The following is a 43,934-nucleotide window of genomic DNA, read 5'->3' on the forward strand; positions in this document are numbered from 1 at the left end:
GGTCAGACCCGTGGATGTCCGCGACGCCAGACCCGCAGACGGCGGCACCGTCGAACCCGCCGAGGCGGACGGCGGCGGTGTCGCGATCGGACCGTTCGACGGCCGGGCGGCAGGCGCGGCGAGCCCACCGGACAGCGCCGTCGGCCAGGTCGCGCCCGGCGACGACGACCACGCACCAGCCGACGTGCCGTCGCCAGGCGTGTCCGGGACCGTCCACACCGGTCCGTCGTCCGTGGTCGCGGAGGCGACCAGCACACCGTCGTCCGCGCCGGCCGGCAGCGCGCGTCCGGCCGGACTCTCGACCTCGGCCTGCGCGCGCCCGGGCAGTGCCAGCGCACCGGTCCCGGCCTCGATCAAGGCGCTCGGCAGCAGCGCCACCGCCGTCACGCCGCCGTAGGGCGAGGGCCGGAGCTGAACGCGTACCCCGTGGCGAGCTCCGAGCTGAGCCACCACGAACAGCCCCAGCCGCGCGGAGTTGGCCGGGTCGAACTCCGGCGGCTCGGTGAGCCGCTGGTTGGCCTCGGCCAGGGCGTCGGAGTCCATGCCGAGCCCGCGGTCCTCGATCTCGACCGCGTACCCGTTGGGCACTGTCTGTCCCGACACCCGCACCTTGGTGTGCGGCGGCGAGAACGACGTCGCGTTCTCGATCAGCTCGGCCAGCAGGTGGATGACGTCGGCGACGGCCCGCCCGGCGACGGCCGCCGGCTCGATCGCCATGATGTTGACCCGCGGGTAGTCCTCGACCTCGGAGACCGCGCCCCGGATCACGTCGATCATCGGGACCGGCACCCGCCAGCCGCGACCCGGCGCGGCGCCGGCCAGCACGACCAGGTCCTCCGCGTGGCGGCGCATGCGGGTCGCCAGGTGGTCGACCCGGAACAGGTCGCCCAGCTCGTCCGGGTCGGTGGTGCGCCGTTCCATCTTGTCGAGCAGCGCGAGCTGGCGGTGCAGCAGCGTCTGGCTGCGCCGGGCGATGTTGAGGAAGACCTCGCTCAGCCCGCGGCGCAGCACCGCCTCGTCGACCGCGGACGTGACCGCGGTGCGCTGGACCGCCGCGAACGCGTGGCCCACCTGCCCGATCTCGTCGGAGCCGAACTCGAGCTGCGGCGACTCGGCGGCGACGTCGACCTCCTGGCCGCGGCGCAGCCGGCCGATCAGCGTGGGCAGCCGCTCGTCGGCCAGCTCCAGCGCGGCGGCGCGCAGGCCGACCAGCCGCCGGATCAGCTCCCGGCCGACCCGCACCGAGATGAACAGCGCGATCGTGACCGCGACCAGGCCGAGGAAGCCGGCCAGGCCGAGCCGGATCAGGATGCCGGTCGCGACGGGGATCGTGCGGTCCGCGAGCCGGTCGGACGCCGCCAGCTCGAAGTCGCGCAGGTCGTGCTGCACATGGTCGTACGCGGACTGCCAGGCGGTCGCGGTCACCGGCGGCGCCGCGTTGTTGCGACCCTTGGTGACCAGCGTGTCGAGCATGTCGTCGAGCTGGGTGAACGCGGAGGTCTCGGTGAGCTGGGTGTACTTGCTGCGGTCGTCGTCGGGCAGGTCGGCCAGCGCGGTCTCGTAGAGGTAGCGCTCGGTGCCGATGATCTGCACGAGCTGGACGTGCTCGTCGGCGCCGAACTTGCCGCCGGCGTGCACGCCGGCCAGCAGCGCGTCGGCGCGCGCCAGCACCTCCCGGGCCCGCCCGAGCGAGGTGATCGCCCGCGCCTCCCGGCCGAGCTCCTCGTCTGGGAGCGCGACCAGCACCGAGAACGCCCGGAACGCCGCGTCGATCACGCCGTTGTAGAGCCCGAGCGCGCCGGCCTTGTCCATGTCGCGCCGGTCGATGAAGTCACGCCCGGACGGCAGCACCGCGAACGCCTGGTCGAGCTGGGTCAGCCGGCCCGCGAGCAGGTCGTTGGTGTCCGCGTTGGCCGACCGGCGGCGGAACTCGGCGATCGCGTCGTCGGTCTCCGTGCGTTGCGCGGCCAGTCGTTCCTGGCTGGTCTTGCCGGCCAGGTAGACAAGGGACAGTCGGCGTTCCTGCTGCAGCGCGGCGACGACGTTCTCACCGGGTCGCCCGATGTCGTCGAGCAGGCCCTGCGCGGAAAGCAGGCTGAGCGCCGGGCCCAGCGTCAACGTGGTCGCGAAGATCCACAATGCCGTGAGCGCGGCGATCGGCACGGCGACCAAAGAAATGATCTTCGAACGGATCGACCAGCTGCGCGAATTCATCAGTCCTCGCCCGAGGGTTGGCAGGATCGACGACACGTGTCCTGTCGACTCCCGCCAGAAAGCCGACACCGCCGGTGACGCGTGCGCCTTGGGCAGGATACGCAAATGCCGGCTATGGCACTACCGCCGCATGTCGATGTCTCGGCGGCTGGTCGTGCACGGCGAAAAGTTCTCACCGAAACCTGGGTTCGAGACCGTTGCCATCTGGGAAATAACGGCGACGAAGGAGGAACCCATGTCGCCCACCCAGATCGTCGTTCTCGTCATCGTCATCGTGGTGCTCGTCGCGGTCGGGATCTTCGCGTGGTCGGCGATGCGTCGCCGGGCCCTGCGCGACAGGTTCGGTCCGGAGTACGACCGGGCCGTCGAAAGCCAGGAGAGCCGGGCGGCCGCCGAGCGTGAGCTTCGCGACCGCGAGCGCCGCCACGCCGAGCTCGCCCTCACGCCCCTGACCCCCGAGTCGCGGGAGCGCTACTCGAGCGCCTGGGAAGAGCTGCAGGTCATGTTCGTCGACGACCCGGCCCGCGCGGTCGGCGCCGCCGACGAGCTGGTCACCCAATTGGTCGCGGAGCGCGGCTACCCGACGGAGGACTACGACGACCAGCTCGCGCACCTGTCCGTCGAGCATGCGCGCACGCTCGGCAACTACCGCGACGCACATGACATCCATCTCGCCAACGAGCGTGGCGAGGCCAGCACCGAGCAGCTGCGCCAGGCGGTGGTGCACTACCGCGCCCTGGTCGCGGACCTGCTCGGCGACGAGCCCGTGCACGCTCCGCAGACCGAAGGCCCGGTCACCGACGCCCGCTAACTTCGAGGAGAACCCCCCAATGACCTACCAGGACCAGCGCAGCGACGAATACCCCGAGGCCGTGCGGTCGGAGCCCGTGCCCGTCCAGCGCACCTCGCCGGACGACGAGATCGTCGAGACCGACCCCGAGCGGGGTTACCACGAGAACGACGAGGGCTACCACGACAACGTACGGGAGCAGGGCTTCCACGAGAACGCCGACGAACCGACCGGCACGCTGGACGCCGACCGCGACGGCATCGACGACCGGGCCGAGGACGAGACCCGCGCCGAGGACGAGACCCGCGTCGAGGACGAGACCCGCGTCGAGGACGAGGCCGAGGCTGAGGAAGAGGCCCATGCGGAGGAGGAGGCCCGCGCCGACGACGAGGCCCGCGCCGACGACGAGGCCCGCGCCGAGGACGACGACGTGGCGGACGACGACGTGGTGGTGCAGGACGACGTGGTGGACGACGAGGTCCGGGCCGAGGACGACACCGAGGTCCGTGACGAGACCGACGTCTACCGGGAGGCCGAGGAGGACCGCACCGGGTACGACGACCCGGTGGTCGCCTCGCCCGTCGACACCGACGCCGAGCGCTTCGGGGTCGACAGCACCGAGCTGGAGCGGGAGCGCGCCGAGGACGAGCACCCGGACGGCGGCCCCACGTTCCCGGACTCGGCCCTGGCACCGGCCGCCTTCGGCGCGGCCACCGTGGGCGGTGCGGCCGCCGCGGCGGCGATGACCGCCAACCGCACCGACACCCGCACCGACGCCGAAGCGATCGACGACCGCGCCGAAGCCGAAGCAGAAGCAGAATTGGACGCGGACCGCGTGGACGAGCCCGGCGAGAAGACCGAGCTCATGCCCGGCGAGGTCGCCGCGGACCCGGTGACCGCGTTGGTCACGGCCGAGGCCGCGGAGGGCTTCCGGAACCGCTGGCGCGAGGTCCAGCTCCGCTTCGTCGACGACCCGCGCGGCGCGGCGGCCGAGGCGCAGGGCCTGGCCGAGGAAGCGGCCGACGCGCTGGTCGAGGCGCTCGCGGAGATGCGCACGGACCTCGGCGGCTGGCAGTCCAGCGAGGGCACCGACACCGAGCACCTGCGTGTCGTGTTCCGCCGCTACCGCGACTTCCTGGACCGCATGCTGCAGAGCTGACCGCACCCGACCACGAGGGCCCTTGCCGGGAGGCGGGGGCCCTCAGCCCTGTGGGACGGGCACGATCGTCTCGCCGTTGACGACGACCGAGCCGTTGGTCAGGTCGAGCGGCGGGGCCGGTTGCGGGACGCCGTCGACCTGCAGGATGCCGACCTGTCGTCCGTCGACCACGATCCAGCCGCCGCGGACCTGCGCGTTGCGCACCTGCGCCGTCGCCCGGTAGAGCCCGGACGGCTTGCGCACGGCGCCGATGTCGAACCGATAGGTGGTGCCGCCGGCGGTCACCGTGCCGTTGGCCCGCTGCTTGTCGAACACCCCGGTGAGCCGGCCGTCCGCGCCGGAGAGCGCGAGCCGCTCGTCGACCGCGGTGCCTTGGTACCACGCCTCGACCCGGTTGCCGTCGCAGACGTAAGCGACGGCGACGCCCTCCTTGACCGCGATCGCGATGCTGGCCGCGCCACCGCGGGTGGAACCGGCCCAGGTCACGGTGACCTTCTCCGGTGCCTGCACCTTGGCCGGCGGCGGCGTGACCGCCCGGTCGGCGGCCGGCGCGGTGGCGGTCGGAGGTGCGGCGGTGGTCGGCGCGGGCGCCGCGACCTCGGCAGCCGTCGGCTCCACGACGGTCAGCGCGTTGTTGGCGGCGAACAGCCCGGCGCCGGCGGCGAGGCCGACGACCAGCGTCACGGCGGTGCCCAAGCGCTTCATCATCACTCCCCGTCGGCGGCGTTCCCTATAGAGAACAGCCTCCCGTGACCGGCGTCTGTGGACAACAACGCACAGCTGAAAAATGACAGTTCGCGATGTTCTTCCCGCGTATGGTGTGGCCCGTGGTCGAGGGGTCGGCCCGCGCCTATCTGCCGCCGGCGGTGCAACCGGTGCGCGCGGCCGTGTGGGCGCTGCACCTGGCGCTGCCGCTGGCCGGCTTGTGGCTGCTGCTCGCCCAGCCAACGGTCGACCTGCACTGGCAGCACCCGGCGAGCCACTTCTGGCTGGTCCTGGTCGTCGCCGGGGTCAACATCGCGATCGGCGTGCGGATGGCCGCCGTCTCCGCCGGCCGCGCCGACGCCCGCCTGTTCCTGGTCGCGCTCGCGTTCCTGACCAGCGCCGGATTCTTCCTCCTGCACGCCCTGGCGACTCCCGGCGTGCTGGTCGACCACCCCAACGTCGGCTTCGAGCTGGCCCAGCCCGTCGGCCTGACCGTCGCCGCGGTGTTCGCCGCGGCCAGCGCGCTCGACGTCGACGGCGCCTTCGGCACGGCCGTCCTGCGCCACCGCCACGTCCTCCAGGCCCTGCTCACGGTGCTGATCGCCGGCTGGGGCGTGGTCTCGGTCGCCGACCTGCCGCCGCTGAAAGCCGCACCCGGCGAGACCGAGGACCCACTGGCCTACGTCGCCGCGGTCACGATCGGGTTGTACGCGTTCGCCGCGCTCGCCTACTACCGCCGGCACCGGCGCCGACCGGCGGCCGTCCTGCTCAGCGTCATCACCGCGTTCGCGCTGCTCGCCGAGGCGACGCTGGCGGTCGTGCTGGCCCGCCGGTGGCAGCTCTCCTGGTGGGAGTGGCACCTGCTGCTCGCGCTGGCGTTCGGCTTCGTCGCCTACAGCGCCTACGTGCAGTACCGGCGCGAGGGCAGCAGCGCCGGCCTCTTCGACGCGATCTCGTCGGGCGAGACCAACCGTCGGATCCGGGCCGAGTACACGGCCGCGTTGGAGGACCTGGTGACCGCGCTGCGGGACGGCGGGAGCCAAGAGCCCGCGGCCCGGCTCGGCGACCGGTTCGGCCTGACCGAGGGTCAGGTGGCCGTGCTCGACCAGGCCGGCGCCGCGCTGGCGGCCGAGCGTGACCTGACCGAGCGGCTCGGCGCGCTGGTCGCGGTGGGCGAGCAGGCGCGGGTGGGCCTCGACGACGCGCGGCTGCTCCGGCAGGCCCTCGACGTGATCCGGCCGGCCTACGGTGACGTGCGGATCGGGCTGTTCTCCGGCGGTGCGCTGACGATCGACGGGCGGCGGTACACCACCGCGACCCCCATGGATCATCCGACCGAGGTGGACGGTCGTCGCGCGTACCCCCTGACGGTCAAAGGGCGATTGGCGGGCGTGCTGGTGGTGCCGGCGGTGCCGGCCCACGACGCGCGCCGCGCGCTGCTCGACACCCTGGCCAGCCAGCTGTCGATCGCGCTGGAGAACGCCCGCCTCTACCGGGAGCTGGGCACGCTGTTCCGGCAGTATCTCTCGCCCGACGTCGCGGCGGCGCTGCTGGCCGATCCCGACCAGGCGGCGCTCGGCGGCGACCTGGTCGAGGTCACCGCGCTCTTCGCCGACCTGCGCGGCTTCACCACGTTCTCCGAGGGTGTCGAGCCGGCGGAGATCGTGCGGATGCTCAACCGCTACCACGCGGTGACCGTGCCGGCGATCCTCGACAACGGCGGCACGGTCGTGCAGTTCGTCGGCGACGCGCTGCTCGCGCTCTTCAACGCGCCGGCCCGCCAGCCCGACCACGCCCTGCGCGCGGTCCGCGCCGGGCTCGCGCTGCAGACGGCGGTCGACGAGATCGCCACCGGCCATCCGGAGTGGCCGAGGTTCCGGGTCGGCGCGAACACCGGCCCGGCGCTGGTCGGCAACATCGGCAGCGAGACGCTGCGCGGCTTCAACGCGATGGGCGACGCGGTCAACGTCGCGGCCCGCCTCCAGACGCTGGCCGAGCCGGGCCAGGTGGTGATCGGCGAGACCACGCTCAAGGCCGCCGGCGCGTCGGTGCGCGCGGTCCCGCTGGGCGACCTCGACGTCAAAGGCCGGATCCAGACCGTCCGCGCGTACGTGGTGACGGGCGCATGACCGATTTTTGGGCGATGTTGACGGAGACGGAGCGGGCGGACTTCGTGAAGCGCGGCCGGCGCCGCCGCTGGAAGCGCGGCGAGGTGCTGATCCGCCAGGCGGACACCTCCGACTGGGTGCTGCTGCTCGAGTCGGGCCGGGTCAAGGCGGCCAGCCACACCGCGGGCGGCGCGGAGGTGGTGCTCGCGGTCCGCGGCCCCGGCGCGTTGCTCGGCGAGCTGTCCGCGGTCAGCCGCGAGCCCCGCTCGGCCAGCGTGCTGGCCCTGGAGCCGGTGACCGGCCTGGTGGTGCCGCTGTCCGAGTTCGAGGTCTACCTCAAGGAACACGGCCGGGTCGCCCTGGTGCTGATGCGCCTGCTCGCCGAACGCCTCCGCGACGCGGACCGCAAGCGCATCGAGTTCGGCGCACAGGACACCACGGGCCGGGTGGCCGCCCGCCTGGTCGAACTGGCGGACCGCTTCGGCGTCCAGGAGCCCGGCGGCGGGGTCCGCATCGCGCTGCCACTCTCCCAGGACGAGCTGGCGAGCTGGATCGGCGCGAGCCGCGAGGCGGTCAGCAAGTCTCTGGGCGTGCTCCGCACCGCGGGCCTGGTCCGCACGAGCCGCCTACGCGTGGTCGTCCTCGACCCCACCGCCCTCCGCTCCCGCGCCGAAACCGAGTAGCGCGCTACCAGGACGGGTGACGCGTACGGCGGGTCGCCTTTGTGGTCTTGACGACCATTACGCTCCGTGGCATCGTCTGCGATCGTGCCTGTGGGGTTCTCCCCGTCCGGAACCGATGAGAAGGAGCCTCACAATGGACACCTCGGTAGCGTCCGGAGGTCCATCGTCCACAATGGATGCTTGGCGCCGGTCCAGCCGTTGTGAGTCTGGCCATTGCCTCGAGGCCATGCGAGAGCCGTCGGGGCGCGTGTTGGTGCGGGACAGCAAGTCGCCGACCGCGGTCCTTGATCTTGATGCCGCCGCTTGGCGGGCGTTCACGGACGACGTGCGTGCGGGACGCTTCGACCGCGACTGAGCGTTACCACGCACGCGCCCGCTACGACCCCCGCCATGAACCACCGGTGGGCGGGTGATCGCCGGTCGTTCTCGGCGATCGGTGTGGCGGCGGGCGTGATAACCCGTTCGGCGGACGATGCCGCCAAGGCCCGGTCGACTATCTTGACGAACTCGCGCTGCCCGCGGTTGGAGGCGCTGGCCTCGAACTGCCGCCGAGCCTTCCGCCAAACCTGGCCGATCTCGTAGATGCGGAACTGCTCCGCCAGCTCGATCTCGAGGCTTTCCCGCGAGCTGTAGCCGATCTCATATGTCAGTTCCAGATACTTGAACATGAGGTTGGAGTAGATGGCACGGTTGCGTGCATCTGGATCCAGGCCCGGGTAGTTCGGGGAACTCGGCCGCAGGCTCGGGTCGTCGATCACCATGCGCATCAACTCGATCTGCATCTTGCGGATCTCGATCGCTTGGCCGGTCTTGTACTGGCGGATCTGGAACACGAGCGCGGCCGTCACGCCGATCATGGCGATCCCGGCGAGCAGCGCCGACGGCCCGCCGTATGCCTCGCCCACGTTTGCCATCCGGGCGAGCTCATCCTCGGGGACCCAGGAGTTGAGCCGCGACAGCGCATAGGGCAATGCGGCGAAGAGAGCCGCGCCGACCGCGGCCGCCACGGCACCGACGATTGCCACCCTCTGTGCATTTCGCATGGCGCCTCCACCGCCGCTCCTTACTTGAAGGTATCGATCGAATGCAAAGAGTAACCAGGGGCTGTTGTTCCTGCTGTGGCCGTGGCTCTCCCCGGCCGAGGCGCCGAACCCTGATGAATCTTCTGCGGTGAGTGTCGAAAATAGGGAGGGTGGCGCGTCGGTCCGGTGAAGGAGGAAGCCATGAAATACATGCTCATGCTCTTCGAACCTGAGACCGACTGGGAATCACGTCCCGAGGAGTTGCAGGCGAGTCTGGCCGAGCACGACACGTTCTCGGCCTGGCTCAAGGAACGCGGCATCGCCGAGGTGGGCGGTGAGGCGCTGCGCGGGCCCAGCATGGCCACCACGCTGCGCAAGGTCGGTGACGAGATGGTGGTCACCGACGGGCCGTACGCCGAGCTGAAGGAGAGCCTCGGCGGCTACTACATCATCGACGCCAAGGATCTCGACGAGGCGATCGAAGCGGCGAAGCGCTGCCCGACCGGCACCGCGACGGAGATCCGGCCGATCTGGGACATCTCCGATTTCACCTGAGGTCGACCGCGCGTTGGCGACGGCGTACCGCCGTGAGTGGGCCCAGGTGCTCGCCACGGTGGTGCGCCTGACCCGCGACCTCGACGCCGCGCAGGACGCGGTGCAGGAGGCCTTCGCCGCGGCCGTGCCGGCGTGGCGGTCCCGCGGCGTGCCCGACAACCCGGGTGCCTGGCTGACCGCGACCGCCCGGCGGAAGGCTGTCTCGGCCCAGCGGCACGCGGACGCGATCGAGCGCCGCCTGCCGCTGCTCGTGGTCGACGAGCCGGGAGCCACGGGGGTGTTCCCGGACGACCGCCTGCGGCTGCTGTTCACCTGCTGCCACCCGGCGCTCGAACTGCCCGCCCGGGTGGCGCTCACGCTGAACGTCGTGTGTCGACTCTCGACGGCCGACATCGGGCGGATCTTCCTCGTCCCGGAGAAGACGATGGCGGCCCGAGTGACCCGGGCCAAGCGGAAGATCCAGGCGGCCGGCATCCCGTACCGGGTGCCCGGCCCGGCCGACCTGGGCGAGCGGCTGCCGGCCGTGCTCGCGACGATCTACCTGTTCTTCGTGCAGGGACACACGCCGCCGCGCGGCACGGAGCTGACGGCCGCCGACGTCACCGGCCGGGCGATCGACCTGGCCCGGCTGCTCGCGGAGCTGCTGCCCGGCGAGCCGGAGGCGGTCGCGCTGCTGGCCCTGCTGCTGTTGACCGAGGCGCGGCAGCCGGCCCGCGTGGACGCCGCCGGGACGCCGGTGCTGCTCGCCGACCAGGACCGGTCGCGCTGGGACCGAGAGCTGATCGCGGAGGGCCTGGCGCTGGTGCGCCCGGAGCCGCGCGGCCCGTACGCCATCCAGGCCGCGATCGCCGCGGTGCACGCGCTGGCGCCGCGGGCCGCCGACACCGACTGGGCGGCGATCGTCCGTCTCTACGACGACCTGCTGGCCGTGCATCCGTCACCGGTCGCGGCGCTGGCGCGGACGATGGCGTACGCCGAGGTGGCCGGACCGTCGGCCGGGCTGGCGGAAGTGGACCTGCTGGCCGCGGACTCGCGGCTGGCCGGTTACCACGTGCTGCCCGCCGCCCGGGCCGACCTCCTGCGCCGGCTGGGCCGGACCGACGAGGCGGCCGACGAGTACGAACGCGCGGCCGCCCTGGCCGGCAACGCGGCAGAACGCACCTACCTCCGCACCCGAGCCGCCGACCTGCGATAAACGTGGAAACGGGTCCCCGCCCCGGCTGCCGTGGCCGGAACGGGGACCCGTCGTCTAGGGGGTCAGGAGAGCGGGGGGTAGGCGTTCGCCATGAGCTGGCGGAACTGCGCCGAGAACCACGCGCCGGAGATCGGTGCGTCGGGCAGGGCGCCGGTCAGGTTGTTGCCGTTGAGCCCGTTGCCGGTGTAGGTCGGGTCGCACATCCGGTCGAAGCCCTTGCCGTCGTTGTTCGGGATCTCGCGGCTCGAGCCGTCCGACTCACCCGGCGGCTTGACCCACACGTACGCGTCGATGCCGGTCGCCGGCGCCGCGGTCGGGCGCTCGCCCATGCCCGCACCACTCTGGTTGCACCAGTTGCCGGCGTGGATCCGGCGGTCGATGCGGGACTGGTCGACGAACGTGTTGAGGTCGGTCGACGTGCTCGGTGCCGCGGGTCGCGCCGATCCGCCCCAGCCGTTGCGGGACGTGTCGATCAGCATGCCGATGTTGGAGTTGAAGCCCTGCGCGACCAACTCCGTGCGGAACGCCTGCGCGAAGGTCAGTTCGTCGACGTACTGGTTCCAGTCGACCCACCGGGACTGCCGGATCTGCTGGCCGTTGACCGTCGTGTTGATGTTGAAGTGCTGCTCGCGCAGCGCCGAGTAGTTGGCCGTGTTGACGATGAAGCCGTGCACGTCGTTGACGGTCGCGCCGGACGCGCCGGCGGCCTGCCGGAGCTTCTGGGCGGTCGGGCGGAAGTTGCTGTCCCAGCCGATCCAGCCGTGGTGCGCGGCGTCGATGTAGTTGTAGACGTTGGGGATCGCGCCGAGCTTGTCGAGCGCGTACCCGACGCCGTTGACGTACCCGCCGTTGGAGTTCATCGTCGCGCACTTGGCGATGTTGAGGTTCGTGACCAGGTTCGGCAGCGAGTCGATCTCGATGATCGCGATGATCCGCAGGCTGCGGTACTTGGTGTCGCCCATGATCGCCGCGATCGGGTCGATGTACTCGCTCTGGTAGCGCGGCAGCTCGTCGACGCCGAGCTCACCGTTGGAGGCGAGGGCGGCGCAGTCGCGGCCGGGCAGGTTGTAGATGACGAACTGGGCGTACCCGGCGCCCTGGGCGAGCGCGGCGTCGAGATGTGCCCGCAGCCCCATCGGGCCGTTGGACTGGCTGTCCGGAGTGCCGTTGATGGCCGCGATCCGGTCGAGCCAGACGGCGGTGGGCGTGTTCGAGACCCGGGACCCGCCCGGCTCGGCGGCCGCCTTGGCCGACCACTCCGGGTTGACGTAGCCACGGGCACCGGCGTACGGGTTGTCGACCCGCGAGCCGCCACTGGGCACGTCGTTGTCGGACTCGGTGGCGGTGACGCTCACGTTGCCGGCCGAGCTGGTCGCGGCGATCGTCGCGGTGCCGTTCGTCGTGTCGGTGTCCTCCGCCGCGCTGACGGTGACCGCGACGCCGGTGCTCCAGTTGGCGCTGGTCAGCGTGAAGCTGGTCGGGGAGATCGTGATGTCGGCGTCACCGGTCTTGGCCAGCGACACGGCGACCGAGCTGGTCGGCGCGGCGCTCAGCCGGTAGGTGACCGTGGCGGTGCCACCCTCGGGCACGGTGACCGCGCCGATGCTGGCCTGCAGGGTCGGGGTCGTCGAGCCGCCGCCCACCGTGAACGGCACGGCCGGGGTGGTGGTGGACAGGCCCCCGCCGTCGAACGCCCGGGCGGCCGCGGTGTGGCTGCCGGAGGCGACCGAGGTCGCGCTGAACGAGTAGGGCGCGGTGGTGTCGCTGTTGACCACCGTGCCGTCGATCAGGAACTCGACGCGGCTGATCGGGCCCTCGACGTCGCTCGCCGTCGCGGCCAGCGGGATCGCCGCACCGGCGGCGAACGTGGCACCGCTGGTCGGGCTGGTCAGGGTCACGGTCGGCGGCGTGTTGGTCGGTGTGGTGCCGCCGCAGGTCGTGCCGTTGACCGTGAAGGAGGTCGGCTTGGGGTTGCTGCCGCTCCAGGAGCCGTTGAAGCCGATCGAGGTCGAGGCGCCCGTGGCGAGGGTGCCGTTGTAGTCCATATTGCGCGCCGTGACGTTCTGGCCGCTCTGGGTCCAGGTCGCCGACCAGCCCTGCGTGACCCGCTGGCTGGCGTTGGGGAAGGTGAAACCGAGCGTCCAGCTGGTCAGCGCGTCACCGGTGTTGCGCAGGGTGATGTTGGCGGTGAAACCGCCCGGCCAGTCGTTGGTGGTGTACGTGACGTCGCAGGCGACTGCCGCCTGGGCCGCAGACGTGGGGGCGACGATGCCCGCGGCGGCGAGCAGGCCGGCCCCGGCGACGGCGAGCAGCCGCCGTCTTGTCGACAAAGTCATTGCCGTGTCTTCTCCTTGGCCAGACCGGGAAGGTCCCGGGGGTGGGGGGATGGTCTTGCTTGGCCCGGCCCGGTCAGGCGCCAGCGCGCGGCGTCGCCCTCACGCCGTCCAGGTTGGAACGAAACCCGGTGCCCTCGGCGTCTGCGAGCGACCCGCGTAGAAGCGGCTCATCGGCATTCTTCCATGGGAGCGCTTCCATGACAAGCGCACCCCGGCGGTCGAGCTCAGGAGACGATGACGACCTCGAGGCGACGAGGGCCGTGTACGCCCTCCACGCGGTTGAGCTCGATGTCGCTGGTGGCCGACGGGCCCGAGATCATCGTCAGTGGACGCGTCGGGTCCGCGAGCCGGCGCAGCGCGGCCGGCAGGCGTTCGACGATCTGGTCGACCCGGACCACGCAGACGTGGTGGTCCGGCACCAGGGTCAGCAGGCGGCGGCCCTGGTCCGGGCCCGCGTCGAGGATCAGCGTCCCGGTCTGCGCGATCGCCACCGCGCAGCCGGTCAACACCGCCACCCCGGGCGCGTCGAGGTCGGCGACCGTCAGGGCCCCGCTGTCGCGGGCCACCGGCCCTTCGAAAGAAGAAAGCCACGTTTCGGGTACGCCGGCGGGCGCGACCAGCGACTCCGCACCGGCCAGGTACTCGCCCACCACGGCCGGCAGAGCATCGGCTGTGCAGCGCCGGACAGCGGCCTTGTAGTCCTCCAGCCGGTCGACCAGCAGATCCACCAGCTCGACCCCGGCGGGTCCGTCGTCAGCCGCGTAGTCGCGAGGGACGCGCACGGGCGCGGTCGGCTGCGCGGCGCGGACGCGGCGCAGCACCTCGGCGCGGGCGTCAGGACGAGTGCTCACGGGCCCACCATTCGCGGAAGGTCTGCTTGGGCGGCAAGGGCGCGTCGCGCACCGAGGTCCACGCCGACAGCGGCCAGGGCAGCCGGCGCAGCGCGCCACGACGGCCGGCCACCATCCGCAGCGGCGCGGCACCCCGCCGGGCGGCCCGCAGCGCGGCGGCGTAGCGGCGGCGGTCGCGCATCACATAGGACATGGTGCGCATGGCGGTGCGTTCCGCCGACGGCCGCCCGCGGGCCGCGTCCACGCCCGACTGTCGCAGGTGGACCAGCACCTGCGGGATGTCGATCCGGACCGGGCAGGCGTCGAAGCAGGCCCCACACAGCGTCGACGCGTACGGCAGCGTGCGGTTGGCACCCTCGCCGCTCATCTGCGGCGACAGGATCGCCCCGATCGGCCCCGGATAGACCGACCCGTACGCGTGCCCGCCCACCCGCTCGTACACCGGGCACACGTTGAGGCACGCCGAGCACCGGATGCACCGCAGCGCCTGGCGCCCGACCGGGTCGGCCAGCGTGTCCGTGCGGCCGTTGTCCACCAGCACGATGTGCACCGTCTGCGGTCCGTCGCCCGGCGTCACGCCCGTCCACAGTGACGTGTAGGGGTTCATCCGCTCGCCGGTCGACGACCGGGGCAGGAGCTGGAGGAACACCTCGAGGTCCGCGAACGTGGGCAGCAGCTTCTCGATGCCGACCACGGAGATCAGCGTTTCCGGCAGCGTCAGGCACATCCGGCCGTTGCCCTCGGACTCGACCACGGCGAGCGTCCCGGTCGACGCGATCGCGAAGTTGGCGCCGGAGATGCCGACCTTGGTGGACAGGAACCGGGACCGCAGGTGCCGGCGGGCGGCCTCGGCCAGCGCGGGCGGGTCGTCGGTCAGCGTGGTCGCGTCGACGTCGGCCATCTTGCTCGCGAAGATGTCGCGGATCTGGGTGCGGTTGTAGTGGATCGCCGGCACCAGGATGTGCGACGGGGTGTCCTCGGCGAGCTGCACGATCAGCTCGGCCAGGTCGGTCTCCACCGCGTGGATGCCGACGGCCTCGAGCGCCTCGTTGAGGCCGATCTCCTGGGTGGCCATCGACTTGACCTTGACCACCTCCGCCGTGCCGGTGGCCTGCACGAGCGCGGCGACCACCGCACACGCCTCCTCGGCGTCGCGGGCCCAGTGCACGGTGGCGCCGGCAGCGGTCGCCGCGGCCTCGAACTGCTCCAGCAGGTCGGGCAGCCGCGCCAGCACGTCGTCCTTGATCGCGGCGCCCGCCACGCGCAGTGGCTCCCAGTCGGGCACCTCGCCGACCACCCGCAGCCGCTTGTCGCGGATCGTGTGGGTCGCCTTGCGCAGGTTCCGCCGCAGCTGCTCGTCACCCAACTCCCGCCGAGCCGCGACCGGGAAGGGCAGTCGGGTGACGACGTTCCCGCTCATCGCGACGCCAGGATCTGCGCGTAGTGGATCGGCTTCACGGGCGACGACCCCCGGGACAGCCCGCCGCCGATGTGGGTCAGGCACGAGTTGTCGGCCGCGGCCAGGTATTCGGCGGAGGTGGCGACCACCGCCGCGCACTTGTCGGCCAGCATCGCGCCGGACACCCCGGGGTTCTTCAGCGCGAACGTGCCCCCGAACCCGCAACACTCCTCGGCACCCGACAGCGGCGTGAGCGAAAGGCCCTCGACCGCCTCCAGCAGCCGCCGCGGCCGGTCGCCCAGCCGCAGCATGCGCAGGCCGTGACAGGTCGGGTGGTAGGTCACCCGGTGCGGGAAGCGCGCGCCCACGTCGGTCACCCCCAGTTCGTCGACGAGAAACTCGGACAGCTCGTAGGTGCGCTCGGCCACCGCGGACACTGACGGCGACGGCGCCAGCCGGGGATAGCTCTCCCGGACCATCGCCACACAGGAGGCGGACGGGGCCACGATCGCGTCGTACGCGGAGAAGGTCTTGACGAAGTTGGCCACGAGGGGCAGCGCCTCTTCGCGGTAACCGCTGTTGGCGTGCATCTGCCCACAGCACGACTGCGCGAGCGGGAACTCGACCTGATGCCCGAGCCGCTCGAGCACGGTCACCACCGCCTTCCCGGTGTCCGGGAACATCAGGTCGTTGACGCAGGTGACGAACAGGGCGATCCGCATTTGCTACCGGCTCTCGAAGAAGGGCAGATGGCGGTCGCGGGCCGCCGTGAGGTGGTCGCGCATCGCGGCGGCGGCCGCGTCGGGGTCGCCGGACGTGACCGCGTCGACGATCCGGTGGTGCTCGCGGGCGCTGACGCCGTAGTGGGCGGCCGGGAAGTGCAGCCGGAACAGGTGCAGGTGGGCCCGGAGCCGGACCACGGCGTCGTGCAGCATCCGGTTGCCGGACAGACCCGCGAGGGTGTGGTGGAAGCGGGCGTCCTGCGCGGTGAAAGCGGCGATCGCGTCGGCGCCCTCCGGCCCGGGCAGGTCGGCGTCGGCACGCAGCCCGGCCAACTCCCCGGCGTCCAGGCCGGCACCGGCGGCCTTGGCCGCCGCGGTCGGCTCCAGGATGAGCCGCATCTCGACCAGTTCCTCGAACTGCGCCCGGGTCAGCAGCGGCGTCGCCGTGTAGCCGACCAGCGGTGTCTTGCTGACCAGGCCGTCGGACTCGAGCCGGGCCAGCGCCTCGCGGACCGGGGTCGGCGACACGGCCAGGCGGCGGGCCAGCGCGTCGATGTTGATGCGGGCGCCGGGCTGCACCTCGTGATCCATGATCAGCGCCTGCACTGCGGCGTACACGTCGTCGGTGAGGGTGATCCGTCGGGCCGGCTGCACGATCAAAGATCCTATAGGATTTGCCACCGCCCCGCAGCAATCCGCCCGCGGTGATTGGATCAACCCGTGACCGACGAGATCGTCTACCTCGGCTGCTATACGAAGGAATCCGGCGGTACGGGGGAGGGGATCGTCGCCGCCGTCCGCGACCCGCGTTCGGGCAAGCTGACCCCGGGCGCCGTGGTCGCGCGTACCCCGTCGCCGTCCTTCCTCGTCTGGCACCCGACGCTGCCGGTGCTCTATGCCGCCAACGAGCTCGCCGAAGGCGAGGTGAGCGGCTGGGCGGTGGACGGACCGGGCCCGCTGCGACCCTGCGGGCGGGCCGCCACCGGCGGCACCGAGCCGTGCCACGTCGCGGTCACCGCGGACGGCCGGCACCTGCTCGCCGCCAACTACGCGAGCGGGTCGATCTCCGTGCACCCGCTCGACCCGGAGACCGGCGCGGTGGGCGAGCGCACCGACCTGATCGCGCACGACGGGCACGGCCCGGACCGGGACCGGCAGGCGGGGCCGCACCTGCACATGATCTCGATCGATCCGGCGGGCGGTCCGCTGATCGCGATCGACCTCGGCACCGACGGCCTCTATCCCTATCGGATGGACGGCGACCGGCTCGTGCCGGCGGGCGACCCGCTGCGGTTGGCGCCGGGCACCGGGCCGCGGCACGTCGCGCGCCACCCGGACGGCCGGCGCGCCTATCTGGTCGGCGAGCTCGACGCGATGCTGACGAGCTTCGAGATCGACGGTACGGGCTGGCGTGAGCGGCACAAGCTGGAGGCGAGCACCCGGCCGGGCGAGAAGTTCCCGTCGGAGGTCGCCTGCCGCGCCGACGGCCGTTATCTCTACCTCGCGACCCGCGGCGTCGACACGGTCTCGGTGTTCGCGTTGGACGGTGCCGCGCCGCGGCTGGTCAGCGAGGTCGACTGTGGCGGTCGCTGGCCGCGGCACCTGGCGCTGGCCGGCGACCACCTCTACGTCGCGAACCAGACGGGCGACTCGGTGGCGGTGTTCGCGGTGGACGGGCGCACCGGCGTGCCGACGATGGTCGGCGATCCGGTCCCGGTAGGCAGTCCGACTTGTGTGCTAGCGCCCCGCACGACCGTCATTTCGGGATCCGCGGAAAAGGTTGCCAGCTAAGGGATTTCGTGGACTCGTCGGAGTAGGCCGGTCACAGGATGTGCTGAAAACCGATCGGTTCGTCTCTCCTCCGTAACTTTAGGCCGAACGTACCTGGCGAGACGACGTTCGGCTACGCAAGATGGTCGGGTGTCTGGCCGGCATCGCATGCGAATGAAGCTCCGCGGGGCTGGCGTCATCGCCGCCGCGATGGCGCTCGTCCTCGTTTCCACTGGCGTCTACTTCGGTTACCGGCAGGTATCCCGACCGGGATGCGCCGGGGAAGCGAAGCTGACCGTCGCCGCGGCGGCGGAGATCGCGCCCGCCATCGAGGAGGCCGCCAAGTCGTGGGTCGACGGTGGCGCGCAGGCTGACGGCGTGTGCGTCAAGGTCGAGGTGGCCGCGCAGGAGTCGGTCGACGTGGCCGCGGTCGTCGCGGGCAAGCACGGCGTCGCCATCGCCGGCGTCGGCCTCGCCAACGGCACCGCCACGATGCCCGACGTCTGGGTGCCGGACTCGTCGACCTGGCTGCTGCGACTGCAGGGCAAGGCCTCGGGCTTCGCGCCGTCCAACGGCAAGTCGATCGCCCGGAGTCCCGTGGTGATCGCCATGCCCGAGCCCGTCGCGCAGCAGATCGGCTGGCCGCAGAAGAAGCTCGGCTGGCAGGACCTGCTCGGTCAGCTCACCACCGGCACAGCGATCCGCCCGGGCATCGTCGAGCCGACCCGCGACGCCGCGGGCCTCTCGGGTCTGCTGGCACTCGGCGCACAGGCCGGCACGCTGGGCGCGCAGGCCCAGGCGGCGCAGACCGCCGTGCTGCGCGCGCTCGCCGCGGGCAAGTCGGCGCTGCGCCAGGACCTGCTCGCCCGCTTCCCGAGGTCGAACGACCCGGCCAGCATCGCGCAGGCGCTCTCCGCCGCACCGATGTCCGAGGAAGACGTGGTGCAGTACAACTCGGACAAGCCGCCGATCCCGCTCGCCGCGCTCTACCTCGAGCCGGCACCGATCTCGCTGGACTACCCGTACGCCGTGATGCCCGGGACCGACCCGATCAAGGCGAAGGCGGCCGAGGGCCTCTTCCGGGTCCTGACCACCGCCGACTTCAAGAACCAACTCGGCGCACAGCACCTGCGCGGCGCCGACGGCACCTGGGGCGACGGGTTCGAGGCACCGGCCGGCGCGCCGAGCCCGGCCGGCACGCCACAGGTGACCGCGTCCGGCGACACCGGAGGCAGCGCCGCCGGCGGCTTCGACCCCGCGGTCGTCGAGGCCACGCTCAACACCTGGACGGCGGTCACGCTGCCTGCCCGGATGCTCGCGGTGATCGACATCTCCGGCACCATGGGCGGCAAGGTCAACGGCGGCCCGACCCGGATGCAGCTGACCCAGCAGGCGGCGACCCGCGGCCTCGGCCTGTTCAGCGACGACTGGGCGGTCGGGCTCTGGGTCTTCTCCAGCAACCTCGGCGGCGGCAAGGACTACAAGGAACTGGTCCCGATCCAGCCCGTCTCCAGTGGCCGCTCCAAGCTGGTGACCCAGCTCGGGGCGATCCAGCCGAAGAAGGGCGGCGACACCGGTCTCTACGACACGATTCTCGCCGCCTACAAGAACGTGCAGTCGGGCTGGCAGAGCGGTCGGGTCAACTCGATCGTCATGCTCACCGACGGCATCGGCAACGACGACCCGGACGGCGGCATCGACCACCCCGGCCTGCTCAACGAGCTGAAGAAGATCAAGGACGAGAAGAAGCCGGTCCAACTGATCATCATCGGTCTCGGCGACGAGGTGAATCGCGGCCCGCTCGACCAGATCACGAAGATCACCGGCGGTGGTGTCTTCGTCGCGAAGGACCCGGCGAAGATCGGCGACATCTTCCTGCAGGCGATCTCGCTGCGGCCGACGACACCGCGCTGATCGTTTGCCTAGCTAACGGGTTGCCGTCAAGCAAGTGACGGTTTTCCGTCCCAGCTCTATCGGGGGACGGGTGATCGGCGAAGATGTCCAAGCACCGCTCCGGTGCGTCGACACCCACGAGCTGGGGAGGGCTTGGTGACGTCGGCGACGCTGGTAGACCCTGCTTCCGCACGTCCGGAAGCAGCCACACGTGGCGCCGTGACAGCGGCGCTGGTGAAGTCCCGCCAACGCACATATGTGCGCGCCGTTTTCCTGATCGACGCCGCGATGATCACAATCGCCGTCCTCGGGGGATACGCCGTGCGCTTCGGCGGCTTGTCCGAACAGTTCGGCGGCGGCGCGCCGCGCGACTCGCGCCCGTACGCCGTCATCATGGTCGGCCTCGGCGTGGTCTGGCTCGTCTCGCTGAAGCTCATGCGCAGCTACGACGCCCGGCTGCTCGGCTACGGCGTCGACGAGTTCCGCCGCGTGGCCGCCGCGACGATCCGGCTCGCCGGCGCGATCGCGATCGTCGGCTACGTCATCGACCTCGGCGTGGCCCGCTGGTTCCTGCTGTTCAGCTTCATCCTCGGCCTGGTCGGCCTGGTGATCGGGCGGTACGCGGCCCGCAAGTGGCTGCACCGCGCGCGCAAGCGGGACGGCGCCTGGTCGCGTCAGGTGCTCGTGGTCGGCGACGCGTCGCACGTCAACGAGCTGGTCGCCACGCTGCGCCGCGAGCCGTACGCCGGCTACCACGTGGTCGGCGCCTGCATCCCGGACGCCCTGATCGCGCCCGTGCCGCAGCGGCTCGGCGACGTGCCGGTGGTCGGCTCGTTCCGCACGGTGCTCCAGGCGGTCGAGGCCACCGGCGTCGACACGGTCGCGGTCACCACCTCGGGTGAGCTGACCGCCATCCGCCTGCGCCGGCTGGGCTGGCAGCTCGAGGGCACCGGCGTCGACATGGTGCTGGCGCCCGCGCTGACCGACGTCGCCGGCCCGCGCATCCACACCCGGCCGGTCGCCGGGCTGCCGCTGATCCACGTCGAGGCGCCCGAGTTCCGCGGCGGCCGCAAGCTGGTCAAGGGCTTCTTCGACCGGGCCGCCGCGCTGGTCGCGCTCACCCTGGCGCTGCCGCTGCTGCTGGTCATCGCGATCGCGATCAAGCTCGACGGCCGCGGCCCGGTGTTCTTCCGGCAGACCCGGGTGGGCATGTCCGGCAAGGAGTTCGGCGTCTTCAAGTTCCGCACCATGGTGGTCAACGCCGAAGAGGTGCTGGCACAGCTCAAGGCGCGCAACGAGACCGACGGGCTGATGTTCAAGATGCGCGACGACCCGCGGGTCACCCGGGTCGGCCGGTTCCTGCGGCGCTTCTCGCTCGACGAGCTGCCGCAGTTGGTCAACGTGCTGCTCGGCCAGATGAGCCTGGTCGGTCCGCGCCCGCCGCTGCCGCGCGAGGTGGCCCGCTACGACGGCGACGTGGCACGGCGGCTGCTGGTCAAGCCGGGCATCACCGGGCTCTGGCAGGTCAGCGGGCGCTCCGACCTGAGCTGGGAGGACGGCATCCGGCTTGACCTCTACTACGTCGAGAACTGGAGCCTGACGGCCGACGTGGCGATCCTGTGGAAGACGGTCGGCGCAGTGATCGCGAGCCGCGGGGCCTACTGACTCTCGACCTTGGGCCCCGTCCAGTCGAGACAGACCACGACCGCGTCGTCGGCCAGGTCGGACGCGACGTGCGCGCGCAGCTCGCCGAGCAGCGCGCGCACCGCGTCCAGCGGTGCCTGCCGGCCGCTGCGCCTGATGAACCTGGTCAGCGCCGTCTCGCCGTACAGGCCGCCGGCCTCGTTGGCGGCCTCGTAGACGCCGTCGCTGACCACGAACAGCCGGTCGCCGACCTCGAGCTCGAACGTCTGCGGCCGGTAGATGGTGCCGTCGAACATGCCCAGCGGCAGCTGCGCCTCCAGCTCGACGTCGCTGACCTCGTCGCCGCGCAGCAACAGCAGCTGCGGCGACCCCGCGTCCACCGCGGTCACGATGCCGGTGGCCAGGTCGACGTCCAGCAGCAGCGCGGCCAGCGACTGGTCGCCCCGGTAGTGCGCGTAGATCGCCTGGTCCGCGAGCGCCGCCTGGTCGGCCAGCGGCAACCCGCCGCGCCGCGCGTTGCGCAGTGCGAACGTGGCCATGCTGGTCAGCGTCGCGGCGGCGATGCCCTCGCCGGAACCGTTCACGGCCGACATCCAGAGCCGGTGCCCGTCGTCGGCCCAGTCGAAGCTGTCACCCCGCACCGCGTACGCCGGTTCGAGCTGCCCCGCGAGGGCGAACGACGGCCGGTGCCGGCTGCGGCCGGGCAGCAGCTCCCACTGCATTTCGGCGGCCAGCGTCAACCGGCGGGTCCGCGCCGCCATCACGTAGCGGTCGGTGCTGTAGCGGACCGCCTCCACCTCATGGGCCAGATAGGTCGCCAGGTCGGCCAGCTCGCCGCGAGCCTCGTCGTCATCGTCGGGGACCGGTGCCAGCCGCAACACCCCGAGCCGGTTGCCGCGCATGGTAACCGGGAGGAACAGGACGTCGTCCACCATGGCTTCCGATTGGTGGTCGAAGCTGCGCCAGGCCGGGTGCCCGGGCTTGGTCACCTGGTCGCCGCCGGACAGCGGGAGGAGCGCGGCCAGCCGGTAGTCGACCAGGAAAAGCTCGACCTCGGTGATGCCGTAATGCTGGGAAAGCTCGTCCGCGAGGCGTTCTACCAGCGCGTCGGCCTCCGCCCGTGACAGGGCGCGTTTGGCATCCACTAACCGTTGGCTCATCCCTGGTCCCCTCGGCGAGGTGGCGACCTCTGCCGCCGGGGTACTGTTTTCCCACCATGGCCGATCACCATGCCTCCACCGACGCAGCCGCACAGGCCGCAGCTGTAGACAGCGCGGCCGAAGCGTTACTGTCCGTGTGGGATGCGGCCCGCGAAGGCGCGGCCGACCGCGTCTCGGGGTCACAGTTGCGCGCGATGCTGGTGGTCGAGGAGTTCGACGGGATCAACCTGCGTGGTCTCGCCGGCAGCCTGGGCATGATCCTCTCGTCGGCCAGCCGGCTCTGCGACCGCCTTGTCGCGGCCGGCATGCTCGAGCGCTTCCCCGGCCGCACCGACCGCCGCGAGATCTCCCTGCACCTCACGGGCACCGGTCGCCGGTTGCTGGACGAGCTGCGCGCCGAGCGCCGCCGCCGGCTGCGCGAGGTGCTCCTGCGGATGACCCCGGCGGCCCGACAGGCCCTGCTGCGCGGCCTCGCCGAGTTCAGCGAGGCGATGACCAAGCCGGAGTCGGAGATCCTCACCGCCTAGCGGAGGACCCACTCAGCCGGTTCGGCGAGGATGTCGCGGACCACTGCGCCGGCGGCGCCGACCGCGGCCGCGGCTGGGCCCAGCGCCGAGGCTCGCACCGTCATCGGGGCCCAGGCGGCGGTGAGCACCCGCCGGGCCAGCTCCGCCTCGACCGCCGGCGCCAGCCAGGGCGTGAGCGGCCCGAAGATGCCGCCGAGCACCACGGTGCCGACGTCGAGCATGTTGACCACCCCGGCCAGAGCCACGCCGAGCGAGCGGCCCGCGGCCGGCAGCCGACCCTCGGCCAGCGCGGCGTCGTCGCGCAGCCGGGCCAGGCCCGCCTCGCCGGGCGGCAGGTCCCGCAGCAGCGCCTCCTGGCCGGCGTACTGCTCCAGGCAGCCGAGCGCGCCACAGCGGCACAGCGGCCCGTCGGGCCGGACGCAGACGTGGCCCAGCTCGCCGCTCCAGCCGCGGGCACCCCTGAACAGGTCGCGGTGCAGCACGATGCCGGCGCCGATGCCGATCTCGCCCGAGACGTAGACGAAGCTGTCCGGGCCGCCGGCGTGCAGCTCCGCCAGCGCGGCCAGGTTGGCCTCGTTGTCGATGGTCAGCGGCAGGTCGCCGAGGGGTCCTGTGGCCAGCACGCCGGCCGCGTCGACCTCGTGCCAGGCGAGGTTCGGTGCGCGGTGCACCAGGCCGGTGCCGGAGACCAGCCCGGGCACGGCCAGCGCGGCGCCGGCCACCGTGCGCCCGGCCGCCCTGGCCTCCGCCCGCAGCCGGGCACCGAGGTCGGCCACGGCCGCCAGCACGGCGTCGGGTGCCAGCGGGCGCTGGTCGCCGTGCAGCACCGCGCGGTGCCGGACCGTCCCGGTGAGGTCGACGACGCAGCCGGCGAGGTAGTCGACGTTGATCTCCAGGCCGAGCCCGGCCGGGCCGTACCCGTGCAGGACCAGGCCCGTCGCCGGTCGCCCGGCGCCCGACCGCGGCGCGGGACCCACCTCGGCGAGCAGGCCACCGCCGACCAGGTCGTCGACCAGCGCGGAGACGGTGGCCCGGGTCAGGCCGGTGCTGGCGGCCACGTCGGCCCGGGACGGCGGGCGGTCGGCGGCCGCCACCTGGCGCAGCACCAGGGCCAGGTTGTGCGCGCGCACGCTGGCCTGCCGCACCGGGGATCCGCCGTTCACGCCCTTGACACTGCCACGGCTGGGTCAAATAATTCAACCGCTAAACAAATTAACGCGTTAGAAACGAACACTCCTGGAGGAGGCCCAGATGGCAGCCGATCCCACCCGCGCCGATAAGTTCTCGTTCGGTCTCTGGACCGTGGGCTGGCAGGCCCGCGACCCGTTCGGCGACGCCACCCGGCCGCCGCTCGACCCGGTGGAGTCCGTGCACCGGCTCTCCGAGCTAGGCGCCTACGGTGTGACCTTCCACGACGACGACGTGATCCCGTTCGGCGCCGACGACAGCAGCCGCGGCGAGCACATCTCCCGCTTCCGCAAGGCGCTCGACGAGACCGGCATCGTCGTGCCGATGGTGACCACCAACCTGTTCACCCACCCGGTCTTCAAGGACGGCGGCTTCACCAGCAACGACCGCGACGTGCGCCGGTTCGCGCTGCGCAAGGTCATGCGCAACATGGAGCTGGCCGCCGAGCTGGGCGCGCAGACCTACGTCATGTGGGGCGGCCGCGAGGGTTCCGAATACGACCTGGCCAAGGACGTGCAGGCGGCCCTCGACCGCTACCGCGAGGCCGTCGACTTCCTCGCGCAGTACTCGATCGACCGCGGCTTCGGCCTGCGCTTCGCGCTGGAGCCCAAGCCCAACGAGCCCCGCGGCGACATCCTGCTGCCGACGGTCGGCCACGCGCTGGCGTTCATCTCCAGCCTCCAGCACCACGAGCTGGTCGGCCTCAACCCCGAGGTCGGGCACGAGCAGATGGCCGGCCTCAACTACGCGCACGGCATCGCGCAGGCGCTCTGGCACGGCAAGCTCTTCCACCTCGACCTCAACGGGCAGCGCGGCATCAAGTACGACCAGGACCTGGTCTTCGGCCACGGTGACCTGGTCAACGCGTTCGCCCTGGTCGACCTGATCGAGCACGGCGCGCCCGGCGGCGGTCCGGCCTACGAGGGCCCGCGGCACTTCGACTACAAGCCCTCGCGCACCGAGGACTTCGACGGCGTGTGGGCCTCGGCGGCCGCCAACATGCGGATGTACCTGCTGCTCAAGGAGCGGGCGCAGGCGTTCCGGGCCGACCCCGAGGTGCAGGAGGCGCTGGCCGCCAGCAAGGTCGGCGAGCTGCGCGAGCCCACCCTGAACAGCGGTGAGAGCCACGCGGACTTCCTCGGCAACCGCTCCGCGTACGAGGATTACGACGCCGACGCCGCCGGCGCCAAGGGCTTCGGCTTCGTCCGGCTCAACCAGCTCGCCGTCGAGCACGTGCTCGGCGCCCGCTAAGGAGAGATACCCATGCCGCTGGTCGCCGGCATCGACTCGTCCACACAGTCGTGCAAGGTGGTGGTCCGCGACGCCGACACCGGCGCGCTGGTCCGCGAAGGGCGCGCCACGCATCCGGAGGGCACCGAGGTGCACCCGGACGCGTGGTGGCGCGCCCTGACCGAGGCCAGCCGCCAGGCGGGCGGCCTCGACGACGTGGCCGCGGTCGCCGTCGGCGGCCAGCAGCACGGGATGGTCTGTCTCGACGAGTCGGGCGAGGTGGTGCGCCCGGCCCTGCTCTGGAACGACACCCGCTCGGCGCAGGCGGCCTCCGACCTGACCGCCGAGCTGGGCGGGCCGAAGGCGTGGGCCGACGCGGTCGGCCTGGTGCCGGTGGCCAGCTTCACCATCACCAAGCTGCGCTGGCTGGCCGAGCACGAGCCGGCCAACGCCGACCGCACCGCCGCCGTCTGCCTGCCACACGACTGGCTGACCTGGAAGCTCGGCGGCACCGGGGCGCTGGCCGACCTGCGCACCGACCGCGGCGACGCGAGCGGCACCGGCTACTGGTCGCCGGCCACCGGCGTCTACCGCAACGACCTGCTCTCGCTCGCCTTCGGTCGGGAGCCGCACGTGCCGACCGTGCTCGCGCCGACCGGCCGGGCGGGCACGATGCCCGGTGGCGCCGTGCTCGGCCCGGGCACCGGTGACAACGCGGCCGCCGCGCTCGGTGTCGGCGCCCAGCCCGGCGACGTGGTCGTCTCGATCGGCACGTCGGGCACCGTGTTCAGCGTGGCCGACCTGCCCGCGGCCGACCCGAGCGGCATCGTGGCCGGCTTCGCCGACGCCACCGGCCGCTTCCTGCCGCTGGTCTGCACGCTCAACGCGGCCCGTGTCCTCGACGCCGCGGCCGCCATGCTCGGCGTGACCCACAGCCGGCTCGCCGAGCTGGCCGGCGACGCGCCGGCGGGCGCCGACGGCCTGGTCATGGTGCCTTACCTGGAGGGGGAGCGGACCCCCAACCGGCCGCTGTCGACCGGTGCCGTGCACGGCCTGACGCTCAAGAACTCGACGCCGGCGCACTTCGCCCGGGCCGCGGTCGAGGGCATGCTCTGCGCGCTCGCCGACGGCCTCGACGCGCTGATCGCCGAGGGCGCGTCCGTCAACCGGGTGATCCTGATCGGCGGCGGGGCACGCAGCGAGGCCGTCCGGCAGATCGCGCCGCAGGTCTTCGGCTGCGGCGTGGTGGTGCCGGAGCCGGGCGAGTACGTCGCCGACGGTGCCGCCCGCCAGGCCGCCTGGGTCGTCTCCGACCAGCCCGCGCCGCCCGCCTGGGCGACCGGCCGCAGCGAGAGCTACGACGCCCGCCCGGTGCCCACGATCCGCGACCAGTACGCCGCGGTCCGTGAGCTCGTGCACGACCGGCCGGCGTGAACTTTCGCACCACTGGCCCCACCGCGATACCGTCGGACAGCGATGGAGCAGCGGGAGGGCACGGACGCGCCACATGAGATCCGCGAGCGCGCCGGCGCGCTCGCGGAATACCTGCTCGCGGTCCGGACCCTGCTCGACAAGCCCGTCCGCACGGTGCCGGCCGCCGACGCGTTCTGGCACGCCGACCTGCCCGAGCACCCGGCGGTCGAGCTCGGCCCAAGGCAACCCGGCGGGGGCTGGCTGCGGGTCGGCCGTCCCGGCCCGCCGCCACCACCGTCGATCCCGGCGCCGCTGCTGCGCCACCTGGTCTGGGACCTGACGCCGGACCACCCGCCGACGTTGCCGGATTCCGACGAGGCGCGCACGTCCGCGTTCACCGCGTGGATGGACGAGCAGTGGCGGCCGTGGGCCACGGCCCATCGCCGGGCCGCCGCCGCGCGGGCCCTGCACGACCGCCTCTACGACCTGCGCTACCGGGTCGACGTCGACTCCGCGCGGGTCGAGCTCGTCTGGGGGCACGCGATCCTCGACGCGCCGGTCGGCGGCGAGCCGGTCCGCTACCCGCTGCTGGCCACCCCGGTCGCGATCGACTACGACCCGGAGACGACCACGGTCACCGTGCACCCACAGGGACCGGCCCGGCTCCAGGTGGACGCCCTCGGCGGTCTCGACAACCGGCGGGTCGGCGACCTGCTCGACCTCGCGGGCCCGGGCGGCCAGGTCGAGGTCGACCCGTGGGACGCGAGCGAACGCCAGGACTTCGCCGGCCGCGCACTGCGCCGCCTCGGCTTCGAGCCCCGCCTGCGGTTCTCCGGGCGGGTCAGCGGTCCAGAGCCATTCGACGAGCCGCACGTGTACGACACCGGCGTGCTGTTCCTCCGCCCGCGCCAGCGGATGGTCCGCCGGTTCCTGGAGGCCGAGCGCGACCGCCTGGCCGCACCCGGCGACGGGGCTGTCGGCGCGCTGGCCGGCATCCTCGCCCACGAGCCGAGCGCGCTGGTGATGCCCGACGACGACCCGGACGCCTGGACCCGCACCGGCGGGCGGCTGCTCATGCCGATGGCGACCAACGAGGCGCAGGAGTCGATCGCGGCCCGGCTGGCCGCCCACCGCACGGTCGCGGTGCAGGGCCCGCCCGGCACCGGCAAGACCCACACGATCCGCAACCTGATCTGCCACCTGGTCGCGCACGGCAAGCGGGTGCTGGTGCTGGCGCAGAAGGAGGACCCGCTGCGGGTGCTCCGCGACGGGCTGCCCGCCGAGATCCAGCCCCTCTGCCTGGCCGTGCTGGGCCGCTCCGCCGACCAGCTCGTCCAGCTGCAGATCGCGGCCCGCGAACTGTCCGACCGGGCCGCCACGCTCGACCGCGACGCCGCCGCCGACGACATCGCCCGGATCACCGGCGAGATCGACGCCGCGCAGGGCCGGCACGCCGGCGCCCGTGGCGAGCTGCTGGCGGCGGCCGAGCGGGAGACGGCCACGTACCCGATCGCCGGTGTGCCCTCCTCGCCCGCCGAGGTCGGCGACTGGCTGCGCCGCACGGAAGCCGACGGCCTCGTGCCCGACCCCGTGCCGCCCGGCACGCCCCCACCGCTCACGGCGGGCGAGTTCGGCCTGCTCGGCGACCTCGCGCGGGCGATCTCACCGGCCGACCGCGTGCACGCGCTGGCCGATCTGCCGGCCGACGGCCAGCTCCCGACCGGCGAGGCGGTGGCGGCGCAACGGGCGGCCCTCGGCGACGCCGCCAAGGTGGTCGACCAGGCCCACGATCGCGGCGCGTCGATCGAGGGCGCGCGGCGACTCGGCCCGTCCGGCGTCGACGACCTGGCCGCGGCGCTGCGCGCCGCCGCCGAGACGCTGGCGAGGCGGGCCGGGAGCTGGACGGACCGCCTCGGCGTGCTGATCCGCGAACCGAGCTGGCAGGCGGTCTGGGACGAGCACGTGGCGGCGAGCCAGCGCATGCTCACCGAGCTGGGCCGGCGCACGGCGGCGCTGTCGGGCCACCGGGTGGAGATCGGCGAGGCACACGCGGCCCAGCCACGCCGGCTGCTCGACCACCTCGGGCAGATCCGCGAGCGGTTCGCCGCCGGCAAGCCGGTCCGCCGCCTGACCCACGCCGACCTGGCTCGCGTGGTCGGCGACTGCCGGGTCGACGGCGAACAGCCGCGCACGGCCGACGACGTCGACCTGCTGGTGGCCAGCGTGCAACGGCAGCAGTTGCGCGAGCAGCTCGCCGCGCGCTGGGCGGAGTGGGGCGGCCGCCTCGGCGTGCCGGTGCCGGCAGAGCCCGGCCGCGAGCCGGAGATCTGGGCCGGACGCCTGCTCGCCGAGGCGCTGGACGCGCTCGACTGGGAGAGCCGCCGCTGGCCCGCGCTCCGCGCGAACCTCGCCGTCCTCGTGCCGTCCTGCCCCCGCGCCGTCGACGCCCCGGCCCTGGCCGACCTGGCCGAGCTGGCCGAGGCGGCGACCGCCGTCTTCACCGTCGACCGGATCGAGGCCGACCAGCGGGCGATGACCGGCTGGCTCGCGCGGGCCACCGCCGCGCCCGGTGCGCCGCCGGTGATCCGCGCTCTCGCGGCGGCCTGGTCCGCCGAGGACGCCGTCGCCTGGAACGGCGCGCTGGCGGAAATCAGGAGACTGTGGACGGTCAAGCCGGATGCCACCCGGTACGCCGCGCTGCACGCCCGGCTGGCGGCGGTGGCGCCACAGTGGGCGGGCGCGTACGACCGTGGCGAGCCGCCGGTCGACGGCGCGGCGGCGGTGCGGGCCTGGGGCTGGCGGCAGGCGCAGACCTGGTTCGACGAGGTGGCCGGCACGCACGGGGTCGGCGACGACGAGCTGGGCCGGCGCCTGGAGCGGGCCCGCGACCAGGAACGGCGGCTGACCGGCGAGCTGGTGGTCGGTTCGGCGTGGCTGGAGGTCGCGCGCACCCTCGACGACCGCCGCAAGGCCGCGCTGGCCGACTGGGCCGCCGCGCTCCGCAAGATCGGCAAGGGCACCGGCAAGACCGCCGCGCACTGGCAGGCCGCCGCACAGCGGGCGATGGCCGAGGCCGCTACCGCCGTTCCAGTGTGGATCATGTCGGTCGACCGCGCGCTGGAGCAGTTCCCCGGCGCGGGCCCGATCTTCGACGTCGTGGTGGTCGACGAGGCGTCGCAGGCCGACATCTTCGCGCTGCCGGTGCTCGGGCTGGCCCACCGCGCCGTCGTGGTCGGCGACGACCAGCAGATCGGCCCGCAGCTCGTCGGCCTGCCGGCCGACCGGGTCAACGCGCTGATCGGCACGCACCTGGCACCGGCCGGCGTGCCGTCCGCGGTGCATTTCGACACCGAGAGCAGCCTCTACGACCATGCGGTGCGCCGCTCGCCGCAGCGGATCCTGCTCACCGAGCACTTCCGCAGCGTGCCGGCGATCATCGGCTTCTCCAGCGACACCTACTACGACGGCAAGATCCAGCCGCTGCGCGCCGACCGCCCGGCCGGGCTGGGCGCCGCGGTCACCGCGATCCACGTCCCCGACGGGCGCCGCGTCGCCGTGCCCGAGTACGGCGAGGTCAACGTCGCGGAGGCGGAGGCACTCGTGTCCCGCGTCGCGGAGCTCGTCGCCGACCCCGCCTACCGCGGCCGATCCATCGGCGTGGTGAGCCTGCTCTCCACCAGCGGCCAGGCCGACTACCTCCAGCACCGGTTGCGCGCCGAGCTGGGCACCGACGAGCTCGAACGGCGCAGCCTGCGGGTCGGCGACGCCTACACGTTCCAGGGCGACGAGCGGGACGTGGTGCTGCTGTCCACTGTGGTGGCGACCGCGGACGGGCCGATCGGTGCCTTCACCAAGCGGGACTATCACCGCCGGGTCAACGTCGCCGCGTCCCGGGCCCGCGACCAGCTCTTCCTCTTCCACTCGGTGACGGCGGGCGAGCTCAACCGGGACGACGCCCGCGCGCTGCTGCTCTCGTACGCCACCCGCCCGGTGCCCGCTGCCGAGCCGGCCGACGCCCGGGTGCTCGACAGCGAGTTCACCCGCGAGGTCTGGCGCCGGCTGACCGCCGCCGGCCTGCACCCGGTGCCGCGGTTCCGGCTGGGCGCGTACCAGATCGACTTTGTTGTCAACGGCCCCGACGGCCGCCGCCTGGCCATCGCCTGCGACGACCGCTACCGCGGCGCGGTGGCCTTCGCCGCCGAGCTCCGCCGCCAGGCGATCCTCGAACGGGTCGGCAACTGCGTCTTCGTCCGCCTCCGCGCGAGCCTCTTCCACCGCGACCCGGACCGCGCGATGGCACCCGTCTGGACCCGCGCGGAGGAGTTGGGTCTGCCTTTGACCCGATCCGCGTAGTGCCCCGACCGCCGTTTCCGTGCACAGTGGAGCGGTGACTGATCTGTTCGTCAGCCATGCGGGCCGCGACCGGTCGTGGGCGGAGTGGGTGGCCTGGGAGCTTCAGGAAGCGGGCTACGACGTCGAGCTCGACCTCTGGGACTGGGAGGTGGGCGAGAACTTCGTCGAGAAGATGCGCGATGCGCTCGAGCACGCGGAGCGGATGATCGCCCTGTTCTCCGCGGCGTACTTCGAGCCGGAGCGGCACACGTCCCCGGAGCTGACGGCGTACCTGTCCGACCGCGGCCCGGCCCGCAAGCGGATCCTCCCGGTGCGGATCGAGAACGTGACGCCGCCGCTGCTCTACCGGCCGTTGCTGAGCGTGGATCTCTTCGGCGTGCCGGAGGACGAGGCGCGCCGGCGGATGCTGGCCGCGGTGCGCGGCAGGCAGCGCCCGGACGGCCGCCCGGAGTTCCCGGGCAGCGGCCGCCCGCGCCCGCAGCAGGCGTCCGGCCCCCGGCTGCCCGGCTCGCTGCCGCCGGTCTGGAACGTGCCGCCGCGCAACACCGCGTTCACCGGCCGCGACCGGATGATCGTCGACCTGCGCGAGGGTCTGCTGACGGGCAGCCCCGTGGTCGCGCAGGCGCTGGAAGGCATGGGCGGCGTCGGCAAGACACAACTGGCCATCGAGTACGCGTACCGCTTCGCCAACGAGTACGAGCTCGTGTGGTGGATCGCCAGCGAGCAGCCTGACCTGATCGCCGAGCAGTTCGCCGCGCTCGCGGTGGCGGCCCGCGTGGCGCCGGCGGAAGGCGACGTCACCGCCGCGGTCACGGCCGCCCTGGCCCTGCTGCGCTCACACGACCGGGCGTTGCTGATCTTCGACAACGCCGAGTCGCGGGAGGACGTGCGCCGCTGGCTGCCCGGCGGGCCGGCGCACGTGCTGGTGACCTCGCGCAACTCTCTGTGGACCGGCGTCGCGCGGCCGATCGGCGTCGACGTGTTCGCCCGGTCCGAGTCGATCGCCCTGCTGCGCGCCAACCTGCCGAGGTCGTCCGACGAGGACGTGGACCGCCTGGCCGAGGCCGTCGGTGACCTGCCGCTCGCGGTCGCACAGGCCGCGGACCTCCTCGCCGAGACCGGGATGTCGGTGGAGAGCTACCTGTCGGGCCTGGCCGAGCATGCCGCCGACCTGCTGGCCAACGACCCGCCGCCGGCCGGCTACCCGGTGCCGTTGGCCGCCGCGGTCACGGTCGCCGCGCGGAGGCTCGCCGCGGCGGACCCGGCCGCGGGGCAGCTGCTGATCCTGTGTGCCTACCTCGCTCCGGAGCCGATTCCGCTGGATCTGTTCCGTGACCCGCCGGCGGGGCTGCTGCCCGACGAACTGGCGGCGGCCGGCGGCGGTGGCGTCGCCCTGGACCGGGCCGCGGCCCGGTTGACGCGCTACGGCCTGGCCCGCAACGCGAGCGGCGGCCTGCAGCTGCACCGGCTCACGCAGGCCGTCCTGCGTGACACCGATCCGAACGCCGAAGCACAGCGGACGACCGTCGAGAGCCTGCTGGTCGCGGGCCGGCTGGACGACGGCACGGACCCGACGCACTGGCCGCGGTGGACGCAGCTGCTGCCCCACATCCTCGCCTGCGACCCCGCCAACAGCGACAACTCGTCACTGCACTGGCTCGCCTTCAGCGCGATCTGGCACCTGCTGGCCCGCGGCGACGCACGCACCGCGTTCCCGTTGGCCGAACACCTGCACGCGACCTGGACCAGGCGGTACGGGGCCGACAACAGCTCGACCCTGAGCGCCGCCACCGCGCTGGCGTACGCACACGGCGAGCTGGGCGACCACGGGCAGGCTCGCCGGCTCGACGAGGACACCGCGGCCCGCTACAAGCGGATCTTCGGCGAGGACCACCTCAACACCCTGATCAGCACCAACAACCTCGCCGCGGACTACCGGCAGGAGGGCCGTTACGAGCAGGCGCGCCGGCTCAACGAGGAAACCTTGTCCCGCATCGGCGGGATCGTCGGCGACGACCACCCGGAGACCCTCCGCACGGCCAACGACCTCGCCACCAACCTCGCCAGCCTGGGCGAGTTCCAGCAGGCCCGGGACCTGCACGAGGACACTCTGGCCCGGCGGCGGCAGATCCTCGGTGTCGACCATCCGCAGTCCCTCGTCTCGGCCAACAACCTCGCCGTCGCCCTCTACGGGATGGGTGAGTACGAGCTCGCCCGCCAGCTCGACGAGGACACGCTGACCCGCCGCCGTCGGGTGCTCGGCGACGACCACCCCTACACGCTCAGCTCCGCCTCGAACCTCGCTTCGGACCTGCGGGCTCTCGGCGACCACGCGCAGGCCCGCCGCTTCGAGGAGGACACGCTGGTGCGCCGCAGGCGGATTCTCGGCGACGCGCACCCGGACACGCTCAGCGCCGCCGCCAAGGTCGTCGGCGACCTGCGCCAGCTCGGTGAGGACGAGCCGGCGCAGCGGCTGGAGGACGAGATGTCCGGCTGGCGGTCCTAGGGTCTGCTGCCGGCCAGCGCCCGCCCGTCGCGGTCGACGGTGATCAGCAGGGCGGTGAGCATCGCCGCTTCCTCCCGGGTGCCGCTGAGCTCCGCGTCGATGAGGCGGCGGAACTGCGGCGCGACGCGTTCGCCCGCGCTCAACGCCTGGTCCAACTCGAGCAGCGCGTTCCGCATGGCGACCCGCGCGGCGTGCACCTCGGACATCGCGGTGTCGAGATGAGCGGCCGGCGAGGCGCCCGCGGCCGGCCGCCGGACCCGTGGCCGGCGCACGTGACGTGCGTCGGCCGGGCCGTCGTTGTGCGAGGCTCCGGAAGAGCGGCGCCAGCGTCGGAGAAGGCGAGTGCATTTGCTGGTCATGTCGGCTCCTCGGCCGGTGGGACAGGTGTCGGCCGCTCCGACACCACCGGAGCAGCCGCACTGTCTTTCTACTCCTTTCCGGAACGCGGCACCCGCAGGTCGACCGGCTGGTCTTCGGGCACCTGCAACGCGCGTTTGCGCGAGCTTCGCGCTCGGTAGTGGTCGACGGAACGTAACGTGGTATCCCTGCGTGACCGGCCGCTCGAACGCCATATGCGCAGTCGGTATCACCAATGTGACACTTCTGGTATCCGCCGGGCGACGTTACGTTTGACGCGTGTCAAAACAGCGTCCGAAACCGCTGGACGAGTGGGACTTCCGGGCGTTCATCGCGCTCGCCGAGGAACGGTCCTACGAGGACGCCGCCCGCCGGATGGCCGGGTTCCACGGCGGTTACAGCCGCCAATCCGTGCAGCACCGGATCGCCAAGATCGAGAGCTACGTCGGCGAGGCGCTGGTCCGCCGCAATGTCGACCGTCGATACCTGCTGACCGCAGCCGGCGAGCGGGTCCTGCAGATCGCCCGGCAGGTGGTCGCGCTGCACGAGCGGATCGGTTCCGGGTCGGCCCAGCCGACCGTCTGGACGCTCGCCTGCGGGCCGCACCACGCCCAGTTCGTCGCGCTCGCCGAAGACCGGCTGCGCGCGACCGAGGGCGGCGACAAGGTCCGGGTCGAATACCTGTCGCAGCACAACCGGGCCGAGCACCAGTTCTTCGGCGACCCGGTCGACCGCCTGCTCCGCAACGAGTTCCACCTGATCATCGGCCCGCCGGTGCGCCGGCCCGGCCTGCGCTCGACCCGGCTCTACGAGGCTCGCCTGGAAGCGATGATCGACCGCGACTTCCCCGGCGACCGGCTGGCGCTGCACGAGTTGGTCAGCGACTACGAGGCGTTCCTGCAGCCGCGCGACGTGCGGGCCCGACGGGTGCTCGAGGACGCGATCACGGCGGCCGGCATCCCCGACCCGGACCCGGCGCGCCGCGTCGCGATGGAGACCTACGAGACCGCCACGAGCGTGATCCGCCTGCGGGCCGAGCGCCGGCGCGGTGGCCAGGAGCGGCGCCGGATCCTCGTGGTCCCCTCCGACGTCGCGTTGCCGTACAAAGCGGGCATGGTTTTCGGTGGTGGCGGCGCCGAAGACTTCAAGTGGGTGCCGATCTATTCGGGCTCCACCCCGCTGCGCATGGAGACCTGCGTGACGATCCGCGACGCCCACCAGACGGCCCTGCGCCCGGTGATCGAGGCGCTCCGCGGCGGCGTGCTCCAACTCGACCAGAGCCCGCACCGGATATCCGGCGCGCCGCTCACATACGCCACACCCATCCCGACGCAACGCTCCTAGATCCATTGACTGATATACCGAGGTAGCCTCCCGGCATGACCACCACCGGCGGCCGGGCGCACCGGATCTACAGCGTCGTGGTGTTCATCATCCTGGCGTCGCTCGACAACGTCGCGATCGGCCTCGTGCCACCGCTGTACGGCTCGATCGCGGACTCGTTCCACGTGCCGCTGGGCTTGGTCGGCACCGTGACCGCGACGTCGTTCCTGGTAAGCGCCGCCGCCTCGGTCGCCTGGGCGTATTACGGCGACAGAGGCAACCGCAAGCCGCTACTCATGATCGGCACGCTGCTCTGGGCGGCCGGCATGAGCGGCAGCGCCCTAGCCGGCACCTACCTCCTCTTCTTCGTCTCCCAGGTCGCCGCCGCGATCGGCCTGGGCGCGGTGAGTTCGGTCGGCTTCTCGGTGGTCAGCGACCTGATCAAACCGAGACGCCGGGGCCTGGTGATGAGCCTGTGGGGCCTGTCGCAAGGCGTAGGCACGTTCATGGGCACACTGCTCGGCGGCGTCCTGGGCGCGGCCGACTGGCGGCGCCCGTTCCTGCTGCTGAGCGCGGTGGGCCTGGTGGCCACGGTCGCCTACTTCTTCACGTACGACATCCGCCGCGGCCAAAGCGACCCGGAACTCGCAAGAGCGATCGCCGAGGGCCACGAGTACGACTACCGAATCAGCCGCAAGAGCCTCCCCGCGATCGTCCACCGCCGCACGAACGTCTGGCTGATCCTGCAGGGCCTACCGGCCCAGATCGCCTTCGGCAGCCTGGTCTGGCTACCGGTCCTGTTCCGGGAACGCGCGATCGCCCAGGGCTACCCCAACGAAACAGCGATCGTCGTAGGAAGCGTCTTCGCGACGATGTTCCAACTGGGCGGCGCCCTCTCCATCCTGGGCGGCCTACTGGGCGACAAGCTGCAAAGACGAACCCCGAGAGGCCGAGCCCTGGTCGCCTCGTTCGGCATCCTGGCCGCCGTACCCCTCTACCTGGTCCTGTTCTTCCTACCGTTCAAGATCGACGTCCCACCGGAAGCAGGCACAGGCGAGGTAGTGGCCTCAGCGGTAGGCAGCGTCTTCACCCAACCATCGGTAGGCCTGACGCTGCTGATCGCCTTCGTAGCCCTAGCACTGACATCAGCGAACTCCCCGAACTGGTTCGCCCTGATCGCCGACATCAACCCCCCGGAGTACCGAGGCACGGTCTACAGCCTGGGCAACCTGACGAACGGCGTAGGACGAGCGGTAGGCAACGGCCTGATCCCCGTAGCCTTCGTGCTCCTAGGAACGACCTACGCCTCACCAACGAACTACTCAGTGGGCCTAGCCGCGTTCCAGCTGTTCTTCATCCCAACAGGAATCATGTACTGGCTCGCCAGCCGAAGCTCCCCCAAAGACATCAAGGCCCTACACAAACTCCTGGAACAAAGAGCGGAAGTAACAGCGCACACCCCCATCGACGACCACACCCACGCCGACAAACAAAGGCACAAGTAGCCTGTCTCCGCTCTTCCTAAAACCGGCTAACCCAACCGAGCCCAAACAGTCACATCACCAGGAACCTCAAGCCCAGAAACCGGCTCACTGGAAAGCAGAACCTCAGCACCGGCAGGCAACGCGGTCGACCCAGAGCCAAAGTTCGTCAGCACCAAGACATCACCATTACGGAAGGCCACCACGTCGTCCGGAGCAGGCACCCAGGTCACGGAACCCCGACCCAGCCCATGCTCCCGCCGAAGCCGAAGCGCAGACACATACAGCGAGTACGTAGACCCCGGCACCCCTAGCTGCCGATCAAGCGCAAGCTCCCCGAACACCGCCGGCTGAGGCAACCAACTAGCATCCGACGGCCCGAACCCGTACGAAGGCGAATCCGCCTCCCACGGAATCGGCACCCGACACCCATCCCGCCCCACGGACGCCCCACCGGTCCGAAACCACGTCGGATCCTGCCGGCTCTCGTCGGGCAACGTGGTGTGCTCCGGCAGCCCGAGCTCCTCACCCTGGTAGACATACGCCGACCCGGGCAGTGAAAGCATCAGCAGGGTCGCCGCCCGGGCCCGCCGCAGCCCCAGGACGGCATCGGGCTGGGGATCGCGGGCACCGATGCCGTTCGGCCGGGGCGACCCGACCGGCAGCGCGAGTCGCGACGCGTGCCGGATCACGTCGTGGTTGGACAGCACCCAGGTGGTCGGCGCGCCGACCGCGGCACTCGCCGCCAGGGAACGCGAGATCACCGACCGCTGGGCGGCGGCCGTCCACGACGCTTCCAGGTACTCGAAGTTGAAGGCCTGGTGCATCTCGTCGGGCCGGACGTACGCGGCGAGCCGCTCGGCCGGCTGCACCCAAGCCTCTGCGACCAGGATCCGCTCGCCGGGGTAGCCGTCCAGGATCTTCCGCCAGCGGCGGTAGATCTCGTGGACGCCGTCCTGGTCCCACATCGGCGGCCGCGGGCCACCTTCGGTGCCCTCCGAGGTCAACGGAAGCATCGGCAGGTGCCAGTCGGCCAGGTCGGCCTGCTTGACCAGCCCATGCGCGACGTCGACCCGGAACCCGTCGACACCCCGGTCGAGCCAGAAGCGCAGGATGTCCTCGAACTCGGCCCGCACCTCGGGGTTGTCCCAGTTGAGGTCGGGCTGCCCGGCATCGAACAGATGCAGATACCACTGCCCGTCCGGAAGCTGCGTCCAGGCGTCCCCGCCGAACACGCTATGCCAACTGTTGGGCGGCCCGCCGGCCTTGCCGTCGCGGAACACGTAGCGGTCACGCTCCCGGCTGCCGGGCGCGGCCGCCAGCGCCGCCTGGAACCACCGGTGCTGGGAAGAGGTGTGATTAGGGACCAGGTCGACGATCACCCGGAGACCCCGCTCGTGCGCCGACGAGATCAGCTTGTCGGCGTCGGACAGCCGGCCGAAGATCGGGTCGACGTCACGGTAGTCCGCCACGTCGTAGCCCGCGTCCGCCTGCGGCGACGGATAGAACGGCGACAGCCAGACGGCGTCGACACCGAGCTCGGAGAGGTGCCCGAGCCGGCCGACGATGCCCGGCAGGTCGCCGATGCCGTCCCCGTCGGAGTCGGCGAACGACCGCGGGTAGATCTGGTAGATGACGGCGTCGCGCCACCACTTCACGGCGTACTCCCAAACCTCGTGCGCAAAAGTTCTAGTGTGCCCGCGGCGCTGCGGTCGAGTCACGGACGACCAGCCTGGTAGGCAGCACCACGGAGCGGTCACCATAGCCGTTCACGTTGCCGCCCAGCGGGCCGAGCAGGGTTTCGGCCGCGATCCGGCCCTGTGCGGCCGCCGGCTGGGCGACCGTGGTGAGCCCGACCACACCCGAGACGTCGTGGTCGTCGACGCCGATCACGCTCACGTCGTCGGGCACCCGCAGGCCGGCGGAGCGCAGCGTGGCGATCGCGCCCATCGCCATCTCGTCGGACGCCGCGAAGATCGCCGTCGGCGGCTCGCCCCGGCGGAGCAGTTCCGCGGTCGCCCGGCTGCCACCGGCGATGGTGAAGGTGGCCTCGACGTCGAGCGCCGGGTCCGGCTCGATGCCGTGCGCGCGCAGCCGCTGCTGGTAGCCACGCCGGCGATCCAGGTGGGTGGAGATGGCCAGCTCGTCGGTCGGGTCACCGGAGATGTGCGCGATCCGCGTGTGTCCGAGGGCGAGCAGGTGGTCGGTGGCGGCGCGGGCGGTCTCGACGTCGTCGATCCGCACGCTCGGCCAGCCGGGCACCGCCGTGCCGGCGCTGACCGTCACCCCCGGCAGCGCCAGCTTGTTCACCGCCGCGAAGTCGCGCCCGGCCAGCGGCGTCGCCACCAGCATCAACGCGTCCACCCGCTTGTGCAGCGTGCTGGTGTAGAGCAGCCGCTGCCGGGCGTGCTCGCTGCCGCCGAGGTTGAACAGCAACAGGTCGTAGCCGGCCCGGTGCAGCCGCTCCTCGGCGGCTTCGACGACGGTGCTGAAGAACCAGGGCGTGATCCGGGGTACGACCACCGCCACCGCCCGGGTCTTGCCACCGGCGAGCCGGGAGGCGCTGGGCGACGCGATGTAACCCAGCTGGGCGGCCGCCTCCAGCACCCGCTCCCGGGTCGTCTGCGAGACCGTTGGCAGGCCCCGCAGCGCCCGGGACACGGTGGCGGTGGAGACGCCCGCCAGCCGGGCCACGTCGTCGATCCTCGTCATGGTCCGTCACCTCGCGTGTGGAAGGACGGTCGCCGCAAGGATCAGCCCTTGACGCTGCCTGTCAGCAGCCCTCGCACGAAGTACCGCTGCAGGGACAGGAAGACGATCAGCGGGATGACGATCGACACGAACGCGCCGGCGGTCAACCGTTGCCACTCGCCGCCTCTGGTGCCGGCCAGCTCCGCCAGCCGCACCGTCAGCGGCGCGGTTTCTCGCCCACCGCCCGCGAAGATCAGCGCGACCAGCAGGTCGTTCCAGACCCAGAGGAACTGGAAGATCGCCAGCGACGCGAGCGCCGGTGTGATCAGCGGCAGCACGACGCTGCGGAAGATCTTCGAGTGCCCGGCGCCGTCGACCCGGGCCGCCTCCATCAGCTCGCCCGGGAGCTGCGAGATGAAGTTGTGCAGCAGGAACACCGCGAACGGCAGCGCGAAGCAGGTGTGCGCGAACCAGACCTGGATGAACTTGCCCTCGTTGTCGAGGTCCCAGGGCGGCAGCAGGGTGATGCCGCCCAGCGAGACGCCGCGGGAGAAGAAGCTCAGCAGGGGGACCAGCGCCATCTGCAGCGGGACGATCTGCAGCGCGAACACCGCGATGTAGAGCCAGTCCCGGCCGCGGAAGTTGATCCAGGACAGCGCGTACGCGGCCAGGGCGGCGAACGCGATCGGGAACAGCACCGACGGGATCGTGATGACCAGCGAGTTCACGAAGTAGTTGGCGAGCTGCCCAGACGACGACGACCGTCCGAAGAGGACGTCGTTGTAGTTCTGGAAGGTCAGCTGCGGGTTGCTGAAGAACGTCCACCAGCCGGTCTGCTTGATGTCGTCTTCCGGCCGGAACGACGAGAGCAGCAGGCCGAAGGTCGGCACGGTCCAGATCAGCGCGATGATGATCGAGACGATCGTCGCCGTGCGGCTGTTGAGGCGCTTGCGCACCCGGCCGGCCGCGGTGCGGGGCGTGGGCTCCGCGGTCGCCTCGCCGGCGAGCACGGGGGTAGTGGTAGTCATTCTCAGCCCTCCCGCTGGCGACGGAGGTTGCGGATCTGGAAGATGACGATCGGGATGACCAGGATGAACAGGAAGACGGCGAGCGCGGAGCCCTGCCCGGCCTGCTGGTAACGGAACGCCTGGTTGTACATCTCGAGCGCGACGACGTTGGTGTCGAAGTTGCCGTTGGTCATCGTCCGGACGATGTCGAAGATCTTCATCGTGCCGATCGAGATGGTGACGATCACGACGATCAGCGCGGGCCGGATGCTCGGCAGCGTGACCCGCCAGAACATCTGCCAGGGCGTCACGCCGTCGAGGCGGGCGGCCTCGACGATGTCCGAGGGGATCGCCTTGATGGCGGCGGACAGGATGACCATCGCGAAACCGGCCTGGATCCAGACCATGACGACGATCAGCAGGAACGTGTTGAGCGGGCCCTCGTTGAGCCACTGCCGCGGCTCGCCGCCGACCAGGGTCCAGAGCCAGTTGAGCAGGCCGATCTGGTCACCTTCGCCGCGGTACGCGTAGACGAAGCGCCAGATGATGCCGGCGCCGACGAACGAGATCGCCATCGGCAGGAAGATCAGGGACTTGGCGACCGCCTCGAACCGGGCCCGGTCGACCATCACCGCGTAGAGCAGGCCGACCGAGGTGGCCAGCAGCGGGACCAGGATGACCCAGCCCGCCGTGTTGAGCAGGACGCGGACGATGTCGTTCTCGCGGAAGATCCAGAGGTAGTTGTCCAGGCCCACGAACGCCGTGCTGTCGCCGTTGCGCAGCGACAGGAGGATCGTGCGGATCGCCGGGATGACCAGGCCGATGAGCAGCAGCAGGAGGGCCGGGAGCAGGAAGGCGAGGCCCAGCAGGCCCTCGCGGTGCTTGCGGACGCGCCGACCGAGGGTCGGTGCGGGCCCGTCAGACGTGCTGAGCGAGGCGGCGACAAGGGCGGCCTCGCGGCGCCGCGCGAAATAGTTGGGCACGACGTCGAGCAGGAGCAGCAGTCCACCGACCACCACCACGAACCCGATCACGCCGTACAGCAACATCGACAGCTTTGGCGCGAAGTCTTCGAACTCCATCCGCCCTCCAGGATGCGAGCGTTATGCGTCAGTGGGTTGGAGAGACGAGATGGCCGGCCCGAAGGCCGGCCATCTCACCTTGCTTACTTGGGCCAGGAGCCTTCGATCTGGTCGAGCACCTCAGAGGTGCTCTTGCCGTTGATCCACTCGACCATGCCCTTCCAGAACGTCCCGGCGCCGACGGCGGCGGGCATCAGGTCGGAACCGTCGAACCGGAAGACGGCGCTCTGGTCCTGGAGGATCTCCACGGCCAGCTTGTCGATCGGGTTCTCGACGTTGGAGACCTCGAGCTTCTTGTTGGCCGAGACCCAGTTGCCGAGCTTGGCCCGGTTGTTGGCGGCCTCGCCCGAAGCCAGGTAGGTCTGGACCTTCTGGACCTCGGGACGGTCGGCGAACGCCACGGTGAACTCGCCACCGCCGAGGACCGGCTTGCCCTTGGCCGGGTCGACCGGGGGCAGGTAGAAGGCGAACGTGTCGCCGTCCTCGGCGACCTTGGTGCCCTCAGGCCACTGGTTGGCGTAGAAGGACGCCATCCGGTACATCGCGCACTTGTTCTCCAGGATCGGCGTGCCCGCCTCCTGGAACGACGTGGTGGTGATGCTCTTGACGTCGCCGAAGCCGCCGTTGACGTACTTCGAGTCCTTCAGGATCTTGCCGACGCGGTCGACCGCGGACACGACCTTGGGGTCGTTGAACGGGATCGAGTGGTCGACCCACTGGTCGTAGACCTCGGCGCCCTGGTCGCGCAGCATGACGTCTTCGATCCAGTCGGTGGCCGGCCAGCCGGTCGCGTCACCGGACTCGATGCCCGCACACCAGGGCTTGATGCCGGCGCCAGCGATGGTGTCGCTGAGCTGCATCATCTCGTCCCAGGTCTGGGGGACCTTCCAGCCCTTCTCGGCGAAGAGCTTCGGCGAGTACCAGACGAACGACTTGACGTTGGAGCCCATCGGCGCGCCGTAGAACTTGCCGCCGACCGTGGCGTAGTCGAGCCATTCCTTGGCGTAGTTGGCCTCCGCCATGGTCTTGGTCTCGGCCGAGGCCTCCTTGAGCTTGCCTGCGTCGGCGAAGCGCTTCAGCAGACCGGGCTGCGGGATGAACGCGATGTCAGGGGCGTTGCCGCCGTCGACGCGCACCGGCAGCTGGGCCTCGAACTCGCCGCTGCCCTCGTATTTGATGGTGATGCCGGAGCATTCCTCGAACTGCTTCCAGGACTCCTCGAGGAGGTCGGCCTCGGCGTCACGGATGGATGCGTAAATGGAGACGGTGGTGCCGTCGTTTCCGGTGTAGGCGTCGTACGCGGCGCACTCAGGCGAGCTGGCGCTGCCGCTGTCGCCACCGTCGTCGCTGCTGCAGGCAGCCGCGCTGAGGGCCAGCGCCAGGGTGGTGGCGAGCACGAGGGCTTGGCGAGGTCTGGAAGAGACCGCCATGCCGTCCTCCTTCCTTGCCGGACGATCGCGGGCGGGCTGCCCGGTGCCGGTGTCGATTGTGGGCGTGTTCACATGCAAGCGCTTGCACGGAGGTCCGTCCAGATCGTGGAAGGCACGACGCTGTAACAATCGAGAAACCTACAGAGAGAAATGCACCGTTGTGACCTCGACAAATACGGCATGCCCGTCTGGAAACGCTCCAGGCGGGCATTTAGCCGGTCGATATTGACAACGGACAGGATCTACAGAGTCTCGCCACCGGGACGTAGGGCCACGGTGAACGGAGTCTCGGCGTGCCGGCCGCCCGCGGGGGACGGCGGCGGTGCGGCGAACTCCTCCTCGGTCATCGCCTTGAGACCGCTGAACGCCATGCCGATCAGGGCCGCCGAGGTGACCAGGACGATGGGCACGAGCATCTGCATCGGGTTGACGCCCTGGACGTGGTGCACGCCCGACTCGTGCAGCCGCACCTGGATCGCCGCCATGCCGGTGTAGTGCATGCCGCACACCGCCAGCGCCATGACCGCCGCGGCGACGACGATCCGGCCCCAACTGCCGACCGTGACGGTGAACCAGAGCGCGACCGTCGCGGCCACCACGGCCACGCCGATGGACGCGCCGACCAGGCGGGTGTCGTAGCTGATGTCGCCGTAGACCCGGACCGCGAGCATGCCCGTGTAGTGCATGCCGACGACGCCGAGGCCGGTGAGCACGCCGCCGCCGATCACGCGTAGGAGGCGGCGCCGGCCGAAGCCGACGATGAACAGCCCGGCGCCGACGGTGACCACGGCGATCACGAGGCTCGACATGGTCAGGTAGGGATCCAGCCGCAGCGGGCTGGCCGGGACGGCGAAGCCCAGCATCGCCATGAAGTGCATGAGCCAGATGCCGGCGCCGCCGATCGCGATCGAGGCGAGCACGAGCCAGCGTGCCCGACGGCCCCGCTGCCGGGTCGACCGCGCCCGCGCGGTGCAGACCAGACCGAGCAGCGAGCCGATGAACGAGAGCAGGTAGGCAGCCACCGGGTTGAAGGCGCCGTGTGCGAAATGATGAATCTCGGCCACCCGGTAATCCCCGCACGCGCCGTTCGAAAACTGACGCACAGAGTGTCCGGCTAATCACGCGGCGCGCGCGAAAGCC

General features: G+C 71.7%; 34 protein-coding genes. 17 read left to right on the plus strand and 17 right to left on the minus strand.

What is annotated here, in order from left to right; translation table 11 throughout:
- On the minus strand, positions 1-2,214 hold a 2,214-nt coding region (locus Air01nite_RS32585; RefSeq protein WP_203707201.1), incomplete at its 3' end, for a nitrate- and nitrite sensing domain-containing protein.
- 235 nt (positions 2,215-2,449) lie between these two features.
- Here Air01nite_RS32585 and Air01nite_RS32590 point away from each other — a divergent pair.
- Complete coding sequence (locus Air01nite_RS32590) at positions 2,450-3,025, plus strand: hypothetical protein (protein ID WP_203707202.1); 576 nt, start codon at positions 2,450-2,452, stop codon at positions 3,023-3,025.
- A gap of 19 nt (positions 3,026-3,044) precedes the next feature.
- Positions 3,045-4,163, plus strand: a complete 1,119-nt coding sequence (locus Air01nite_RS32595; RefSeq protein WP_203707203.1) for a hypothetical protein — start codon at positions 3,045-3,047, stop codon at positions 4,161-4,163.
- Positions 4,164-4,205: 42 nt separating this feature from the next.
- Here Air01nite_RS32595 and Air01nite_RS32600 read toward each other — a convergent pair whose 3' ends face one another.
- Positions 4,206-4,871: a hypothetical protein gene (locus Air01nite_RS32600; RefSeq protein WP_239091118.1), complete on the minus strand. Its 666-nt coding sequence runs from the start codon at positions 4,869-4,871 to the stop codon at positions 4,206-4,208.
- Positions 4,872-4,990: 119 nt separating this feature from the next.
- On the opposite strand from Air01nite_RS32600, the gene Air01nite_RS41380 reads away from it, so the two are divergent.
- From Air01nite_RS41380 to Air01nite_RS32615, 3 genes are all read left to right on the plus strand, one after another.
- The gene (locus Air01nite_RS41380) at positions 4,991-6,997 is read left to right on the plus strand and encodes an adenylate/guanylate cyclase domain-containing protein (RefSeq protein WP_373310522.1); all 2,007 of its coding nucleotides are present in this window, start codon (positions 4,991-4,993) and stop codon (positions 6,995-6,997) included.
- Positions 6,994-7,659 carry a Crp/Fnr family transcriptional regulator gene (locus Air01nite_RS32610; protein WP_203707204.1) on the plus strand — a complete coding sequence of 222 codons (666 nt, stop codon included), beginning with the start codon at positions 6,994-6,996 and terminating at the stop codon, positions 7,657-7,659. Before Air01nite_RS41380 ends, Air01nite_RS32610 begins: the two co-directional genes overlap by 4 nt.
- Before the next feature lie 226 nt (positions 7,660-7,885).
- Positions 7,886-8,014 (plus strand): DUF397 domain-containing protein, encoded by a 129-nt coding sequence (locus Air01nite_RS32615; RefSeq protein ID WP_239091119.1) that lies wholly within the window; start codon positions 7,886-7,888, stop codon positions 8,012-8,014.
- Here the strand turns inward: Air01nite_RS32615 and Air01nite_RS32620 are convergent.
- Entirely contained in the window at positions 7,974-8,666 is a 693-nt protein-coding gene (locus Air01nite_RS32620) for a DUF6082 family protein (RefSeq protein ID WP_203707205.1), read from the minus strand. The genes Air01nite_RS32615 and Air01nite_RS32620 overlap by 41 nt on opposite strands.
- A 216-nt stretch (positions 8,667-8,882) precedes the next feature.
- Between Air01nite_RS32620 and Air01nite_RS32625 the strand changes: the two genes are divergently transcribed.
- Together Air01nite_RS32625 and Air01nite_RS32630 are read left to right on the plus strand one after the other, a co-directional pair.
- Positions 8,883-9,236, plus strand: coding sequence for a YciI family protein (locus Air01nite_RS32625; protein WP_203707206.1), 354 nt, complete (start codon positions 8,883-8,885; stop codon positions 9,234-9,236).
- A 13-nt stretch (positions 9,237-9,249) separates the two neighbouring features.
- Positions 9,250-10,431: an RNA polymerase sigma factor gene (locus tag Air01nite_RS32630; RefSeq protein WP_239091120.1), complete on the plus strand. Its 1,182-nt coding sequence runs from the start codon at positions 9,250-9,252 to the stop codon at positions 10,429-10,431.
- A gap of 62 nt (positions 10,432-10,493) precedes the next feature.
- Here Air01nite_RS32630 and Air01nite_RS32635 read toward each other — a convergent pair whose 3' ends face one another.
- The 5 genes from Air01nite_RS32635 to Air01nite_RS32655 all read right to left on the minus strand — a co-directional run bounded on the left by Air01nite_RS32635 (position 10,494) and on the right by Air01nite_RS32655 (position 16,393).
- A complete protein-coding gene (locus tag Air01nite_RS32635; protein WP_203707207.1) occupies positions 10,494-12,767 on the minus strand; it encodes a glycoside hydrolase family 6 protein in 2,274 nt (757 codons plus the stop codon).
- A 224-nt stretch (positions 12,768-12,991) separates the two neighbouring features.
- Positions 12,992-13,618, minus strand: coding sequence for a LutC/YkgG family protein (locus tag Air01nite_RS32640; protein WP_203707208.1), 627 nt, complete (start codon positions 13,616-13,618; stop codon positions 12,992-12,994).
- On the minus strand, positions 13,602-15,038 hold the full coding sequence (locus Air01nite_RS32645; RefSeq protein WP_203707209.1) for a LutB/LldF family L-lactate oxidation iron-sulfur protein: 1,437 nt from the start codon (positions 15,036-15,038) through the stop codon (positions 13,602-13,604). Before Air01nite_RS32645 ends, Air01nite_RS32640 begins: the two co-directional genes overlap by 17 nt.
- Positions 15,035-15,739: a (Fe-S)-binding protein gene (locus Air01nite_RS32650; protein ID WP_203707210.1), complete on the minus strand. Its 705-nt coding sequence runs from the start codon at positions 15,737-15,739 to the stop codon at positions 15,035-15,037. The genes Air01nite_RS32645 and Air01nite_RS32650 overlap by 4 nt, the downstream gene beginning before the upstream one ends.
- Positions 15,740-15,742: 3 nt before the next feature.
- Positions 15,743-16,393, minus strand: coding sequence for a GntR family transcriptional regulator (locus Air01nite_RS32655; RefSeq protein WP_239091121.1), 651 nt, complete (start codon positions 16,391-16,393; stop codon positions 15,743-15,745).
- 66 nt (positions 16,394-16,459) lie between these two features.
- Here Air01nite_RS32655 and Air01nite_RS32660 point away from each other — a divergent pair, with 66 nt between their 5' ends.
- The 3 genes from Air01nite_RS32660 (at position 16,460) to Air01nite_RS32670 (ending at position 21,067) form a co-directional block, all read left to right on the plus strand.
- On the plus strand, positions 16,460-17,530 hold the full coding sequence (locus Air01nite_RS32660) for a lactonase family protein (RefSeq protein ID WP_203707211.1): 1,071 nt from the start codon (positions 16,460-16,462) through the stop codon (positions 17,528-17,530).
- Between the two features lie 147 nt (positions 17,531-17,677).
- Positions 17,678-19,423 carry a substrate-binding domain-containing protein gene (locus tag Air01nite_RS32665; RefSeq protein WP_203707231.1) on the plus strand — a complete coding sequence of 582 codons (1,746 nt, stop codon included), beginning with the start codon at positions 17,678-17,680 and terminating at the stop codon, positions 19,421-19,423.
- Positions 19,424-19,558: 135 nt separating this feature from the next.
- The gene (locus Air01nite_RS32670) at positions 19,559-21,067 is read left to right on the plus strand and encodes a sugar transferase (protein ID WP_373310523.1); all 1,509 of its coding nucleotides are present in this window, start codon (positions 19,559-19,561) and stop codon (positions 21,065-21,067) included.
- Here Air01nite_RS32670 and Air01nite_RS32675 read toward each other — a convergent pair.
- Positions 21,061-22,206, minus strand: a complete 1,146-nt coding sequence (locus tag Air01nite_RS32675) for a PP2C family protein-serine/threonine phosphatase (RefSeq protein WP_203707212.1) — start codon at positions 22,204-22,206, stop codon at positions 21,061-21,063. The two genes, Air01nite_RS32670 and Air01nite_RS32675, sit on opposite strands and share 7 nt — an antisense overlap.
- 134 nt (positions 22,207-22,340) lie before the next feature.
- Here Air01nite_RS32675 and Air01nite_RS32680 point away from each other — a divergent pair, with 134 nt between their 5' ends.
- Positions 22,341-22,733 (plus strand): MarR family winged helix-turn-helix transcriptional regulator, encoded by a 393-nt coding sequence (locus Air01nite_RS32680; protein WP_239091123.1) that lies wholly within the window; start codon positions 22,341-22,343, stop codon positions 22,731-22,733.
- Here Air01nite_RS32680 and Air01nite_RS32685 read toward each other — a convergent pair.
- Positions 22,730-23,896 carry an ROK family transcriptional regulator gene (locus Air01nite_RS32685; RefSeq protein WP_239091124.1) on the minus strand — a complete coding sequence of 389 codons (1,167 nt, stop codon included), beginning with the start codon at positions 23,894-23,896 and terminating at the stop codon, positions 22,730-22,732. The genes Air01nite_RS32680 and Air01nite_RS32685 overlap by 4 nt on opposite strands.
- Positions 23,897-23,984: 88 nt before the next feature.
- Between Air01nite_RS32685 and xylA the strand changes: the two genes are divergently transcribed.
- The 4 genes from xylA to fxsT are packed head-to-tail and all read left to right on the plus strand — an operon-like array spanning position 23,985 to position 33,423.
- A complete protein-coding gene (xylA, locus tag Air01nite_RS32690; protein ID WP_203707214.1) occupies positions 23,985-25,172 on the plus strand; it encodes a xylose isomerase in 1,188 nt (395 codons plus the stop codon).
- A 12-nt stretch (positions 25,173-25,184) separates the two neighbouring features.
- A complete protein-coding gene (gene xylB, locus Air01nite_RS32695; protein ID WP_203707215.1) occupies positions 25,185-26,585 on the plus strand; it encodes a xylulokinase in 1,401 nt (466 codons plus the stop codon).
- A 42-nt stretch (positions 26,586-26,627) separates the two neighbouring features.
- On the plus strand, positions 26,628-30,917 hold the full coding sequence (locus Air01nite_RS32700) for an AAA domain-containing protein (RefSeq protein WP_203707216.1): 4,290 nt from the start codon (positions 26,628-26,630) through the stop codon (positions 30,915-30,917).
- A 34-nt stretch (positions 30,918-30,951) separates the two neighbouring features.
- Entirely contained in the window at positions 30,952-33,423 is a 2,472-nt protein-coding gene (fxsT, locus tag Air01nite_RS32705) for an FxSxx-COOH system tetratricopeptide repeat protein (protein WP_203707217.1), read from the plus strand.
- On the opposite strand, the gene Air01nite_RS32710 is transcribed toward fxsT, so the two are convergent.
- Positions 33,420-33,695 (minus strand): hypothetical protein, encoded by a 276-nt coding sequence (locus tag Air01nite_RS32710; RefSeq protein WP_203707218.1) that lies wholly within the window; start codon positions 33,693-33,695, stop codon positions 33,420-33,422. The two genes, fxsT and Air01nite_RS32710, sit on opposite strands and share 4 nt — an antisense overlap.
- Before the next feature lie 364 nt (positions 33,696-34,059).
- On the opposite strand from Air01nite_RS32710, the gene Air01nite_RS32715 reads away from it, so the two are divergent.
- Positions 34,060-35,124 (plus strand): LysR family transcriptional regulator, encoded by a 1,065-nt coding sequence (locus tag Air01nite_RS32715; RefSeq protein WP_203707219.1) that lies wholly within the window; start codon positions 34,060-34,062, stop codon positions 35,122-35,124.
- Between the two features lie 35 nt (positions 35,125-35,159).
- The gene (locus Air01nite_RS32720) at positions 35,160-36,608 is read left to right on the plus strand and encodes an MFS transporter (protein ID WP_203707220.1); all 1,449 of its coding nucleotides are present in this window, start codon (positions 35,160-35,162) and stop codon (positions 36,606-36,608) included.
- Positions 36,609-36,634: 26 nt separating this feature from the next.
- Here Air01nite_RS32720 and Air01nite_RS32725 read toward each other — a convergent pair whose 3' ends face one another.
- The 6 genes from Air01nite_RS32725 to Air01nite_RS32750 form a co-directional block, all read right to left on the minus strand.
- Positions 36,635-38,242, minus strand: coding sequence for a glycoside hydrolase family 13 protein (locus tag Air01nite_RS32725; protein WP_239091125.1), 1,608 nt, complete (start codon positions 38,240-38,242; stop codon positions 36,635-36,637).
- Positions 38,243-38,273: 31 nt separating this feature from the next.
- Positions 38,274-39,296, minus strand: coding sequence for a LacI family DNA-binding transcriptional regulator (locus Air01nite_RS32730; RefSeq protein WP_203707222.1), 1,023 nt, complete (start codon positions 39,294-39,296; stop codon positions 38,274-38,276).
- Between the two features lie 41 nt (positions 39,297-39,337).
- Complete coding sequence (locus Air01nite_RS32735) at positions 39,338-40,303, minus strand: carbohydrate ABC transporter permease (RefSeq protein WP_203707223.1); 966 nt, start codon at positions 40,301-40,303, stop codon at positions 39,338-39,340.
- Between the two features lie 2 nt (positions 40,304-40,305).
- A complete protein-coding gene (locus Air01nite_RS32740) occupies positions 40,306-41,364 on the minus strand; it encodes a carbohydrate ABC transporter permease (protein ID WP_203707224.1) in 1,059 nt (352 codons plus the stop codon).
- Between the two features lie 83 nt (positions 41,365-41,447).
- Positions 41,448-42,794 carry an ABC transporter substrate-binding protein gene (locus Air01nite_RS32745; protein ID WP_203707225.1) on the minus strand — a complete coding sequence of 449 codons (1,347 nt, stop codon included), beginning with the start codon at positions 42,792-42,794 and terminating at the stop codon, positions 41,448-41,450.
- Positions 42,795-43,036: 242 nt separating this feature from the next.
- Positions 43,037-43,858, minus strand: a complete 822-nt coding sequence (locus Air01nite_RS32750) for an MHYT domain-containing protein (RefSeq protein WP_203707226.1) — start codon at positions 43,856-43,858, stop codon at positions 43,037-43,039.
- Positions 43,859-43,934: the final 76 nt, after the last annotated feature.

It is taken from the genome of Asanoa iriomotensis (assembly GCF_016862515.1).
Classification (GTDB): domain Bacteria; phylum Actinomycetota; class Actinomycetes; order Mycobacteriales; family Micromonosporaceae; genus Asanoa; species Asanoa iriomotensis.

What these genes read in the sequence shown, in the direction of transcription:
- xylA (WP_203707214.1), top strand. Translation starts at nt 23,985, where the DNA reads ATGGCAGCCGATCCCACCCGCGCCGATAAGTTCTCGTTCGGTCTCTGG.
- Air01nite_RS32610 (WP_203707204.1), top strand. Translation starts at nt 6,994, where the DNA reads ATGACCGATTTTTGGGCGATGTTGACGGAGACGGAGCGGGCGGACTTC.
- Air01nite_RS32615 (WP_239091119.1), top strand. Translation starts at nt 7,886, where the DNA reads ATGCGAGAGCCGTCGGGGCGCGTGTTGGTGCGGGACAGCAAGTCGCCG.
- Air01nite_RS32590 (WP_203707202.1), top strand. Translation starts at nt 2,450, where the DNA reads ATGTCGCCCACCCAGATCGTCGTTCTCGTCATCGTCATCGTGGTGCTC.
- Air01nite_RS32740 (WP_203707224.1), bottom strand. Translation starts at nt 41,364, where the DNA reads ATGGAGTTCGAAGACTTCGCGCCAAAGCTGTCGATGTTGCTGTACGGC.
- Air01nite_RS32735 (WP_203707223.1), bottom strand. Translation starts at nt 40,303, where the DNA reads ATGACTACCACTACCCCCGTGCTCGCCGGCGAGGCGACCGCGGAGCCC.
- Air01nite_RS32635 (WP_203707207.1), bottom strand. Translation starts at nt 12,767, where the DNA reads ATGACTTTGTCGACAAGACGGCGGCTGCTCGCCGTCGCCGGGGCCGGC.
- Air01nite_RS32730 (WP_203707222.1), bottom strand. Translation starts at nt 39,296, where the DNA reads ATGACGAGGATCGACGACGTGGCCCGGCTGGCGGGCGTCTCCACCGCC.
- Air01nite_RS32720 (WP_203707220.1), top strand. Translation starts at nt 35,160, where the DNA reads ATGACCACCACCGGCGGCCGGGCGCACCGGATCTACAGCGTCGTGGTG.
- Air01nite_RS32650 (WP_203707210.1), bottom strand. Translation starts at nt 15,739, where the DNA reads ATGCGGATCGCCCTGTTCGTCACCTGCGTCAACGACCTGATGTTCCCG.
- xylB (WP_203707215.1), top strand. Translation starts at nt 25,185, where the DNA reads ATGCCGCTGGTCGCCGGCATCGACTCGTCCACACAGTCGTGCAAGGTG.
- Air01nite_RS32665 (WP_203707231.1), top strand. Translation starts at nt 17,678, where the DNA reads ATGCGAATGAAGCTCCGCGGGGCTGGCGTCATCGCCGCCGCGATGGCG.
- Air01nite_RS32700 (WP_203707216.1), top strand. Translation starts at nt 26,628, where the DNA reads ATGGAGCAGCGGGAGGGCACGGACGCGCCACATGAGATCCGCGAGCGC.
- Air01nite_RS32645 (WP_203707209.1), bottom strand. Translation starts at nt 15,038, where the DNA reads ATGAGCGGGAACGTCGTCACCCGACTGCCCTTCCCGGTCGCGGCTCGG.
- Air01nite_RS32595 (WP_203707203.1), top strand. Translation starts at nt 3,045, where the DNA reads ATGACCTACCAGGACCAGCGCAGCGACGAATACCCCGAGGCCGTGCGG.
- Air01nite_RS32600 (WP_239091118.1), bottom strand. Translation starts at nt 4,871, where the DNA reads ATGATGAAGCGCTTGGGCACCGCCGTGACGCTGGTCGTCGGCCTCGCC.
- Air01nite_RS32745 (WP_203707225.1), bottom strand. Translation starts at nt 42,794, where the DNA reads ATGGCGGTCTCTTCCAGACCTCGCCAAGCCCTCGTGCTCGCCACCACC.
- Air01nite_RS32625 (WP_203707206.1), top strand. Translation starts at nt 8,883, where the DNA reads ATGAAATACATGCTCATGCTCTTCGAACCTGAGACCGACTGGGAATCA.
- Air01nite_RS32675 (WP_203707212.1), bottom strand. Translation starts at nt 22,206, where the DNA reads ATGAGCCAACGGTTAGTGGATGCCAAACGCGCCCTGTCACGGGCGGAG.